The 57671-nt window shown below is 69.7% G+C and carries 47 protein-coding genes (1 of these 47 running past the window's edge); 32 read left to right on the forward strand and 15 right to left on the reverse strand.

What is annotated here, in order from left to right; all coding sequences use genetic code 11:
* Positions 1–1308: 1308 nt before the first annotated feature.
* On the reverse strand, positions 1309–2220 hold the full coding sequence (locus tag Ato02nite_RS35350) for an N-acetylglucosamine kinase (RefSeq protein WP_213011034.1): 912 nt from the start codon (positions 2218–2220) through the stop codon (positions 1309–1311).
* Positions 2221–2306: 86 nt separating this feature from the next.
* Here Ato02nite_RS35350 and Ato02nite_RS35355 point away from each other — a divergent pair, with 86 nt between their 5' ends.
* From Ato02nite_RS35355 to Ato02nite_RS35415, 13 genes are all read left to right on the forward strand, one after another.
* Positions 2307–3233 carry a MurR/RpiR family transcriptional regulator gene (locus tag Ato02nite_RS35355; protein ID WP_246607861.1) on the forward strand — a complete coding sequence of 309 codons (927 nt, stop codon included), beginning with the start codon at positions 2307–2309 and terminating at the stop codon, positions 3231–3233.
* A complete protein-coding gene (locus Ato02nite_RS35360) occupies positions 3230–3982 on the forward strand; it encodes a sugar isomerase domain-containing protein (RefSeq protein WP_213011036.1) in 753 nt (250 codons plus the stop codon). The genes Ato02nite_RS35355 and Ato02nite_RS35360 overlap by 4 nt, the downstream gene beginning before the upstream one ends.
* Positions 3983–4000: 18 nt before the next feature.
* Positions 4001–5422, forward strand: a complete 1422-nt coding sequence (gene ngcE, locus Ato02nite_RS35365) for an N-acetylglucosamine/diacetylchitobiose ABC transporter substrate-binding protein (protein WP_213011037.1) — start codon at positions 4001–4003, stop codon at positions 5420–5422.
* Positions 5422–6306 (forward strand): carbohydrate ABC transporter permease, encoded by an 885-nt coding sequence (locus tag Ato02nite_RS35370; RefSeq protein WP_213011038.1) that lies wholly within the window; start codon positions 5422–5424, stop codon positions 6304–6306. The genes ngcE and Ato02nite_RS35370 overlap by 1 nt, the downstream gene beginning before the upstream one ends.
* Positions 6303–7181, forward strand: coding sequence for a carbohydrate ABC transporter permease (locus Ato02nite_RS35375; protein ID WP_213011039.1), 879 nt, complete (start codon positions 6303–6305; stop codon positions 7179–7181). Before Ato02nite_RS35370 ends, Ato02nite_RS35375 begins: the two co-directional genes overlap by 4 nt.
* 38 nt (positions 7182–7219) lie before the next feature.
* Positions 7220–8398, forward strand: a complete 1179-nt coding sequence (locus tag Ato02nite_RS35380; RefSeq protein WP_213011040.1) for a glycosyl hydrolase — start codon at positions 7220–7222, stop codon at positions 8396–8398.
* A gap of 89 nt (positions 8399–8487) precedes the next feature.
* Positions 8488–9009, forward strand: a complete 522-nt coding sequence (locus Ato02nite_RS35385) for a hypothetical protein (RefSeq protein WP_213011041.1) — start codon at positions 8488–8490, stop codon at positions 9007–9009.
* Positions 9010–9057: 48 nt separating this feature from the next.
* Positions 9058–10116, forward strand: coding sequence for a lysylphosphatidylglycerol synthase transmembrane domain-containing protein (locus Ato02nite_RS35390; protein ID WP_246607862.1), 1059 nt, complete (start codon positions 9058–9060; stop codon positions 10114–10116).
* Between the two features lie 110 nt (positions 10117–10226).
* Positions 10227–10823 (forward strand): carboxypeptidase-like regulatory domain-containing protein, encoded by a 597-nt coding sequence (locus tag Ato02nite_RS35395; protein WP_213011042.1) that lies wholly within the window; start codon positions 10227–10229, stop codon positions 10821–10823.
* Between the two features lie 56 nt (positions 10824–10879).
* On the forward strand, positions 10880–13861 hold the full coding sequence (locus Ato02nite_RS35400; protein ID WP_213011043.1) for a hypothetical protein: 2982 nt from the start codon (positions 10880–10882) through the stop codon (positions 13859–13861).
* An 83-nt stretch (positions 13862–13944) separates the two neighbouring features.
* Positions 13945–16968 (forward strand): TIR domain-containing protein, encoded by a 3024-nt coding sequence (locus Ato02nite_RS35405; protein ID WP_213011044.1) that lies wholly within the window; start codon positions 13945–13947, stop codon positions 16966–16968.
* Positions 16965–19880 (forward strand): TIR domain-containing protein, encoded by a 2916-nt coding sequence (locus Ato02nite_RS35410; RefSeq protein ID WP_213011045.1) that lies wholly within the window; start codon positions 16965–16967, stop codon positions 19878–19880. The genes Ato02nite_RS35405 and Ato02nite_RS35410 overlap by 4 nt, the downstream gene beginning before the upstream one ends.
* A 10-nt stretch (positions 19881–19890) precedes the next feature.
* Positions 19891–20310, forward strand: a complete 420-nt coding sequence (locus tag Ato02nite_RS35415; RefSeq protein WP_213011046.1) for a nitroreductase family deazaflavin-dependent oxidoreductase — start codon at positions 19891–19893, stop codon at positions 20308–20310.
* Here Ato02nite_RS35415 and Ato02nite_RS35420 read toward each other — a convergent pair.
* Genes Ato02nite_RS35420 through Ato02nite_RS35430 form a run of 3 tightly spaced genes read right to left on the reverse strand, consistent with a single transcriptional unit; the run spans position 20307 to position 24350 of the window.
* Entirely contained in the window at positions 20307–22001 is a 1695-nt protein-coding gene (locus tag Ato02nite_RS35420; protein ID WP_213011047.1) for a glycerol-3-phosphate dehydrogenase/oxidase, read from the reverse strand. The genes Ato02nite_RS35415 and Ato02nite_RS35420 overlap by 4 nt on opposite strands.
* A 2-nt stretch (positions 22002–22003) precedes the next feature.
* Positions 22004–23521 (reverse strand): glycerol kinase GlpK, encoded by a 1518-nt coding sequence (glpK, locus tag Ato02nite_RS35425; protein WP_213011048.1) that lies wholly within the window; start codon positions 23519–23521, stop codon positions 22004–22006.
* Positions 23514–24350 carry an MIP/aquaporin family protein gene (locus tag Ato02nite_RS35430; RefSeq protein WP_213011049.1) on the reverse strand — a complete coding sequence of 279 codons (837 nt, stop codon included), beginning with the start codon at positions 24348–24350 and terminating at the stop codon, positions 23514–23516. Before Ato02nite_RS35430 ends, glpK (Ato02nite_RS35425) begins: the two co-directional genes overlap by 8 nt.
* Positions 24351–24473: 123 nt before the next feature.
* On the opposite strand from Ato02nite_RS35430, the gene Ato02nite_RS35435 reads away from it, so the two are divergent.
* From Ato02nite_RS35435 to Ato02nite_RS35445, 3 genes are all read left to right on the forward strand, one after another.
* A complete protein-coding gene (locus Ato02nite_RS35435) occupies positions 24474–25235 on the forward strand; it encodes an IclR family transcriptional regulator (protein ID WP_213011050.1) in 762 nt (253 codons plus the stop codon).
* 17 nt (positions 25236–25252) lie between these two features.
* On the forward strand, positions 25253–26746 hold the full coding sequence (gene glpK, locus Ato02nite_RS35440; protein ID WP_213011051.1) for a glycerol kinase GlpK: 1494 nt from the start codon (positions 25253–25255) through the stop codon (positions 26744–26746).
* Between the two features lie 86 nt (positions 26747–26832).
* Positions 26833–27126 carry a VOC family protein gene (locus tag Ato02nite_RS35445; protein WP_213011052.1) on the forward strand — a complete coding sequence of 98 codons (294 nt, stop codon included), beginning with the start codon at positions 26833–26835 and terminating at the stop codon, positions 27124–27126.
* 111 nt (positions 27127–27237) lie between these two features.
* Here the strand turns inward: Ato02nite_RS35445 and Ato02nite_RS35450 are convergent, their stop codons facing one another.
* Complete coding sequence (locus Ato02nite_RS35450; RefSeq protein ID WP_213011053.1) at positions 27238–27948, reverse strand: hypothetical protein; 711 nt, start codon at positions 27946–27948, stop codon at positions 27238–27240.
* On the opposite strand from Ato02nite_RS35450, the gene Ato02nite_RS35455 reads away from it, so the two are divergent.
* The 5 genes from Ato02nite_RS35455 to Ato02nite_RS35475 all read left to right on the forward strand — a co-directional run bounded on the left by Ato02nite_RS35455 (position 27935) and on the right by Ato02nite_RS35475 (position 31184).
* Positions 27935–28627, forward strand: coding sequence for a chromosomal replication initiator protein DnaA (locus Ato02nite_RS35455; RefSeq protein ID WP_213011054.1), 693 nt, complete (start codon positions 27935–27937; stop codon positions 28625–28627). The two genes, Ato02nite_RS35450 and Ato02nite_RS35455, sit on opposite strands and share 14 nt — an antisense overlap.
* Before the next feature lie 87 nt (positions 28628–28714).
* Positions 28715–28921 (forward strand): hypothetical protein, encoded by a 207-nt coding sequence (locus Ato02nite_RS35460; RefSeq protein WP_213011055.1) that lies wholly within the window; start codon positions 28715–28717, stop codon positions 28919–28921.
* A gap of 111 nt (positions 28922–29032) precedes the next feature.
* A complete protein-coding gene (locus Ato02nite_RS35465; RefSeq protein WP_213011056.1) occupies positions 29033–29650 on the forward strand; it encodes a hypothetical protein in 618 nt (205 codons plus the stop codon).
* A 72-nt stretch (positions 29651–29722) separates the two neighbouring features.
* Positions 29723–30043: a hypothetical protein gene (locus tag Ato02nite_RS35470; RefSeq protein WP_213011057.1), complete on the forward strand. Its 321-nt coding sequence runs from the start codon at positions 29723–29725 to the stop codon at positions 30041–30043.
* A 457-nt stretch (positions 30044–30500) separates the two neighbouring features.
* Positions 30501–31184 (forward strand): hypothetical protein, encoded by a 684-nt coding sequence (locus tag Ato02nite_RS35475; protein ID WP_213011058.1) that lies wholly within the window; start codon positions 30501–30503, stop codon positions 31182–31184.
* 128 nt (positions 31185–31312) lie between these two features.
* Here Ato02nite_RS35475 and Ato02nite_RS35480 read toward each other — a convergent pair whose 3' ends face one another.
* Positions 31313–31675, reverse strand: coding sequence for a MerR family transcriptional regulator (locus tag Ato02nite_RS35480; protein ID WP_213011059.1), 363 nt, complete (start codon positions 31673–31675; stop codon positions 31313–31315).
* Between the two features lie 62 nt (positions 31676–31737).
* On the opposite strand from Ato02nite_RS35480, the gene Ato02nite_RS35485 reads away from it, so the two are divergent.
* Positions 31738–32307, forward strand: a complete 570-nt coding sequence (locus Ato02nite_RS35485; RefSeq protein WP_213011060.1) for an NADPH-dependent FMN reductase — start codon at positions 31738–31740, stop codon at positions 32305–32307.
* A gap of 16 nt (positions 32308–32323) precedes the next feature.
* On the opposite strand, the gene Ato02nite_RS35490 is transcribed toward Ato02nite_RS35485, so the two are convergent.
* The 3 genes from Ato02nite_RS35490 to Ato02nite_RS35500 all read right to left on the reverse strand — a co-directional run bounded on the left by Ato02nite_RS35490 (position 32324) and on the right by Ato02nite_RS35500 (position 34762).
* Complete coding sequence (locus tag Ato02nite_RS35490) at positions 32324–33157, reverse strand: SAM-dependent methyltransferase (RefSeq protein ID WP_213011061.1); 834 nt, start codon at positions 33155–33157, stop codon at positions 32324–32326.
* A 114-nt stretch (positions 33158–33271) separates the two neighbouring features.
* Positions 33272–34105: a hypothetical protein gene (locus Ato02nite_RS35495; RefSeq protein ID WP_213011062.1), complete on the reverse strand. Its 834-nt coding sequence runs from the start codon at positions 34103–34105 to the stop codon at positions 33272–33274.
* Between the two features lie 78 nt (positions 34106–34183).
* The gene (locus tag Ato02nite_RS35500; RefSeq protein WP_213011063.1) at positions 34184–34762 is read right to left on the reverse strand and encodes a TetR/AcrR family transcriptional regulator; all 579 of its coding nucleotides are present in this window, start codon (positions 34760–34762) and stop codon (positions 34184–34186) included.
* An 87-nt stretch (positions 34763–34849) separates the two neighbouring features.
* Between Ato02nite_RS35500 and Ato02nite_RS35505 the strand changes: the two genes are divergently transcribed.
* Positions 34850–35725: an SDR family oxidoreductase gene (locus tag Ato02nite_RS35505; protein WP_213011064.1), complete on the forward strand. Its 876-nt coding sequence runs from the start codon at positions 34850–34852 to the stop codon at positions 35723–35725.
* 42 nt (positions 35726–35767) lie between these two features.
* Here the strand turns inward: Ato02nite_RS35505 and Ato02nite_RS35510 are convergent, their stop codons facing one another.
* The 4 genes from Ato02nite_RS35510 to Ato02nite_RS35525 all read right to left on the reverse strand — a co-directional run bounded on the left by Ato02nite_RS35510 (position 35768) and on the right by Ato02nite_RS35525 (position 40791).
* Positions 35768–36682, reverse strand: a complete 915-nt coding sequence (locus tag Ato02nite_RS35510) for a carbohydrate ABC transporter permease (protein WP_213011127.1) — start codon at positions 36680–36682, stop codon at positions 35768–35770.
* Positions 36682–37626 (reverse strand): carbohydrate ABC transporter permease, encoded by a 945-nt coding sequence (locus Ato02nite_RS35515; protein WP_213011065.1) that lies wholly within the window; start codon positions 37624–37626, stop codon positions 36682–36684. The genes Ato02nite_RS35510 and Ato02nite_RS35515 overlap by 1 nt, the downstream gene beginning before the upstream one ends.
* A gap of 145 nt (positions 37627–37771) precedes the next feature.
* Complete coding sequence (locus tag Ato02nite_RS35520; RefSeq protein WP_213011066.1) at positions 37772–39142, reverse strand: ABC transporter substrate-binding protein; 1371 nt, start codon at positions 39140–39142, stop codon at positions 37772–37774.
* 284 nt (positions 39143–39426) lie between these two features.
* A complete protein-coding gene (locus Ato02nite_RS35525) occupies positions 39427–40791 on the reverse strand; it encodes a UDP-glucose dehydrogenase family protein (protein WP_213011067.1) in 1365 nt (454 codons plus the stop codon).
* A 359-nt stretch (positions 40792–41150) separates the two neighbouring features.
* Here Ato02nite_RS35525 and Ato02nite_RS35530 point away from each other — a divergent pair, with 359 nt between their 5' ends.
* The 3 genes from Ato02nite_RS35530 (at position 41151) to Ato02nite_RS35540 (ending at position 47925) form a co-directional block, all read left to right on the forward strand.
* The gene (locus Ato02nite_RS35530; RefSeq protein WP_213011068.1) at positions 41151–43826 is read left to right on the forward strand and encodes a cellulose binding domain-containing protein; all 2676 of its coding nucleotides are present in this window, start codon (positions 41151–41153) and stop codon (positions 43824–43826) included.
* A gap of 62 nt (positions 43827–43888) precedes the next feature.
* The gene (locus tag Ato02nite_RS35535; RefSeq protein WP_246607866.1) at positions 43889–46786 is read left to right on the forward strand and encodes a glycoside hydrolase family 48 protein; all 2898 of its coding nucleotides are present in this window, start codon (positions 43889–43891) and stop codon (positions 46784–46786) included.
* Positions 46787–46797: 11 nt separating this feature from the next.
* Positions 46798–47925, forward strand: a complete 1128-nt coding sequence (locus tag Ato02nite_RS35540; protein ID WP_213011069.1) for a lytic polysaccharide monooxygenase — start codon at positions 46798–46800, stop codon at positions 47923–47925.
* A gap of 54 nt (positions 47926–47979) precedes the next feature.
* Here the strand turns inward: Ato02nite_RS35540 and Ato02nite_RS35545 are convergent, their stop codons facing one another.
* Positions 47980–49035 carry an endo-1,4-beta-xylanase gene (locus Ato02nite_RS35545; protein ID WP_213011070.1) on the reverse strand — a complete coding sequence of 352 codons (1056 nt, stop codon included), beginning with the start codon at positions 49033–49035 and terminating at the stop codon, positions 47980–47982.
* A gap of 200 nt (positions 49036–49235) precedes the next feature.
* Between Ato02nite_RS35545 and Ato02nite_RS35550 the strand changes: the two genes are divergently transcribed.
* The 5 genes from Ato02nite_RS35550 to Ato02nite_RS35570 all read left to right on the forward strand — a co-directional run bounded on the left by Ato02nite_RS35550 (position 49236) and on the right by Ato02nite_RS35570 (position 56338).
* Positions 49236–49931, forward strand: coding sequence for a polysaccharide deacetylase family protein (locus Ato02nite_RS35550; RefSeq protein WP_246607868.1), 696 nt, complete (start codon positions 49236–49238; stop codon positions 49929–49931).
* Positions 49932–49946: 15 nt separating this feature from the next.
* Positions 49947–51227 carry an SGNH/GDSL hydrolase family protein gene (locus tag Ato02nite_RS35555; RefSeq protein ID WP_213011072.1) on the forward strand — a complete coding sequence of 427 codons (1281 nt, stop codon included), beginning with the start codon at positions 49947–49949 and terminating at the stop codon, positions 51225–51227.
* A complete protein-coding gene (locus tag Ato02nite_RS35560; RefSeq protein ID WP_246607870.1) occupies positions 51224–54148 on the forward strand; it encodes a glycosyl hydrolase 115 family protein in 2925 nt (974 codons plus the stop codon). Before Ato02nite_RS35555 ends, Ato02nite_RS35560 begins: the two co-directional genes overlap by 4 nt.
* A gap of 1 nt (position 54149) precedes the next feature.
* A complete protein-coding gene (locus Ato02nite_RS35565) occupies positions 54150–55391 on the forward strand; it encodes an SGNH/GDSL hydrolase family protein (protein WP_213011073.1) in 1242 nt (413 codons plus the stop codon).
* A gap of 131 nt (positions 55392–55522) precedes the next feature.
* Positions 55523–56338, forward strand: a complete 816-nt coding sequence (locus Ato02nite_RS35570; RefSeq protein ID WP_213011074.1) for a DUF427 domain-containing protein — start codon at positions 55523–55525, stop codon at positions 56336–56338.
* A gap of 33 nt (positions 56339–56371) precedes the next feature.
* Here the strand turns inward: Ato02nite_RS35570 and Ato02nite_RS35575 are convergent, their stop codons facing one another.
* Entirely contained in the window at positions 56372–56992 is a 621-nt protein-coding gene (locus Ato02nite_RS35575) for an L-threonylcarbamoyladenylate synthase (RefSeq protein WP_213011075.1), read from the reverse strand.
* Positions 56993–57069: 77 nt separating this feature from the next.
* Between Ato02nite_RS35575 and Ato02nite_RS35580 the strand changes: the two genes are divergently transcribed.
* Positions 57070–57671, forward strand: partial view of a GlxA family transcriptional regulator gene (locus Ato02nite_RS35580; protein ID WP_213011076.1) — the 5' portion only. Its footprint extends 325 nt past the window's final position; only the first 602 of its 927 coding nucleotides appear in the window; the start codon lies at positions 57070–57072; its stop codon lies off the right edge, out of view.

Raw genomic sequence — 57671 nt, forward strand, 5'->3', positions numbered from 1 at the left:
TTCTGGCCTCGGGCCTTCTGGGCGTGGGCCTTCTTGGGGCGGGCCTCCCGGTCGCTGGCCCTCTGGGCGCGGCCCTTTGGGCGTGGGCCGTCTGGGCACGGGCCTTCTGGCGGCGGGCTCTTGGCTGCGGATTCCTGCCCGCGGGCTTCCCGGACGCGGCCTCCCGGCTGCGGGCCTCGGGCGGAGTCGAGCCAACTCTGCCTTCGATCTTCGCTGTGTCGACGCGAGATCTTGGCACGCATGGCGCTGTCCCACGATCTCGTCCAATGGACCGAGGCCTTTATCCGATGCCCTGACCCGGCGCCCATTAGACTTACTTAACGCCCTCTTCTGAATGTAATGATCACCTATTGGCGCATGCCCTGCCGACCGCGAGATGATTTCTGCATGCGGCAGCTGGAGTTCTTTAGCAGGTCTGAGGTTGCTGCCATGCGCGACCCGACCAGAGCGCGCAATTATTCGCCGTCGACAGCAGAGTTTCGTCGTGAGCATGAACGGCGTCGGCGGTGGGGGCTCAAGCGGCGTCACGGGTGCAAGCGGTGCCGGTCGGGCGGGTGTTCCCGCGCTTGCGGGGAGCTTGGTCTGCACGACGTTGTCGAAAGTGTTCCGCCGCTGATCTGGCCCGAGGGGGCCACCCTCGCGCGTCCGCCCGCTCAAACAGAATCCGCGGCTCCGCCAGTGCCAGTGTGCCCGGTCGAGGCTTGTGCGCAGCTCGCGCCAGCAGGCGATGCTGCTGGCGCCGTCCGGGCCGGCGCCACCGTCCGGGCGGACGTCCGGCAGGTGGAACCGTGCGAAGAGCGAGGCCACCTCGCGGTCCAGCCTTGGCGGTCACCCGCAGTTGCCGGCGACCGGCGCCGACCGGGCGTGGGCCGCCGTCCCCACCTCGCCCGCTCTGTCCGGCACGGCACCATCGGACGGGCGCGGCAGGCGTCGTGCTTCGGATCGCGAGGAATACGCGCCGTTTCTTGAGGAATCAATCCGGCGCGCCCACCGAGACGCATCTGGAATCGACCAGAACGGCGGCAAGAATACGCGGACCTCCGGTTTGGCAAAACCAAAAATCATCTCGTTTCGGGCACTGCGGCCGGCGTTATCGGTGGCTGGCAGACTCGTTTATATCGGCAAGTGAGATTGTCGCCTACCAGCCGTTCGGCGGCCGAGCGGGCCTGGACGGCGATTAATCCTGCCGTGGATCTCCTGGCCGCGCGGAAGCGTCATCGGCAGGAGATCAGTCATGCGCTCGCCCGGGCGGGTCTGCGACAGGGTTGTCGGGCGCGGGGCGTGTTGTCGGGCGCCGTCCGCGAGCGGTCAGCCGAGCAGGGCGGTGTGCAGTGCCGGCGGGCTCAGTGCGCTCAGTGGGCGGGCCGCCAGCCAAGCTGCCGCGGCGGCCGGATCGGTGCTGGTCCCGACGGTTGCGTGCCCGGTCCGTAGGGCCGCGAGCACGCTCTCCCGCACCGGCGTCTCGGCCGCCAGCAGGCCGCCGGCCAGGACCACCGGCGCACCCGGCTCGGCTACCTGGTCGAGGGTGGCCAGGAGCTGGCCGGCGGCGGCCGTGGTGATTCGCTCGGCGTCGGGGTCGCCGGCCCGGGCCGCGGCGCACACCACCGGTGCCAGGCCGTCGATGGCGGGGAACGGCAGGCCCTGCGCCCAGTGGATCAGGGCGTCCGCCGACGTTACTCCGGCGTGGGCGGCGACCAGGCCGGCCAGTGTGGATGGCCAATCGCGGACAGCGGACCGCAAGGCTTGCAAGCCCATCCAGCGGCCCGAGCCCTCGTCGCCGAGCAGCCAGCCGAAGCCGTCGGCGACCGCGATCACGGCGTGGTCATTCAGGCGGGCGGCCACCGCCCCGGTGCCGGCGATCAGTGCGGCGCCGGATGGCGACGGCGTTCCGGCCGCGAAGGCGGTTACCACGTCGCCGACGATCCGCATGGGGCAGCGCAGACCGAGGGAAAACCACATGGCCTCGAAGGCGTCGGCGATGACCGGGTTCGTTACGACGCTGGTGCCGGCTACGCCGAGCACGCCGCCGGCCACTCTGGACGGATCACATCCGGACAGTGCGGAGCGCAGGGCCACCCCGATGGCCGATGCCGCGGACACCCCGCCGGACAGCGGATTTCCCGGCCCGGCCGCACCCCGTCCGACTATCGCACCGTCCAGGGTGGCCACCACGGCCCGGGACGCGGTGCCGCCGGCGTCCACCCCGACCACCAGATCCATGAGCCAGATCGAAACATAGCTAACAGTTGTTGACTAGACCCGCCAACGGTCGTAATTTTCATCGGCAACGGCAATCGATGAAAAGGATGACCGACGTGACGGGTGAGAGCGGCGGGCTGCTCGGGCGGCTGCGCATCGAGGGGTCGCAGATGCCGGAGGCTCTGGCCAGGATTGCCGAGACGATCCTGGCCGACCCGGAGACGGCCGCCCACGCCAGCATCGTCGACCTGGCCGAGCGGTCCGGCACCAGCACGGCGACCGTCACCCGGTTCAGCCGCACGCTCGGCTTCAAGGGCTACGCCAACCTGCGGGTCGCCATCGCCACCGAGACCGGCCGGGCCGAGCAGGCCCGCTGGGAGACCGACATCAGCGGCGACATCGCCCCCGACGATCCGCTCACCGACGTGCTCGACGTGGTCACCGCGGCCGACACCCGGGCCATCCAGGGGACCGCGGCCGGGATCGACGTCACCGCGGTCGAGCGGGTCGCCGCGACGATCGCCGAGGCCAAGCGGGTGGAGATCTTCGGGCTCGGGTCCAGCGGCACCGCGGCCCGCGAGATGGCTTTCCGGCTCGAACGCATCCGGGTCCCGGTGTGGCATCGCACCGACTCGCACACCGCGCTCACCAACGCCGCGCTGCTGCTGCCGGGTGATGTCGCGATCGGGCTGTCGCACTCCGGCCGCACCCGCGAGGTCATCGAGACTCTGGCCGAGGCGGCCGACCACGGTGCGCTCACCGTCGCGGTGACCAGCTTCGGCCGCTCGCCGCTGGCCGAGGTCGCCGACGTCGTCTTCACCACTAGCGTGCAGGAGACGACGTTCCGGCTGGCCGCGCTCTCCGCCCTGCACTCGCAGCTGCTGGTGCTCGACCTCATCTACGTGGCGGTCGCCCAGCGCACCTACGAGCGCACCGCCGAGGCGCTCGAGCTGACCGTCCGGGCCGTCGACGCCCACCGACTGCCCGAGAAGATCCCGTCCCGCAAGCGCGGCCGCCCGAAAGGACCAGCGTGAGTGTCACCAGCAGCGAATACCTGAGACAGCTCCAGGCCGTCATCATGAGAGTCGGCACCGGCCAGCAGGACGAGAAGAACAGAGCCGCAAAACTCCTGACCGAGACCGTACGCAACGGGGGAGTGATCCAGGCCTTCGGCTGCGGGCACTCGGAGGCCCTGGCCATGGAGATCGCCGGCCGGGCCGGTGGCCTGGTCCCCACCAACCGGATCGCCCTGCGGGACATCGTCCTCTACGGCGGCTCGGAAATGGCGGACCTCGCCGATCCGGCCATCGAAAGAAGAACCGAGATCGCCCACCGCCTCTACGAACTGGCCCCGATCAAACCCGACGACGCGTTCGTCATCGCCTCCAACTCCGGCATCAACGGCGCCGTCGTCGAGATGGCGCTGCTGGTCAAGGAACGCGGCCACGCCCTGGTCGCGATCACCTCGGCGCAGCACTCGGCGGGCGTCGACTCCCGCCACCCCAGCGGCCGCAAGCTCGGCGACATCGCCGACGTCGTGCTCGACAACGGCGCACCCTACGGCGACGCCACCCTCCCGCTTCCCGGCGGAGGGGCCGTGGGGGCCGTCTCCTCGATCACGGCGGCACTGCTCGCCCAGCAGCTCGTCACCGAGGTGGTCGCCAACCTCCTCACGGCCGGACTGACACCGCCGGTCTACCTGTCGGACAACGTGCCCGGCGGCAAGGAACACAACGCACACCTTGAAGCGCGGTACGCCGGGCGCATCCGGCGTACCGCATAGGGAAGAAGGCCCACGCCAATGAACCTCGAATCCCAGGTCAGACCGTACCCCACCCGAAGAAGCCTGCTGCGGACCGCGGCCACGGCCGCCATTGCCGCACCCCTTCTCTCCGCCTGCGTGACGGGCGGAAAGAAGGACGACGGCGAGGCCGTCGCGGGCGGCGAGAAAACCGCCGACAACCCCCTGGGGGTCAAGGCCGACGCGCCCCTCGAGGTGGTCGTTTTCAAAGGAGGGTACGGCGATGAGTACGCCGTCAAGGCGGAAGCCCAGTACACGGCGAAATATCCGCAGGCCAAGGTCGATCACAAGGGGTTGCAGAAGGTCGGGGAGGCCATTCAGCCCCGCTTCGTCGCCGGCAATCCGCCCGATGTCGTCGACAACACCGGCGCCGGCCGTCTCGATATCGCCACCCTCGTCGCCGCGAATCAGGTGTCCGATCTCGCCGCGCTTCTCGATGCGCCGGCCTTCGACGAACCCGGCCGGAAAGTACGCGACACGCTGCTTCCCGGCGTCGTCGAGGACGGCACGTTCGCCGGAACCACGGTCGCGCTGAATTTCACGTACACCGTCTGGGGCCTCTGGTATTCGAAGCCGTTCTTCGCGGAGAAGGGCTGGGCCTATCCGCAGACATGGGCGGACATGCTCGCGCTGTGCGCGACCATCAAGAAGACCGGTGTCGCGCCCTGGACCTATCAGGGCAAATATCCGGAGTACATCAACGATCCGCTGCTCAGCATGGCCGCCAAGACCGGCGGGCTGGACCTGATCAAGGCGGTCGACAATCTGCAGCCGAACGCCTGGAAACAGGACGGGCTCGTGCAGGCGGCCACCGCGTTCGCCGAACTCGCCGGCCAGGGCTACATCATGAGCGGGTCGGAGGCGCTGTCCCACACCGAGGCGCAGGCGGCCTGGTGCCAGCGGAAGGCCGCGTTCATTCCGAGCGGCTCGTGGCTGGAGAGCGAACAGAAGGGCGTCGCACCGGCCGGATTCGACATGGTCATGGGCGCCGTCCCATCGCTGACCGCTTCGGATAAGCAGCCCTTTGCCGCCGTGCAGGCCGCTTCCAGCGAATCCTTCCTCGTTCCGGCCAAGGCCAAGAACCCGGCCGGCGGCCAGGAATACCTGCGGATCCTCTTCTCCAAGGCGTCGGCCAAGGCCTTCGCCGAAGCCAATTCCACCCTGCCGGCGGTGGCCGGGGCCACCGACGGGCTCACCCTCTCCAGCGGGCTCGGCTCGGTGCGCGACGCGGTCACCGCGGCCGGTTCCGGCACGTTCACCTACCGATTCCGTACGTGGTACGCGCCGCTCGCCAAAGCCGTCGACGACGCCACCGGGGAACTCGTCAACAAGCGCATCTCGCCGGCCGACTGGTCCACCCGCATCCAGAAGGCCGCCGACGCCCTCGCCAAGGACTCGACCGTGCAGAAATACACGCGCTGATGCGGCACGGCCGGTGGCGGTTCCTGCTCGGTGCGCTGGTGCCGGCGCTGGTCCTGCACGTCGTTTTCGTTCTCTCGCCGTACGCCCAGGCCTTTTATCTGTCCTTGACCGATTGGACCGGTGTGGCGGGCGAGGCGCATTTCGTCGGGGCGGGCAATTACGCCCGCCTCGGCGGCGACTCCCTGTTCCTCGACGCGGTCCGCAACAACGCGGTGATGCTGGTCGTCGTGCCGGTCGCCACGATCGCGCTCGGCCTCGGGCTCGCCTCGTTGCTGCGGACCCGGCGCGGGTCGGCCGGCTACCAGATCGTCTACTTCTTCCCGCAGCTGCTGTCGCTGGTCGTCATCGCGGTGCTGTGGGGCTTCGTCTACAACCCGAACACCGGCCTGCTCAACTCGGGGCTGCGGGCGGTCGGACTCGGCGGCCTGACGAAAAGCTGGCTGGCCGACCCGGCGTTCGCGCTCGCCGCGGTGATGGCGGTGCTGATCTGGTCGTCGGTCGGGTTCTACGTCGTCCTCTTCCGGGCCGCCATCGACGCCATCCCGGCCGAGCTGTACGAGGCCGCGCTGATCGACGGGGCCGGGTCGTGGACCACGTTCCGGCGGATCACCGTCCCGCTGGTCCGGGAGTCCGTGCAGGTCGCGTTCGTCTATCTCGGCATCGCGGCCCTCGACGGTTTCGCGGTCGTGCAGGTCATGACGGTCGGGCCGGGCGGGCCGGACGGCGCGACCGAGGTCATCGGCCTGTCGCTGTACCGGAACGCCTTCACCTACGGGAAGTTCGGCTATGCCTCGGCGATGGGGGTGGCTCTGTTCTTCGCGACCCTGACCCTCGCGGTCCTGGCTCTCCGCGCCGGGCGCAACGACCGGCTGGAGCTGGCATGACACTTCTGCGCTCGCGACCCGCGCCGGTGCTGGCGCCGGCCCCACCCGCCGCCACGAACCGGAAGAACCCGCTTCCGCAGCTGGCGATGCTCTGCTGGGCGGTGGTGACCTCGCTCCCGCTGCTGTGGGCGGTGGTGTCCTCGGTCAAGTCGGACGACGAGATCCTCAACGAGCCCTGGTCGCTGCCCTCGACGCCGCGTTTCGACAACTGGGCGCGGGCCTGGACCGGGGCCAGCATCGGCCGATATTTCCTGAACAGTCTCATCGTCGTGGGCGGGGCGCTGCTGCTCACCATGTTCCTGGGCGCACTCGTCGCGTACGCCCTGGCCCGTTACGAGTTCCGGGGCAACCGGTTCCTCTACTACACGTTCGTCGCGGCGATGTTCTTCCCGGTGTTCCTCGCCCTGGTGCCACTGTTCTTCGTGGTCCAGCGACTCGGGCTGCTCGGCACGTACCCCGGCCTGATCCTGGTCTACGCCGCTTACGCCGTACCCTTCACGGTCTTCTTCCTGCATTCGTTCTTCCGCACCCTGCCCACCGAGCTGGCCGAGGCCGCCTTCCTCGACGGCTGCTCGCACGCCGCGGTGTTCTTCCGCGTCATGCTGCCGCTCGCCCGGCCCGGCCTGGTCGCCGTGGGCATCTTCAATTTCCTCGGGCTCTGGAACCAGTACCTTCTGCCGCTGGTTCTCAATCCCGACCCGGACCGGTACGTCCTGGCGCAGGGTCTGGCCGCCCTGTCGGTCAGCCAGGGGTATCGCAGCGACTGGGGCGGACTGTTCGCCGGCCTGACCATCGCCATGCTGCCGGTGCTCGTCGCCTACGTCGCGTTCCAGCGCCACATCCGCGCCGGAATGACCGCCGGCGCGGTCAAGTAAATCCCCATCCCCCATTGAGAAAGAGGAGGAGTCTGCCCATGTTGATCGACAAGCGTCGATTGGCTGCGCTCTCCATCGCGGGCCTGGTCGCTTCGGGCGTCGTCGCCCTGACCTCCGGCACCGCCTCGGCCGCCGACTGCGGCTATCTCTTCGACGACTTCCACTACGCGTCGTCGTCCGATTCGTCCCTCACCTCGCACGGCTGGACACCCCGTACCTATGCCGGCGGGCCGGGCGTGCCCGGCGCGACCTGGTCGGCGAACAGCATCACCTTCCCGTCGTCGAACGGCGACCAGGTCATGCAGCTGACCGCCTCGACCGACGGCACCGGCGCCGGCACCAACCAGGCCGAGCTCTACTCCACCCAGAAGCGGTTCCTGGACGGGACCTACGCCAGCCGGATCCGGTTCACCGACGCACCGGTCAGCGGCAACGACGGCGACCACATCAACGAAACCTTCTTCACCATCAGCCCGCTCAACGGCGACCTCGACCCGACCTACTCCGAGCTGGACATCTCCGAGTACCTGCCGAACGGCGGGTGGGGCGAGACCGGGCCGATCAACTACCAGACCAGCTGGTACACCTACCGCAACGACCCGTGGTACGCCGACAACGTGCACTCCGAGCAGCGGCAGAGCTTCAACGGGTGGCACGACCTGGTGGTCCAGGTCGCCAACGGGCACATGATCTACTTCATCGACGGGGTGCAGGTCGGCGACCACTCCGGCAAGTTCTATCCACGTCAGACGATGACCATCAACTGGAACCTGTGGTTCATCGACACCGCCGCTCACACGGGCGGGCTGTCGACGTACATCCAGCAGGTCGACTGGCTGTTGTTCGCCAAGAATCAGGTTCTCGCGCCGTCGGCGGCGACCGCGAAGGCGGCCGCCTACCGGTCCGCCGGCAGCGCCTTCACCGACACGGTCGACGCGACCGGCGGATGTTCGACGCCGACCACGCCGCCCACCACCACCCCGACAACGACGCCTCCGACGACCACTCCGCCGGCCACCGACTGCTCGAGCGCGCCCGAGTGGCAGTTCTCCGCGGTCTACACCGGCGGCAACCTCGTCAAGCACGAGAAGAGCCGGTACGGCGACCCGAGCGGCCCGCCGTCCGGGCAGGGTAAGCACCTGTGGAAGGCCCGCTACTGGACGCAGGGCTCCGAGCCCGGCTGGACCGAACAGTGGCAGGATCTCGGCCGCTGCTAGAACGCGAATATCTGTGCCGGGGGAGAGGGGTGGACGCGCCCACTCTCCCGGTACAGTGCCGCGAGAAAAAGATCGTTGAGGAGGATCCGTTGGGCGCTTCGGGGTGGGACTATTACGTTCCCTACCAGCCCGACCGGTATGCGGCTTTTGTAGGTTTGCGGCAGCAGGTCTTCGAGAGCGGCGAGTTCTGGTGGGCGGTGGCCGGCGAGGACGGCAAGATGGCCCGCGACTACCCGAACCGCCCGCAGACCGAGGACGAGCTGTGGGCCGAGGAGACGGTCCGGCTGGCCGGCACCCACTCGATCCTCGACATGTACCGGGTCCTCGACGACGGCGACCAGCCCAACTACGGCTGGCTGCCGTACTCCTACGAGACCTTCGAGGAGTACATGGCGCTGGTCAAGGAACACGGCAACCCCGAGTACGGCATCATCGTCCCGCTCTCCGACGAGGAGGCGATGGAGGCCGCCGGCACGGTTCAGCTGACCAACGACCACGTCGAGAAGATCACCGACCTGGCCGCCTACCGGGGCATCGGCCGCTGCGCGGTCCTGCACGACGCGTACGGCCGCCCTTCCGAGCTGTATTTCTGGGGTTACTCCGGCGACTGACGTCACACGGGGTAGCCCAATCTTGACCTCGTTTGCCAGGATCGCCAGGTGCCCCCTGACCAGCGACAGTCCCCGGCGGCGGCTGCGCGCCGGTGGTGGGTGCGGCTGCGCCTGCCGCTGCTGTTCGCGGCCGGGCTCGGGCTGGCCGCACTGGGCCTGTGGGGCCGGCTGCCCGACCCGCGCGCGTTCGTCGCCGGGCTCACCGGCGCCGACTACGGGTGGGTCACCCTCGCCGCCGCGCTGCAGGCACTGTCACTGGCCGCGTTCGCCTGGCAGCAGCGGCAGTTGATGCGCGCTCTGGGCGTACGCCTGACGGCCCGCCGGGCCGCCGCGGTCACCCTGGCCCGCACCGCCATCTCCATCTCGATGCCGGCCGGCGCCGCCGTCTCGGCGGGCTACGCGGTGCGCGAGTACCAGCGCGGCGGCGCCAGCAAGGAGATCTCGGCCGCCTCGATGATCGTCTCCGGTCTGGCCTCGATCGGCGGGCTCGCCCTGCTCTACGTGGCCGGCGGCGTGGCGGTTCTCGGTCGCAACCCCACTCTGCTGCTGAGCCCCCGCCCGCTCGCGGTGGTCGCCGTCCTGGCCGTGCTCACCACGGTGGCCGTTCTGGCCGGCCGCCGCCTGCCGTCCGTCACGCTGGGCACCCACCGCAACGGTCGCGTCATCCGCTGGATCCGCGCGATCCTGGCCTCGGCCCGCGACGCCTGGCAGGCCGGCGCCTCGCTGCGCGCCCGCGACTGGATCGCCGGCCTGCTGTTCTTCGCGCTGAACTGGCTGACCGACCTGCTCTGCCTGGCCGCCACCTGCCGCGCGGTGGGCCTCCCGGTCGGGATAACCACGCTGGCCGGCATCTACCTGGGCGTGCAGATCGTCCGCCAGGTCCCGCTCACTCCCGGCGGCGTGGGAGTGGTCGACACCGCGTTCGTCGCGGGCCTGACCGCAGCCGGCGCGACGGCCGCCACCGCCGCGGCCGCCGTACTGATCTACCGCCTGCTCTCCTGCTGGCTCCTGCTGCCGGCCGGCGGCACAGCCGCCCTGCTCCTCCGCCGCAACGACCTGAGCGCCCGCGCGACCCCCCGCCCCCGCCGCCGCGTCACCCGCCCCTGACACTGCGGCGACCGATTTGCGGGGTTTGGTCGCGTGGGGCAGCGACCGGGGCGGTGCGGCACCTACCGTGATCGTCGATGTCTACTTCTTCTCGTCTTCGCGTTCTTGTCGTGTCCGTCGTCGCCGGCCTCGCACTCACCCCGATTCCCGCCCAGGCCGCCCCGGTCGGCACCGGGACGATCGAGGGCACGCTCACCACGGCCAAGGGTGATCCGGTCGCGGGTGTCCGAGTCCAGCTGAGCTCCTCGGCCGGGCACAACGACACGTTGCCCCTGGTCTTCACCGACGAGGCGGGCCACTACTCGGCCGCGCCCCTGCCGGCCGGGCGGTACCGCGTCGGCTTCTACTTCCCGGAGACCATGTCCACCCAGTGGGTGCCGCGGGCCGCGCGGGAGAGCGCCGCGACCTGGTTCACCGTCGCCGACGGCCGGACCACCGTGGTCGACGAGTCGCTCTTCGCGACCGGCGGCCTCGACGTCACCCTGGTCGAGCCGGACACCGGCCCGGTCCAGGAGTTCTGCGTCGAGGCCATCGGCGATCTCTACCTGAAGACCGGCTGCACCACCACCGGCACGGTGTCGTTGACCGGCCTCCCGATCGGCAGCTACCTGGTCACGGCGACCGGCGGCACCGGCGAGGGGGTCAAGATGGCCTTCGCCGACGTCGTCGAGGACAGCGTCGTGCCGGTCGAGATCCAGCCCTGGTGACCGGGCCGTTCTGACGCTGGGTAAAACTGTCGGTGGGTTCCGTTACATTGGCGCCCATGACGGCGGGGGACAGCACGCTTTTCCGGGAGCTCGTCGCGGCCAGTCGCGACGGGACGGTCGTCGACGGGCCCCGGGTGATCGGCGCGGCGACGCTGCGGCGGGCTGTGCTGCAGCCGCCCGGGCCGGAGGACCACCCGACCGGGCAGCTTCATCTGCAGGGCATCACCATCGACGGCGATCTCGATCTGCGCGGGTCGACGCTCGGGGTGCAGCTCACCCTCATCGAGTGTGTCGTGCGGGGTGGGCTCAACCTGCTCGAGGCGTCGCTGCCCGGCCTGCAGCTCGACCGCACCACGGCGGCCTGGGTCGACGCCGCCAACTGCGTGATCACGCTCGAGGTGTGGCTCAAGGAGTCGTCGTTCCGGTCCGGCATCGACTTCACCGACGCCCGGGTCGGCGGGTCGGTGCACCTCGACGGGTCGACGTTCGGGCCGGAGGACCGCACCGATGCCATCTCGGTCGTGCCGCGCGGCTGCCCGGTGCGCATGCGGCGGCTCACCATCGGCGGCATGCTCAGCGCGCCCCGGATCGACTGCCAGGGCATGTTCGACCTGGCCAACTCGCGGATCGGCGGCGACCTCGAGCTGGACAGTTCCCGGCTGGCCGCCCCGGGCGCCGAGGGGCCGGTGCCGGGGACCGCGCTCAACGGGCCCGAGCTGCGGGTCGGCGGGTCGCTCAGCGCCGACCGGCGGCACGAGCGGGCCCGCCGGTCGATCGTGCACGGCGAGGTCAACGCCCGGCCGGTCGGCTCCGATCGCACCACCGGCGACCTGCTCGACGTGACCGGGCGGCTCTACCTGCCGGGGGTCGTCATCGGCGGGATCGTCGACCTCAGCGCGGGCCGGCTCACCGCGGTCGAGCCGGAGCCGGGCCTGCGCCGGCCGGCCGGGCCGAGCGGGGACGCCGAGTTCGACCCGGCCGCCCTGATCGTGCTCGACCGGGCCGAGGTGCGCGGGAATGTCGAGCTCGACGCCGGGTTCACCGCCCGCGGCAGCGTGCGCCTGTCCGGCGCCGAGATCGGCGGCGACCTGCGCTTCGACCGATCGTCACTGGGGCGCCCCGACGAGGCGTACGCGGTGGTCGCCAACGGTGTGGTCGTGCGCGGGCACGTGACGGCCGCGGACGCCGACGTCGCCGGCGAGATCTGCCTGCAGGACGCCCGCATCCAGCACAGCGTGCTGCTGCAGCGGGCCACCCTGGCCAACCCGGGCGGCAACGCCCTCAACCTGCACCGGGCCCGGGTCGGCGGCACCATCGACTGCGGCGAGGTCACCGCCCGCGGATCGCTGCGGCTGGCCGACGTCACCGCCGGGTCGGTGTTCGTCTCGGGTGCCCGGCTCAGCGCGCCGTGCCGCACCGACCAGCACATCTTCCGGCCCGGCGCGCGGGGTTTCGACCCGGTGCTCAACCTGATCGGTGCGGAGATCACCGGGACCGTGCGGGGCAACCCGGCCGGGCGGCCGTTCACCGCCGAGGGCGTCGTCGGGCTGCGCGGCGCGCGGATCTCCCGATCGGTGCAGTTCATCCAGGCCGAGATCGACTCCGGTGAGGGGCCCGCCCTGGACGCGTCCACGACCAGCTGCTCCGACCTCTACCTCGGCGGGCTCGACGCGGTCGGCGGGGTGCGGCTCACCGACGCCCGGATCGCCGGCGACGTCGACCTGACCGGCTCCTACCTGCGGTGGAACGAGATGGCGGTGGAGACCCTGCGCACCGCCGGGCGGCCGGAGGCGTCGGTCGACGGCGGGGCGGCCGAGATCGGCGGGGACATCTGGTTCGACGGTGCCCGGGCCGAGGGGATGGTGCGCCTGCGGCGGGCCGTGGTGCGCCGGTCGGTGGGGCTCAAGGATGTCGTACTGGGCGCTCTCGCCGTACACAGGTCGGCAAGCGCTCCCGGCGACGTGGCCGCCACCCGCGATCGGGCCTTGATGATCGCCGCGGCGCGGGCCGACGCGGCCGAGGCCGCGGTCGCGAGCGGTCTCGAGGCCGCGCGGGCCGTCGCCGAGCAGGCCCGCCGGGACGCCTCGCCGGCGGCGATCGACGCGGCTCGCAATGCCCGGCCGCCGGTGCCGGAACAGCGCCGGCGCCGCCGGCGGTCCGCCGACCCGCCCGACCCCGGCCTGCTCGTGCTCGACCTGGCCGGCCTGCGCACCCCCGACCTGGTGGTGGCGCCCGGCCAACCGTTGCGTGGCAACGTGGACATGTCCCGGGCCGTGGTCATCTCGTTCACCGACAACGCCAACCTGTGGCAGGCCACCCACCTCGACCTGCACGGACTCGAATATCAGGTGCACATCGACCTGGACGCCCGGCCCGGCACCGCCGACTGGCACACCCAGATCCGCCGGTTCGAGAGCACCAAGATCCTGCCGCCGCCGTCGACCCTGCGCACCGACGTGGCCCTGCCCACCGGGCAGCTGTCCCAGCCCTACCTGCAGCTGGCCGCCATCTACCGGGCCACCGGCGCCGACTCGGTGGCCCGCCGCATCCTGTACGAAATGCGCAAACGCGAGTGGGCGCAGCGCATCTCGGAGGCCCGCCGCGCCCGCCGCTGGTCGCTCGCGGTGGCCGGTTTCCTCTACCGGATCACGGTCGGCTACGGCTACCGGCTGCAGCTCGCGCTGTACTGGCTGGCCGGGCTGTGGCTGGCCGGATTCCTGGTCTTCGGCCTCCTCGCGCCGGCCGAGCGGCCCGACCCGATGCCGGTCGTCGACGCGCGGGGCAACACCAGCGAGTGCGTGGTCCGGCCGGCCGCCGACCCGGTCGCCGACCAGCCCGGCTACTGCGGCCGGTTCAGCCCCGGCCTGTACACGATGGATCTGCTGGTGCCGGTCGTCGACCTCGGACAGAAGTCGTCGTGGCACTACCGCAGCGAGACAATGCAGATAGTGGCCGACGTCCTGCAGGTGGCCGGCTGGATCCTCGCCACCGCGGCCGCCACCGCCGCGCTCGGGCTCGTCGGCCGCGGCGACACCTGACCGCATCACCCACATGACGGATACGACTCCGAGGCCGGAGCCGACTACGGTCCGCCAGAACGAGGAGACCACCGAGGAGCCGCATGAGGAAGCCGTCCGCCCTGCCACCCGGTGTCACCCGGCGCGAGTTGCGGCCGGCGGGCGGAGACCTCGCCGGGGCCTGGATGGCGGCCTGGTCGCCGGACGGCACCCGGATCGCGACCGCCGGACCGGGCCTCGGGATGGTGTGGCGGGTCAACCCGGAGGCGGGCGAGTTCCGGCCCGAGTTCTCCGTCGGCGGGTTCCTCGACGTCAAGTCCTGGGGCGTCCGCTGGCACCCCAGCAACCCGGCGATCTTCGCGCACGCCCACGGCAAGACCGTCACCATGCGGATGCTCGACCGTGACGGCCGGGGCTCCGGAACGATGTGGTCGGTCCCGCACCGCACCAGCGGCGGTGTCTGGCCGTCCATGGAGTTCTCCCCGGACGGCCACCGGATCGCGGTCATCCAGGGCGAGCACAGCTGGTCGAAGCCCCGCGAGGGTGCGCTCGCCGTGTTCGACACGCACACCGGCGAACAGCTCGACCGGCTCGAGTACACCCAGGGCCCGAAGATGATCGCCTGGGCGCCCACCGGCGACCGGCTGGCCGTTCTCTCGGCCAAGGAGACCCTGCAGATCCACCCGGCCGACCACCTCGCCCGGGAGACCACGGCGGGCCGCGGGGTAGACGGCGCGAAGGCCATCGCGATGAGCTGGTCGCCGGACGGCCGCCGGCTGGTCGCCGCCCGCAACCGGCCCACCATCCACATCTGGAACACCGTGGACGGCGTCCTCGAGGCCGAACTCGAGGGCCACACCGGCGACTACGTGTACGACACGGCCTTCACCCCGGACGGCCGGATCATGTTCTCCACCGGCATCGACGGGACCATCCGATGCTGGCGCACCGACACCTGGGCCTGCGTGGCCGTCATCCCGATAGCCGAGACCCACGCGGCGTACGGCAGCCTGATCACCGTGCCCGGCCACGACGCCCTGGCCCGGCGCAACAGCGACCGCAACGGCATCGAACTGTTCGACATCGACGTCGACCGGCTCCTGGCCGACCAGCCCACCGACGCCTCCCGCACCTACCGCAACGCCAAGGTGGTGCTGGTCGGCGACACCGGCGTCGGCAAGTCGGGGCTCGGCCTGGTGCTCAGCGGCCAGCCGTACCGGCCGACCGACTCCAGTCACGCCCGGCAGGTGTTCACCTTCGACGAGCGTGAGGTCGACCAGCCCGGCGGCCCGGAGAAACGCGAGATCCTGCTCTGGGACCTGGCCGGCCAGCCCGGTTACCGCCTCATCCACCAGTTGCATCTGGCCGAGGCGGCGGCCGCCGTCGTCGTCTTCGACGCGCGCAGCGAGACCGACCCGTTCGGCGCCGTCCGTTACTGGACGCGCGCCCTCAAGCAGTGCCAGGCCGACGTGCCCGGCCGCACCCCGCCACCGGCCATCCTGGCCGCCGCCCGGGTCGACCGGGGTGGCATCCCGGCCAGCCGCGAACGGATCGACGCCCTCTGCGCCGAACTCGGGCTGACCGGCTACTTCGAGACCAGCGCCCGGCAGGGCTGGCAGATCGCCGAGCTGGCCCAGGCCGTCCGGGAGGCGATCAACTGGGGCACGCTGCCCCGCTCGATCTCCAATCTGTTGTTCGAGACCATCAAACGGTTCCTGATCGCCGAGAAGGCCGGCTCCCGGGTGCTGGCCACCGCCGACGACCTGTTCCGCGACTTCAGCCGGCAGCAGCCGGGGCTGGCCGGCGACCCCGACCTGCGGGCCGGCTTCGACACCTGCATCCGGCTGCTGGAGGGACGCGACCTGTTGCGGCGGCTCAGCTTCGGCGGCTTCGTGCTGCTGCGGCCGGAGCTGCTCGACGCGTACGCCTCGGCGCTGATCGACGCGGCGCGCGGCCAGCCCGACGGTCTCGGCTATTTCTCCTGGGAGGACGCCATCGCCGGCCGCTTCCCGATGCCCGACGACGGCCGGCTCGCCGGAGCCGACGAGCAACTGCTGCTCATCGCCACCGTCGAGGAGCTGCTGCGGCACGACCTGGCGCTGCGCGAGACCACCGACAACCGCATCGACCTGGTCTTCCCCAGCCAGTTCACGATCGAAGGGGAAGCGCCCGCCGACACCAAGGCCGACGTGATCCTGCGCTTCGAGGGTTCCGTCCCGACCGTCTACGCCACCCTCGCGGTCCGGCTGTCGCACGTCTACCAGCGGGCCGAGATGTGGCGCAACGCCAGCACCTACCGCCCGAAGACGGGCGGGGTCTGCGGCCTGCGGGCCCGCGAGACCGGCGACGGCATCGGCGAGCTGACCGTCTTCTTCGACGCGGCCGCCGGCGCGGAAACCCGGATCATCTTCGAGGACTACGTGCAGGCCCACGTCACCGCGCACGCCCTGCCCGGCACGGTCCGGCGCGAACGCGTCTTCACCTGCCCCGGCTGCTCCTACCGGCTGGACGCCGAGATGGTCCGCCGCCGCCTCGACCGCGGCGCGACCGCGATGACCTGCCCGGTCTGCGACGAACACCAGATCGTCTTCCTCGACGGCGCGGACCACCTCGACCGGTCGGTCCAGCAGTCGGTGGAACGCATGAACGAGAGCGCCGACCTGGGCCGCGACCGTGCGGCGGCCACGGCGACCATCCGCGGCAAGGAGACGGCCGGCGACTACGACGTCTTCCTCTCCTACAACTCGGCCGAACGGCCGGCGGTCGCCGGCATCGCCGAGGGCCTGCGCGAGGCGGGCCTGCTGCCCTGGTTCGACACCCGCGCCCTGCAGGGCGGCCAGGTCTGGCAGCAGGAACTGGAAAAACAGATCCGAGGGGTACGCGCGGCAGCAGTCCTGCTGGGCCCGCAGGGGATGGGCCGATGGCAGCGCCTGGAAGCCGAGGCGATCGTCGACGAGCAGACCCGCCGGGAGGACCTGAAGGTGATCCCGGTCCTGCTGCCGGGCACCCCGGCCGGGTTCACGCTGCCGATGTTCCTGGGCCGGTGGCACGCGGTCGACTTCCGGGAGGCGTGGCCGGCCCCGTTCGACCGCCTGGTCCAGGCCATCAGCGGGGAGCCGCAGCGATGACCGACGACCTGCACCCGGCACTGAGGTGGCGCGCGCGACTGTCTGACGTCGTTACCTTGCCACTGTCCTGCTCGTGGTCGCTCGACGGCAGCCGCCTCGCGCTGGCGAACCGCGACGTGGCCGTGTGGGCACTCCGCCATGGCAACTGGCAGGTCGCCTGGCGCTGGCAGCATGGCGTCGTCCCGGCCTGGCCCAGGGTTGAGTGGTCTCCAACCGCTCCCGACCTGTTTGCCGTGGTGTACGGACAGTGGGCGATGCTGTATCGGATCTCGCGCTCGGGCTCGCCGGTCTGGCAGGAGCGGGTCGCCGCGGACAACCTTCTCGCTCTCTCGTTCTCCCCGAGCGGCACTCGCCTCGCCGTTTGCGACGGTTCACACACCATCAAGCTTCTGTCGGTGGCGGACGGAAGCCGAGCGTCCTGGCTGGAACTCGACCATCCCGTCGACACGGTTTCCTGGTCGCCGCTGGGCGAGGTGTTTGCCGTGCAGACCGCTGTCGGTGCCTTTCTCATCCATGAGGACGCCGAGATCGCACCGAAACCCATCACCAGCCGAGGGCTCTCCTTCAGTGGAATGGTCTGGTCGAGGGACGGACGCATGCTGGGCGCGGCCGACCAGGACTTTCCGTTGCTGCACGTCTGGAACTCGGAGGGACGACAGCTGGCCGAACTCGAGGTTCAGAGCGACGGGGGCCGGAGCGCGGTCAGCTTCTCGCCCGACGGACGCTTGCTTTATGCGGCCGACGCTGTTGCGTTGCGTTGCTGGCGGACGGACACCTGGCAATCGGTCATGCAGGTCGACCTCGGTAACCAGCAGCTGGGCAGGGGGTTGACCGCATCGCCGGCTGGTTCGCTGCTGGCGATCTGGGATCGGTCCGGCGGGATCCGCGGTGTCGACATCTACGAGGTCGACACCAATCGCCTGCTGGGCAGCAAATCGCACGGTGCGCGTACCTACCGCAATGCCAAGGTGGTGCTGGTCGGTGAGACCGGAGTCGGCAAATCCGGTCTCGGGTTGGTATTGAGCAACCAACCGTATCGGCCGACCGATTCCACCCACGCTCGGCAGGTATACACGTTCGAGGAAACGGAGGCCGCGCTACCGGACGGTGGTAGCGAGCGGCGGGAGACGCTGCTGTGGGACATGGCCGGCCAGTCCGGCTATCGGCTCATTCATCAGCTGCATCTGGCGGAGGCCGCCGCCGCACTGGTCGTCTTCGACGCGCGGAGCGAAACCGACCCGTTCTCCGGGGTCCGATACTGGGCGCGGGCGCTGCACCAGCAGACCGCGGCACCGGCCATCCTGGTCGCTGCCCGCACCGACCGCGGTGGGGTGGCCGCCGGTGACAAGCGGATCGCGGCGATCTGCAAAGAGTTGGCATTGACCGGCTACTTCCAGACCAGCGCCCGGGAGGGACGGCAGATCCGGGAACTTGCCAACGCGATCCGGGCGGCCATCGACTGGGATTCTCTGCCACTGTCGGTCTCCACCGAACTGTTCGAAACCATCAAACAGTTCCTCCTGCGCGAGCGGAAGAGCCGACGGGTCTTGGCCACGGCCGACGACCTGTACCGCGACTTCCGGCGCTACGAGCCGTCCGTGTCGGACAGCGGCAGCCTGCGGTCGAGCTTCGATGCCTGTGTGCGACTTCTGGAGTTGCGCGATGTGGTGCGCCGCCTGTCTTTCGGCGACTTCGTGCTGCTTCAGCCGGAGATGCTGGACTTCTACGCCTCCTCGCTGATCGATGAGGCGCGCGCTCAGCCCGACGGGCTCGGCTATCTGCCCGAGGTCCGTGCCCTTGCCGGTCAGTTCCCGATACCCCAGGACGGCCGGCTGGCGCGGCGAGAGGAGCGGCTGCTACTTATTGCGGTGATCGAGGAACTGCTACGGCACGACCTCGCGCAACGCGAGGTCGCCGAGGACGGCGTCGACCTGGTCTTCCCATCGCAACTGACTGCCGACCGGCCGGTTGACGGGGAACCGGAGGCGGCCGATGTGCTGTTCCGATTCGACGGTGCGGTGACCGCCATCTACGCCACCCTCGCCGTGCGGTTGTCGCGGGTCTCGGCGTACGTCCAGAAGGAGATGTGGCGCAACGGAAGCACCTACCGTGCGAAGGTCGGTGGGGTCTGCGGGGTTCGCGTCTTGCAGCCGGAGGAAGGCCGGGGTGAGCTGGCGGTGTTCTTCGACGCGGACGCCAGCGAGGAGACCCGGTTCCTGTTCGAGGACTACGTGCACGCTCACCTGACCGCCCGGGCGCTGGCGCGCTCGGTCCGGCGGGAGCGGATCTTCAGCTGCCCCGGGTGCGGCTACCGGGTCGACTCCGAGGCGGTGCGGCGCCGGCTCGAGCGTGGCGCCACCGACGTGCTGTGCGCGGACTGCGAACAGGTGCGGATCTCGCTGCTGGACCGGGAGGACCGGCTCGCGAGCGCCTCCGCGGTGCGGGACATGAACGCGAGCGCCGACGCCGGCCGGGACGCCGCCGCCAACACCGCGACGATCCGCGGCAAGGAGGTCACCAAGGACTTCGACGTGTTCCTGTCCTACAACACGGCCGACCACAACCTGGTCGCCCGGATCGCCGAGCGGCTGCGGGCCGCCGGGGTCCTGGCCTGGTTCGCCCCGGTCGACCTCGTTCCCGGCGCCCGGTGGCGCAACGAGCTCGAACGGCAGATCGCGAAGGTCCGGGCCGGGGCGGTGTTCCTCGGGCCGCACGGGATGGGCACGTGGCAGAAGATGGAGGAGGAGCTGCTGGTCAACGAGTCCGCCCGTCGTGACCTGCGGATCATTCCGGTGCTGCTCCCCGGCCACACCGGGGAGCCGGCCGGTTTCCTGTCGCAGTGGCAGGCCGCCGACTTCCGTCGTAGTGACCCTGATCCGTTCGCCCGGCTGCTGGCGGGCATCACGCAGTAGGGTCGGAATCATGAGTTCAGCGATCGATTTGCACGGGGCTCCGCATGTGGAGCGCTACCTCGAGACCAACGGCGAGGACGGCTTTCACTGGCGTAACGGGACCACCATCCTGATCCTGTTCACCACCGGCCGGAAGTCGGGCGAGCAGCGTTCGCACGCCCTGATCTTCCGGGAGTTCGAGGGCGCCTATCTCGTCGTCGCGTCCAAGGGCGGTGCGCCGGAGCCGCCGGCCTGGTTCGTGAACCTGTCCGCCGACCCCAACGTCGAGGTCCAGGTCAAGGGCGACCGCTTCGGCGCCACCGCCCGGGTCGCCACCCCGGCCGAGAAGCCCGCCATGTGGGCGGCGATGACCGAGGTGTGGCCCGACTACGACGAGTACCAGAAGAAGACCGACCGGGAGATCCCGGTGGTGGTCCTCGAGCGGGTCTAGGGTCTCAGCGGCACCACCTCGGGTGCCCCGAGCCGGGCGGCGTCGGCGGTCTCGTCGTCGAGTTGCTCCTGGGAGCGCCGCTCGGCCTCGACCCGCAGGCGGTAGTGCTCGACCTCCCGCTCGGTCTGCGACGGTGTCCAGCCGAGCACCCCGGCCACCAGCGCGGCGGCTACCGGTGCCGCGGCGACACCCCGGTCGAAGGTTTCGATCGAGATGCGGGTGCGGCGGGTGAGCAGGTCCTCCAGGTGGCGGGCGCCCTCGTGGCTGGCCGCGTAGGTCAGCTCGGCCCGCAGGTAGTCGTCGGCGCCCTCCACCGGTGCGGCCAGCGACGGGTCGTCCCGGATCAGGTCGAGCACCTCGGTGACCAGGGTTCCGTAGCGACCCAGCAGGTGTTCGACCCGGGCCACGTGCAGGCCGGATTCGGCGGCCAGCACCCGGCGGCGATTCCACAGGGCGGGGTACCCGTCGGCGCCGAGCAGCGGCACGTCGTGGGTGCAGGAGGCCGGGACCGAGCGGCCCAGCCCGTGCACGCAGGCGTCGACGGCGTCGCGGGCCATCACCCGGTACGTCGTGTACTTGCCGCCCGCGACCACGACCAGGCCGGGCACCGGACTGGCCACGGTGTGTTCCCGGGACAGTTTCGACGTCGACTCCGACTCGCCGGACAGCAGCGGCCGCAGGCCGGCGTAGACGCCCTGCACGTCGGCCCGGGACAGCGGCGTGGACAGCACCGTGTTGACGTGTTCGAGCAGGTAGTCGATGTCGGTGCTGGACGCGGCCGGGTGGGCCTTGTCGAGGGTCCAGTCGGTGTCGGTGGTGCCGATGATCCAGTGCCGGCCCCACGGGATGACGAACAGCACGCTCTTCTCGGTGCGCAGGATCAGGCCGGTGCGGGACTGGATGCGGTCCCGCGGCACGACCAGGTGGATGCCCTTGGAGGCGCGCACGTGGAACTGGCCGCGCTCACCGACCAGGGCCTGGGTGTCGTCGGTCCACACACCCGTCGCGTTGATCACCTGCTGAGCCCGTACCTCGAAGGTCCTGTCGTGTTCCAGGTCTTGGACCCGAACCCCGGTGACCCGTTCACCTTCCCGGAGAAAACCCACCACTTTCGTACGGGAAGCGACGTGCGCGCCGTAGGCGGCCGCCGTGCGGGCCAGGAACATGGTGTGCCGGGCGTCGTCGACCTGGGCGTCGTAGTACTGCAGGGCCCCGACCAGCGCCTCCTTCTTCAACGCCGGGCATTCGCGCAGCGCACCCCGCCGGGTCAGGTTGCGGTGGTGGGGGAGGCCGCCGCCCAGCGCCATGGTGTCGTAGAGGGTGACCCCGCTGCCCGCGTAGACCCGCTCCCAGCCGTGGTGCAGCAGGGGGTAGAGGAAGCGCACCGGCCGGACCAGGTGCGGCGCGAGCCGGGTCAGCAGCAGCCCGCGTTCCCGCAGCGCCTCGCGGACCAGCGCGAAGTCGAGCATCTCCAGGTAGCGCAGCCCGCCGTGGATCAGTTTGCTGGAGCGGCTGGACGTGCCCGAGGCGAAGTCGCGGGCCTCGACCAGGCCGGTCGACAGGCCGCGGGTGGTGGCGTCCAGCGCGCAGCCCGCGCCGACCACGCCACCGCCCACGACCAGGACGTCGAGCTCGGCGCCGGCCAGCGCGGCCAGCGCCGAGTCCCGATATTGGGGTGACAGAGCAACCATGATCAGTCCACGTCCACCCAGTCGAGGGTGCGCTCGACCGCTTTCTTCCATCGGGTGTAGCCGGTGCTGCGCTGTTCCTCGCTCCACGTCGGCTGCCAGCGCTGCGACTCGTTCCAGTTGTCCCGCAGCTCGTCGGTCGACTTCCAGAAACCGACGGCGAGACCGGCCGCGTACGCGGCACCCAGCGCGGTCGTCTCGGCCACCACCGGCCGGCTGACCGGTACGCCGAGCACGTCGGCCTGGATCTGCATGCACAGGTTGTTGGCGGTGATGCCGCCGTCGACCTTGAGCACGTCCAGGGTGACCCCGGAGTCCTGCGCCATCGCGTCGACCACGTCCCGGCTCTGGTAGCAGATCGACTCGAGGGTGGCCCGGGCGATGTGCGCGTCGGTGTTGAACCGGGACAGCCCGACGATCGCGCCGCGGGCGTCGGAGCGCCAGTACGGCGCGAACAGGCCGGAGAACGCGGGCACGAAGTACACCCCGCCGCTGTCCGGCACCGACGCGGCCAGGGCCTCGCTGGCGGCCGCGTCCTTGATCACGTGGAGCTGGTCGCGCAGCCACTGCACGGCCGAGCCGGTCACTGCGATCGAGCCTTCCAGCGCGTACACCGGAGCGGCGTCGCCGAACTTGTAGCAGACCGTCGTGAGCAGGCCGTTCTCCGAGCGGACCAGCTCGGTGCCGGTGTTGAGCAGCATGAAGTTGCCGGTGCCGTAGGTGTTCTTGGCCTCGCCGGGGGAGAAGCACACCTGACCGACGGTGGCCGCCTGCTGGTCGCCGAGGTCCCCGGTGAGCGGCACCTCGCCGCCCAGCGGCCCGGGCCAGCGGGCCACGCCGTAGGTGTTCGGGTCGGACGACGGCCGGATCTCGGGGAGCATCGAGCGCGGGATCCCGAAGAAGCCCAGCAGTTCGTCGTCCCACTGCAAAGATTCAAGATCCATGAGCATCGTACGGCTGGCGTTGGTCACGTCGGTGACGTGATTGCCCCCGTCCACGCCACCGGTCATGTTCCACAGCAGCCAGCTGTCGGTGTTGCCGAAGATGGCGTCGCCGCGCTCGGCCGCCGCGCGGACCCCGTCAACGTTCTCCAGAATCCACTGGATCTTGCCGCCGGAGAAGTACGTGGCGGGCGGCAGCCCGGCCTTGCGGCGGATGACGTCGCCGCGGCCGTCCCGGTCCAGGGCGGACGCGATCCGGTCGGTGCGGGTGTCCTGCCAGACGATCGCGTTGTAGTACGGCCGGCCGGTCGTGCGGTCCCACACCACCGCGGTCTCCCGCTGGTTCGTGATGCCCAGCGCGGCCAGGTCACTGGCCTGCAGATTCGCCTTCTGCATGCCGGTGCGCACCACCGTGGTCGTACGGTCCAGGATCTCCACCGGGTTGTGTTCCACCCAGCCGGCCTGCGGCAGGATCTGCTCGTGCTCCAACTGGTGGCGGGCCACCTCGTTGCCGCCGTGATCGAAGATCATGAAGCGGGTGCTGGTGGTGCCCTGGTCGACGGCGCCGACGAAGTCAGCCATGCGTTGCCTCCACGTTGTCGCGTTGGGTCGGGATCTCGCCCGGCTCCTGCGGTGCCTCGGACGGCAGGAACCGCCCGATCAGTGCCTGGTACAGCCCGGCGCCGATCAACCCACCAATGATCGGGGCGACGATCGGAATCCAGAAGTACAGATAACCCGTCTGATCGCGCATCGCCCCGCCGTACCCGGTGAGGAAACTGGCGAGTCGCGGCCCGAAGTCGCGGGCCGGGTTGATCGCGTAGCCGGCGTTGGTGCCCCAGGCCATCCCGATCGCGACCACGAGCAGGCCGATGACCACGGGTGCCAGGTTGGCGAGCGGTGCCGTGTTGGCCGAGTCGGTGATGGCCAGGATCAGGAACAGCAGGATGGCCGTACCGATGATCTGGTCCCGGAAGGCTCCCCATTCGCCGACCGGAAGCGTTCCGTTGCCCGGCAGGGTGGAGAAGACGCCCTGCGTCTTGATCGTCAGGCCGGGGTCGGCGGCGTGCAGTACCTCGGTGTAGTTCCAGCGCACCAGCAGGGCGGCGACGAACGCGCCGAGGAACTGGGCCAGGGAGTACGGCGCCACCTTGCGCCACTCGAAGCCTTTGAAGACCGCGAGCGCGATGGTGACGGCCGGGTTGAGATGGGCGCCGCTGACCCGGGCCGCCACGTAGACGCCGAGTGTCACGCCGAGGCCCCACGACCAGGCGATGCTGTCGTGATCACCGATGCCGGCGCCGGCCACCTGCGCGACGACGCCCACGCCGAAGAGGATGAGGATCATGGTTCCGGCGAACTCGGCGGCAAGCTCGCCCAGCAACCCCGGAATCTTGAATCGTTCCGCCATGTGCCCTCCTTGCTCGATCCTCCGGACGCTAGGTAGGTGCACAGGCACCGGCAATGACGGCCGTTCGGCATTACCGAACATTGATCACGGTGCGCGTTCACATCGTGGCATAGAGTCGGTAACGTGCCCGGAACAGTGCAGTCGATCGAGCGGGCCGCCGCGGTCCTGCGCCTGCTGTCGGGCGGATCGGGGCGTCTTCCCCTGGGCGAGATAGCCCGCTCGCTCGACCTGGCCAAGGGCACCACCCACGGCATCCTGCGCACCCTGCAACACGTCGGATTCGTCGAACAGGACAGCGTCTCCGGCTACTACCGGCTCGGCCCCGCCCTGCGGGATCTGGGCACCAACTACCTCGACGTCAACGAACTGCGCTCCCGCTCGATCAACTGGGCCGACCCGCTCGCCGCCCGCAGCGGGGAGGCGGTCCGGATCGGCACCGTCCGAGCCGGACAGGTCCTGATCGTCCACCATGTCTTCCGCCCCGACGACACGTTCCAGACCCTCGACGTCGGCACCATGCTGCCGCTGCACGCCACCGCCCTCGGCAAGGTGCTGGTCGCCTACCGGGCGGCGGCGGTCGGCCCGCCCCGCCAACTCGACCGCTTCACCCGCCGCACGATCCTCACGCCCCGGGCTCTCGCGGCCGAACTCCACCGCGTGCACGAGGCCGGCTGGGCGGCCGACATCGAGGAGATGACGCCCGGCATCGCGGCCGTGGCCGCGCCGATCCGCGGCTACGGCGGCCTGGTCGTCGGCGCCCTCGGCATCAGCGGCCTGGTCGAACGCATCTGCGACAGCCACTACCACCCCCACCAGCATCTCGTCGCCTACGTCCGGGACGCGGCCCGCGCCATCTCCCAGGACCTCGGAGCCGCCCGTCGCTAGGTTGGCAAAGGACTCTCATGACCGAGCACTACGTCGTCACCATCGACCAGGGCACCACGTCCACCCGGTGCATCGTCTTCGACAGCCGCGGCCGCCTCGTCTCCCTGGCCCAGCACGAGCACAAGCAGTACTTTCCCAAGCCCGGCTGGGTCGAGCACGACGCCGCCGAGATCTGGCGCAACGTCGAACGGCTCGCCCCCGAGGCGCTGCGCCGGGCCGGCATCACCGCGTCCCAGGTCGCCGCGCTCGGCATCGCCAACCAGCGCGAGACCACCCTGCTGTGGGACCGCGACACCGGCAACCCGGTCGGCCACGCGATCGTCTGGCAGGACACCCGGACCGACTCGCTCGTGCGTTCGTTGTCCGAGGCGGAGGGCGCCGACCAGGTCGTCCAGGACTCGGCGCTGCCGATGGCCACGTACTTCTCCGGCCCGCGCGTCCGCTGGATGCTCGACCACCACCCCGAGCTGCGCGCCCGGGCCGAACGCGGCGAGATCCTCTTCGGCACCATGGAGACCTGGCTGATCTGGAAACTCACCGGCGGCCTGCACGTCACCGACGTCACCAACGCCAGCCGCACCATGCTGCTCGACATCCACACGCTCGACTGGTCGCCGGCCGCGCTGGCCTTCTTCGGGATTCCCCGGGCCATGCTGCCCGAGGTCAGACCCTCGGTGGGCGTCTTCGGGACGGCCGTGGCGGCCTTCCCAGGCGTACGCATCGGGGCCGCGCTCGGCGATCAGCAGGCCGCGCTGTTCGGGCAGACCTGCTTCGCGCCCGGCGAGGCCAAATGCACGTACGGAACCGGCAGTTTCCTGCTCCTGAACACCGGCGCCGAACTGGTGCGATCCACCCACGGCCTGCTCACCACCGTCGCCTACCAGATGGCCGGCGGCCCGGCGGCGTACGCCCTGGAAGGCTCGATCGCGATCACCGGCTCCCTCGTGCAGTGGTTCCGCGACCAGCTCGAACTGATCGCCAGCGCTCCGGAGATCGAAACCCTGGCCCGAACGGTGGCCGACAACGGCGGCTGCTACATCGTGCCCGCCTTCTCCGGCCTGTACGCACCGTACTGGCGCAGCGAAGCACGCGGTGTGATCGTCGGCCTCACCTCCTACATCACCAAGGGCCACCTGGCGCGGGCCGTGCTGGAGGCCACGGCCTGGCAGACCCGTGAGGTGGTCGACGCCATGAACGCCGACTCCGGCCTGGACCTGACCACGCTGCGGGTGGACGGCGGCATGACCGCCGACAACCTGCTGATGCAGTTCATCGCCGATGTGCTCGACGTGCCGGTGGTCCGCCCGCTGGCCATCGAGACGGTGTCGCTGGGCGCGGCGTACGCGGCCGGCCTGGCGGTGGGTTACTGGCCCGACCTGGAGGGCCTGCGCCAGAACTGGCACCGGGCAGCCCAGTGGCTACCCACGATGGACCCGGCGGTCCGGGCGGCCGAGTACGGCAACTGGCGCCGTGCGGTGGAACGCACCTTCGACTGGACCCGCCCCGCCTGACTACAACCCCCGTGGCGTTGCGCGGCGGAATGGTCTCTGATCGACTGGGCCGTATGAGCGGCGAGGCGCGGCCCAGCGGAATGACGTTGCAACTTCCCGTGGGTGACATCGAGGCCGGCCGGCGGTTCTACGCGACGCTGTTCGCCAGGGAGCCGGACTTCGCCCCGCACGACGACTTCCTCGAATGGCGAGTGGAGTCCGAACTCGGCGTCGCCGCCTCCCCGGTGACCACCCTTCCGGGAGTCGTCAGCTTCATCAACTTCGAGGATCCGTGGGGCAACCGGCTGGGCTACTACGAGGACATCGTGCCGAGCGAGGAGCAACAGGGCCCGGGCGGCAGCACACACGACGAGAGCTTGTTCGACGTCGAGAACCCCTGATCGTCACGGCTTCGGAGCCGGAGGCATTCCGTGGCACCGGGCCGTTCCGGGCCACCTTCCGCATCGGGATCGTCGACCTGATCGACAAGGGCGACCACCACCGGGCGCCCGTCAACCGGGCGTACTGGGCTGGCTCGTGCGCAGCACGGATGTCAGGACACCGTGGTCGGCGAGCAGGAGCCCGAGCTGGTCCACGGCGACATCGGTGAGCGCGAGAATGACGTCGGGCGCCTTCCGGCTGGCGGCGGCCCAGTCCCGGAACGACTGTCCGGCTCCCGGTGGCAGCTCGACGTGCGCCTTCCGACCGAGGATCAGGCCGCCGGTCTCGGCGTAGGTGTCCGGCCGGAAGCGGACGTGCCCTCCGATGCTCTGCGCCGCCACCAGGTCGTCGACGAAGGTGAGGGTCTCCGGCAGCAGACCGCCCGGGTGCCGCCGGGCCAGGGCGACCGTGCGGTGGACGTGCCGCCAGTCGCCGGCCTGCTCCAGCAGGGCGATCAGACGGCTCGGAGTGATCGGATCGGCGGCGTGGGCCAGCAGCGTGCGGAGCTGCCGGGCGGCCTTCTTCCAAGCCGTGCGCTCGTTCCAGGCGGCGAACACGAAGATCGATTGGAAGAGGAACGCGAGGCCCACGGCCAGGAAGGTGAGGACGGTCCGAGTGTCCACCGGGTCGGTCGGCTCGACGTGCGGCTCCGGCACCGACGGCTCCAGCAGACCCATGGCGATCAGAATCAGCTGGCCGATTTTGACCAGTCCGCTCAGGATCCAGATCGCCGCGGTGCCCCCCAGGACGGCCAGCACCACCGCCACCGTGGCGGTAAACATCTCCTGGAGCCGGGCGTCGAAAAGGCAGACCGCGATCGCGGAAGAACCACAGCACGGGCACGAACGGCCAGCGCCGCCGTGGCGGCGGGCGGCCGATCAGGATCAGATCCATCGCACAGTCGGACCAGACCGCTGCATATACGCAGGCCGCGCCGGCGGCGACGGAGAGCCCGACCGGCCCGGGTCCGCGGACGGCCCACACGACGAGCACGACGGCGGAGCCGAGCCGCAGCAGGCGGCCCATGACCCGGTTCTGAAGGCTGCCGGCCCGCTGCAACGGCATCGTCCACAGCACGGGGGACAGGTGGAAGACGGCCGGCAGCGCCGAGTGGCCGAGCCCGTTACGGCGCTGCCAAAGCGCGAGATGCGCGACGACGAGGATGCCGCCGGCCGCGGTCGGTGGCATGCCCCGGAACGTGACCAGTGCCGTCAGGGCGGTGCCCAGCAGCAGGAGGTCGATGGCGGTGACGGCGCGCAGCAGCCGGTCGGCCGCCCGCAGCTCCTGGCCGGCGGTGTCGGCGGCGGGATCGAGGCGGCGCAGGAAGTCCCTGGTACGCGACCGGGCTCGGAACGGGCCCGCGGTGGCCCAGACCCGGAAGAACTCGCCACGCAGCGAACGGCGTACGAGATCGGGCGGGTCGGTGAGGCCGAACGCCTGCCGGGTCGCCTCGCGGCGTAGCAGCGGGCTGGGTGACTCCAGCGCGTTGACCAGGATGCCGAGCCGGACCGCCTCGGGCGCGACCGCGAGCATTTCGAGGACGCGCAGGTGATCGTGCCGCAGTCCGGTGCGCCAGCCGCGCAGCAACGCCTCACCGGCGGTGAGCTGCACTGCGGGCGGGATCTCGCGGCCCGTCCCGCCGAGCGCGGTGGCCAGGATGGCGAGCAGCCGTGGGACGTCGGCGGGCCACGGCGGACGGTCGTCGCCGGTGTCCGGTCGCCGGCTGACCAGCCGGGTCTCGATCTCGGCGAGTAGCGCCTTCCCGGCTGCGGAGCCGCTCTGCAGCACGGAGACGGCGATCTCGGCCCACCGTCTGTCGGCCACCAGCTCGGCCGGGCCGATCAAGGTCGGGTCGGCGAGTGCCGCGTGGGCGGCCAGGTGCTCCTGGAAACGCCGGTGCCGGAAGGCGAGGATCGGCCCGGCGGCGGTGTCACGGCTCTCGGTAAGGCCGCAGTCCAGGAGCGTACGCAGGACGTCGTCGTCACCGGGCTGCGCCTCCTCGTCCCGGCGGATCATCCGGAACGCCGTCCCGGCGGCGCGGGCGAGCAGGTCGTCGTCGCGCAGCAGGGCGCGGAAGTACTCGTCGAAGGCGGCGTGCACGGTCGCCGGGAACCGCCCGGTGGTCGCAACACAGCGGCAGGCGAGGTCGAGCAGGAAGGGGTTCTCGGCGAAGGGGCTCAGCGCCGGCGGCAACCGGTCCAGGTCGGCGAGGACTCGCGCGCGGTCGGTGTCGGAGAGGCCGGCGTTCCGCCGGACGAGGTCGCGCCGCCGGCGGGCGGACAGGGCGGTCATCCGGGCCCGCCGCAGCCTCAGCGCCGTCAGCGCGGGCAGCGGCCGGGAGGCGACCACCGCCGGGCAGCCGGTCTGCGCGGCGAAGTCGAGGATCGCCTTGGCGTATCCGTGGACCGCACTCTCCCCGGCTGCCAGCACCGCTGGGATCTCGTCGAACGCGTCGAAGAGCAGCAGCAGGCGGCCGTCGCGTAGCAGCTCGCCGAACTGCTCGCGCTGCCCGTCGCCGATCGCTGTGCCGCCGGCCGTGGTGACCGTTCTCTCGATGTGCTGGTAGAGGCTCGCGAAATCCGGAGTCGTGGCGGGCCGGAAGCTGCCGAGCGGCACGTAGACGGCGAGGCGGCCGCCACGCCGGCCGCCTCGATCGGTGTGGTGACGCAGCGCCGTCGTCTTGCCGGCCAGCGCGTCGCCCTCGAGAACGAGCACGCCGTGGCGATGCCGCCGCAGCGTGCGCGACAACCGGCGAGGCCGGCGCCCCTCATCGACCGTCACGAGCGGCGGCACGAAACTGCGCTGCCAGCCCTGGACCGGAACGTCCGGCCCGGCAACGACGGGCAGGCCTCGGGCGAACTCGCGCTGCCGCCGTAGCCGTGCTCTCGCCTCCGGATCTTCCCGGCGCGCCCACCAGTAGCCGAGCACCGTGAGAAGGCCGAGCGCGACGGTGCTCGCGAAGACCCATCGCATCGGCGCGGACGCGATCGGCTTCAGGACCGGTCCGGGGTCGTTGGTGGCGATGTTCATCGCCAGCCCCTGCACGGTCGCGACCACGATCACGAGGCACGGCAGCACCGCGATCGCGATCAAGCTCCGCCACCGCACTTCGCCCTCACCTCGTCGTGCCCACCGCCGCCGTCAGGGTGGCAAGTGGACCAGACGGGCACCGGGCGGTGCGGACAACTGTCGGGAAGGCGATAACCGTTTCCCCCTTCCGGGAGCGGCCCGGCCGGGCCCGGGAACTGACAGATCACGGAAGGTGCGCTCGGCGGCGCGGCCCTCCACGGTTAGCTTCGAGCTCAGGCGAGAGTACGAGGATCGGGGCTCGTCAATGTCAAAAAGTTTCCGGGTCATCGTCGAGGCGGCCGCGTCCGTGCTGGTCGCCGCCGGTATGGAATTTTCGATCAACAAGGTGGCCGATCAGGCGTCGTGGAAGTGGATCGCCGTGCTCGGTGCGTTCATCGTCAGTGCGGTGGCGGCCCTGGCGGTGGAGAGGTCGAAGGCCAGGCAGCTCGACCATCCGGAAACCCGGGTGCTGCCCCGGAGCCCGCGCCTGACCGCCCACCAGTTCGTCCTCTGCTTCGCGATCGTGGTCCTGCTCGCGGGATTCGTGGTGGTGTGGACCGTGCCACGCGGCCGCGCCGAGGCAGCCGATTCGGCGAACGCCTGCCGCTCCGTCGACCAGCCACCGTACGAGGAGCTGCCGTTTCTCTGCGACATCCCGTGGCGGCAGCCGAGCGACGAACTACGCGTCCGCAAATCCCCGTCGGAGGCGGCGGAAGGCGTCGACGATCTGCGGGCATCCCAGGCACCGCAATACTTCGCGTGCTATCTGCCGGGCGAGACGATCGCCTGGGACGGCAAGACCGACCACTACTGGTTGCTCACGCAAGGCGATGAGCACGGTGCCTATGGATACGTCCCGGTGGTCTATCTCGCCCGCGCCTACCGGGGTGCCGGGAAGGAACCGCTGAGCCAGTGCGACGTGAGGCAACGGGATCTGGCCAAGGAGTGAGGTGCTTTACTGCCGGGTATGCGACGGCGGACGGCTCTGACCGTGAGCGTGCTGGTGCTGCTCGCCGGGGCGGCCGGGGGCCGGCTTGCGCTGGTGGCACAACCGGCCGCCGTACTGATGAAGAGGGCTCAGGCGAGGTCGCAGAGGCGGGCGCCGGAGCACATCGCGGCCAGGTGGGTGCGCAGCGCGGCGGCGCGGGCCTCCGCCTCGGCCACCAGGGTGTCGGCGACCCGGCCCCAGTCGGCCGGCTGCGGGTCGGGCGGCAGGGCCGCGAAGATGTCGGCGATCTCGCGGATCGTCAGGCCGACCCGCTGCGCGACCTTGGCGACCCGGATCCGGCACGCTGCGCTGTCGTCGAACCGGCGCTGGTCACCCTGGGTGCGCACGGCGGTGATGACGCCGTGTTGCTCGTAGAAGCGCACGGCCGAGGCGGCCACGCCGCTCTCGGCGGCCACCTCACCGACCGATTTCGTGTACGCGGTGACGGTCATGTCCCCATCCTGCGCCGCGCCCGGCTTGACATCAACAATGGTTGAACGTCGAGGCTGCGTTCATGAGCGAACCTGTCTACGCGGTGATCGCCGCCAGCCTGCGCGGCGAGCGCATGGGCCGAACGGTGGCCGACTGGGCCGCGGCCCGCATCCCGGCGGCCCTGGGCGCCCCGCCGCCCGACCTGATCGATCTGGCCGAGACCACCCTGCCCGACGACGAACACCTCCAGCCCGGCGGCGGCCGCCCGACGGCCCTGACCGACCGCCTGACCAGGGCGGACGCCTATGTGTTCATCACTCCCGAGTACAACCACAGTTACCCGGCCGGCCTGAAACGAGCGATCGACTGGCACTACCGCGAGTGGATGTTCAAACCCGCAACCATCATTTCGTACGGCGTACAGGGCGGCCTGCTGGCCACCGAGCACCTGCGTGGCGTCCTGGCCGAACTGCACGTGGTGACCACCCGCCGGGTCCTGGGCCTGACCACACCCTGGTACGACCTGGGCCCGGCCGGCTACACCCCACCGGAGAGCGTGACGAAGGGCCTGGACCTGGCCCTGGACGAACTGGCCTGGTGGACGGAGACCCTGCATACCGCCCGCCGCGAGCGCCCGTACGCCGGGCGATGAGTCGGTCATCGGCGCATCAGGGCTTGCGGGCCACCGCGCCGTAGACCGAGACCTGCGCATCCGACGGCGCCGGGTGGCCGGTGGGCTCGCCGAGATCGGGCCGCCAGGCGGGCAGGATCTGCAGCCCGGGCTCCACCGGCTCGAGGCCGGTGAAGAAGCGTTCGATCTCCTGCTTGGGGCGGACCTTCATGGTGACACCCTGCCGGCGGTAGACCTCGGCCACCTGCTCCCACGCTTCCGGGCGGAAGTCGCCGGTCAGGTGGGACAACGCCAGGTAGCTGCCGGTGGGCAACGCGGCCAGGAGCCGCTCGACGAGGTTCCACGGGTCGTGCTCGTCACCGACGAAGTGCAGGATCGCGATCAGGAGCAATCCGACCGGGCGGTTCAGATCGAGCGTGTTGCGCAGGGCGGTCGAGCCCAGGATGGTGTCGACGTCGCGCAGGTCCGCGTCGATGTAGTCGGTCCGGCCGTCGGGGTGACTGGTCAGCAGTGCGCGGGCGTGGGCCAGCACGATGGGGTCGTTGTCCACGTAGACGATCCGGGAACGGGGATTGCTCGCCTGGGCGACGTGGTGGACGTTCGGTGCGCTCGGGATCCCGGTCCCGATGTCCAGGAACTGGTCGATACCCTGCTCGGCCAGGTACCGGACCGCCCGGCGCAGGAAGAGCCGGTTCTCCCGGGGCGGGATCCGGCTGTCCGGATTGGCTTGCAGGCCCTTGTGGGCAGCCTCGCGATCGGCCGCGAAGTTGTCCTTGCCGCCGAGGAGGTAGTCGTACACCCGGGCCGGGTGCGGGCGGTCGGTGCGCAGGTCTACCCGGCTTCCGAGGTCCGGCTCCGATTGCTCGCCCATCGGTGGCATCTCCTTTGCGAGAGTCGCTCGGAATAGAGCCGACTCCCGCAAGATCTTAGGGACCGACCACAGTCGAGTCGAGAAGCGGCAGCGACGGGAAACCGCGGCTTCGCCTCACCGGGCCGGGGACGCCCCGTACCGTGCGATGGCTTTGCCGATTTTGGCGCCGGGGTCCCCGGTGACCTTGAAGTTGACGGAGCCGCGTTGGAAGGCGATCGCCTGGTCGACGAAGATCCGCAGGGACGCGATGCAGGTGGCGGTGGTCGCCGGGGTCAACCGGCAGTCGGCGAAGGAGGTCGTGACGGCCCGATAGTTCGGGTCGGCATCGTCGCCGCCGAGGTCGAAGGCGAGAACGACGGCGAGGACCGGATCGGTGCCGGTCGTGCTCAGCTGCGGGTCGGACACGTTCGGCTCGACCCGTACGAGTGCGGCGGGCAGGGTCGGCATGCCGGTGATCAGCGGTTCGACGTGCTCGGTGGCGGGCGGGGCGATGCAGTCCGGCGGGGACCCCGGATACGCGAAGGGGCGGATCGACGGCAGATATCGGCATCCGTACGGCAGCTGGTAGTCGCCGCCCGCGCCGAAGACCTGCTCGAACGCGGGTGTGCGCTGTCCGGGCAGCGTGATTTGCTGCTGGAAGTCCTGGTCCAGGCCGCTGTGGGCGACGCAGGTCCCGTTCGGTGGGCCGAGGATGTACTGGCGGCCACCGAAGCCGTCCGGGCTGGTGAAGGCGATCGCGGTCGCCGGCACCGCGAAGCGTGTCCGGTAATGGTGAGCGGCGGCGGGAGCGGGCGTGCTGCTGCCGTCGTCGACCGCTACGAACCGGCACGCTGCGGTCCGCGCCGTGCCGGCCTCGGCGGCGGATGCCGGTAGGACGACGCCGGCGGTCAGCACCAGGCACGCGGCGAAGATGGTGAACGGGCGGGAGATCGTGGATGGCACTGTCACCAGGGTCCTCGCAGCGAATATGACTAGACCGGACAATTGGGCCATTGTCGCCGACGCGGACGGAGTTGAACAAACCGGTCAGCCCAGTGACGCGGTGGCCGCTCTGAGATCGTCGAGGGCGGCCCGGGTGAGTCGCGCGAGTTCCTCGCCGGTGTCGTGGTTGCTCTCCGACCAGGTGGCGAAGCCTCGCTTGAAGGCCAGGACGCCCAGCTCGCCGGCGAGTGCCGCGGTCGGGCCGGGCACGCCCCGGGCGGTCAGGGCCTCCGTCATCGCGGCGGCGAGGCTGACGCTCTTGAGGGCGTCGCGCTCCTGCAGCTCGGCGCTGGCGGCGACCGCGGCCTTCAGCCGGGGGGCCAGCTCGCGATTGAGCGGGCCCATCGCGCTGCACGCGCGCTCCAGGCCGGCGGCGATCGCCTCGAGCGGGCAGGCCCCGGCCGGCGCCTCGGCGATGCCCTCGGTCAGCAGGCGGCTCAGCGTCTCCTGACCGGCCACCAGCAGCTCGCGCTTGTCGGGGAAGTGCCGGAAGAAGGTGCTTTTCGTGACCCCGGCGCGCTCGGCGATCTGCGCGACCGTGGTGGCGTCGTAGCCCTGCTCGGTGAACAGATCGACGGCCGCCAGGACGAGGCGTTCGCGCGCGCCCGGTTCCCATCGACCCATGGCTCCCATCATAGGTGATGGGACAAGAGTCCCATCGGGGTGTAGCGTTTGACGGGACAAGAGTCCCATCACTCGCGGGAGAGCTTCATGCGCGTCTTCATCACCGGCGGTACCGGCCTGATCGGCTCCGCCGTCGTCGCCGAGCTTCTCGGCCACGGTCACACCGTTCTCGCTCTCGCGCGCTCCGACGCGTCCGCGAAAGCCGTCGAGGAGGCCGGCGCCGAGGCGCTGCGCGGGAGCCTCGCCGACCTGGACGTCATCCGGGCCGGCGCCAAGCGGGCCGACGGCGTCATCCACCTGGCCTTCTCCAACGACTTCAGCAGCGCTGAGGCCGTCGCGCGGTCGGTGGCCGAGGAGACTGCCGCCCTCACCGCGCTGGGGGAGGAGCTGCAGGGCAGCGACCGGCCCCTGGTCACGGTCTCCGGCACGCCCTGGGTGCCGGGCCGGCTGTCCACCGAGACCGACCCGCTGCCGACCGACGGGATCGTCGGCGGCCGGGGCCGCACGGTCACCGCGATTCTCGGACTTACCGGAGTGCGGAGCTCGGCAATCCGGCTGCCGCGCACGGTCCACAACAACGGCGACGGCGGTTTCGCGGGATTGTTGACCCAGATCGCCCGCCAGGCCGGTGTCTCCGGTTACCCGGGCGACGGCACCCAGCGCTGGCCGGCCGTGCACGCGCTGGACGCGGCGGTCCTCTTCCGGCTCGCCCTGGAGCAGGCGCCGGCCGGGACGGCCTGGCACGCCGTGGACGACGAGGGGGACCGGGTGCGGGACATCGCCGCGGTGATCGGCCGGCGGCTCGGCCTGCCGGTCCAGGAGCTGCCGGAGGAGAACTTCGGGCCGCTCGGCGCGATCTTCGCCACCGACCAGCCGTCGTCCAGCGCTTACACCCGGGAGACGCTCGGCTGGAAGCCGGTACACCCGAACCTGCTGGCGGACCTGGAGAACATCCAGCCCTGAAAGAAGGTGGGGGGCCTTGAAAGGCCCCCCACCCGAATAAACCTAGCCCTTGACGCTGCCGGCCAGCAGGCCGCGGACGAAGTAGCGCTGCAGCAGCAGGAACACCGTCACCGGGACGATGATCGAGACGAAGGCGCCCGCCGAGAGGAGTTGCCAGGCAGTGCCTCGCGTACCACTCAGGTTGGCCAGCTGCAGGGTGATCGGTGCTACCTCGTTGCCGCCGCCGGCGAAGACCAGCGCGACCAGCAGGTCGTTCCAGACCCACAGGAACTGGAAGATGCCGAATGCCGCCAGCGCGGGGGTGAGCAGCGGCAGCATCACTCGGAAGAAGATCGACACATGGCCGGCGCCGTCGATCCGGGCGGCCTCGATCAGGCCGGCCGGGATCTCCTGCATGAAGTTGTGCAGCAGGTAGATGGCGAGCGGCAGGGCGAACGTCGAGTGGGCCAGCCACAGCGTCCAGAACGAGCCGGTGAGATGCAGCTTCACGAAGATCTCGAGAACCGGGATCAGGGTGACCTGCAGCGGCACGATCTGGAGCGCGAAGATGGCCAGGAACAGGAAGTTCTTGCCCTTGAAGTTGATCCAGGCGAAGGCGTACGCGGAGATCGACGCCAGCGCGAGGGGGATCAGCACCGCGGGGATGCAGATCACCAGTGAGTTGATGAAGTAGTCGCCGAGGTTGACGCCACCGTCCTGGCCGAACACCGCCTTGTAGTTGTCCATCGTGACCTGGGGGTCACTGAAGAACGTCCACCAGCCGGTGCGCTTGATTGCCCGCTCCGGCCGGAACGACGAGACCAGCAGGCCGAACGTGGGCAGCGTCCACAGCACCGCGATGACGATCGCGGCCAGCGACGCCCACGGCGAGCTGAGCTTCTTCTTCGCGATCGACGAGGCCGTCTCCGGCTTGGGGGTGAGAGCCGGCCCGGTCGTCAGGGGAGTAATGGTGCTCATCATGCCTCCGACGATTGACGGACCTGGCGGATGTTGTACGCCACGATCGGGATCACCAGGATGAACAGCAGCACCGCGAGCGCGGCACCGAGGCCCTGGTTGTCGGCCCGGAACGTCTGGCTGTAGAACTCGTTCGCCACGACGTTGGTCTTGAACTGGCCGCCGGTCATGGTGCGGACGATGTCGAAGACCTTCAGCGTGCCGATACCGATGGTGGTGAGCACGACCACGACGGTCGGCCGCACGCTGGGCAGCGTGATGTTCTTGAACATGCTCCAGGCGTTGACGCCATCGAGCCGCGCGGCCTCGATGATGTCGTCCGGGATCGCCTTGATGGCCGCCGAGAGGATGGTCATGGCGAAGCCGGCCTGGATCCAGATCATCACGATGATCAGCAGGAACGTGTTGAGCGGCGACTCGATCAGCAACTGGACCGGCTTGCCGCCGAGCCAGACGATGATCTGGTTGATCAGGCCGATCTGCTTCACGTTGCCCTGGTCGGGGCGGTACTCGTACATGAACTTCCAGATGACCGAGGCCGCCACGAAGGAGATCGACATCGGCAGGAAGATCAGTGCCTTGGCGGCCGACTCGAACGGCGACCGGTCCACCAGAATGGCGTACAGGAGGCCGACCGCGGTTGCCACGAACGGGGTGAGCACCACCCAGAACACCGTGTTGCGAAGGACGGTCAGCTCGTCCTTGTCGGTGAAGATGGTCTTGTAGTTGTCGAATCCGATGAAGCCTTTGCCGGCCGCGTCGAAGAACGATTCGTAGATGGTGCGCAGGCCCGGATAGACCAGACCGACAAGCAGCAGCAGTACGGCCGGGGCGAGGTAGAGGTACCCCACCCACTTGTCACCGCTCTTGCCGCGGCCGAGTCGCCCGGCGATGAAAAGAATGACGCCCATGATTGCGGCGAACAGCAGGAGTGCCGCGAGCATCTGTAACAGCTTGCCTGGGGTGGTGGAGGCGGCATTGAACACGCGACCCGAACCTCCTTCGTGCTTTTTCAGAGGAGAGAGGGTAGGGCCGGCCGGGAGATTTTCCTCCCGACCGGCCCCGGTGGAGCTATTCAGATCACTTGCTTTACTTCGGCCACGCCTTTTCGATGTTGTCCACCGTGGTCTTGGTGTCCTGGCCGGTGACCCAGTTGGTCGCCTGCTTCCAGAACGCGTCGGAGCCGACGGCGGCGGGCATCTGGTCCGAACCGTCGAACCGGAACTGGGTCGCCGGGTCGAGCAGGATCTTGGCCGCGAGCTGGTCGATCGGGCTGGTCAGGTTGTTCGGGTCGAGACCCTTGTTGGCCGAGACCCAGCCGCTGGACAGCTTGGCCTTGGTGTTGGCCCAGGTGTCCGACGACAGGTAGGTCTGGAACGCCTTGACCTCCGGGCGGTCCGCGAACGCCAGCACGAACTCGCCGCCGCCGAGAACCGGCTTGGCGGTCGCGTCCTTGCCGGGCAGGTAGAACGCGAAGACGTCGCCGTCCTCGGCCACCTTGGTGCCCTTGGGCCAGTTGGCCGCGTAGAAGCTGGCCTGGCGGTGCATCTCGCACTGGTCGTCGAGGATCGGCAGGCCGGCGTCCTGGAACGTCGTGGTCGCGATGCTCTTGACGTCGCCGAGACCGCCGTTGACGTACTTGTCGTTCTTCAGGTAGGCGCCGACGGCGTCGAGCGCGGCCGTGGGCTCGGGGCTGTTGAACGCGATCTGGTGGTTGACCCACTTGTCGTACTCGTCCACACCGGCGGTGCGGAGCATGAAGTCTTCCATCCAGTCGGTGATCGGCCAGCCCGTGGCGTCACCGGAGTTGATGCCCGCGCACCACGGCTTCTTGCCGTCGGCGACCATCTTGTCGCTGAGGGTCTTCAGCGCGTCGAGGGTGGTGGGGACCTCGTAGCCGGAGTCCTTGAACTCGCTCGGCGAGTACCACACCAGGGACTTCACGCTGGCGCCCAGCGGGGCACCGTAGAACTTGCCGTCGACCGTGGCGTACGCCTTCCAGTCCTTGCCCCAGAACTTGTCGACGTTGGCCGACACCTCATCGGGCGCCACGACCGCCTTGCCGGTGGCCACGAGCTGCTTGAGCAGGCCGGGCTGCGGCACGATGGCGAGGTCCGGCGGGTTGCCGGCCTTGGCGCGCACCAGGATCTGGGTCTCGAAGGACTTGTCACCCTCGTACTTCACCGTGGCACCGGTGCAGGTCTCGAAAGGCTTGTACGAGTTGATGTGCGGGGTGTCCTCAGGGGTGACGATTCCGGTGTAGATGGAGATCGTCTTGCCCTTGATGTCCCCGAACTTGGTGTATGGCGAACAGTCGATCGCCGACGCCGAGGCGTCGGTCGTCGTGTCGCTGTCGGAGTCATCGTCGCCACCGCAGGCAGCCACGCTGAAAACCAGCCCGGCGCTCAGCGTGCCGGCGAGCACGGCCCGAAAACGCGGGCTCGTAGGTTGACCGAACATACCGCTCCCTATGTCAAATCGCGCCTCCGACGTCCGAGGACGTCGCCGTCCGAAGCGCTACTTGGCTCACAGTCAAGAGGTAACCGGGACGTTGCGCAATGATTTCCGCTTGATCGACTCGGTAACGATACGGCAGCGGTGTCCCGGTCACCTTAACCGGTTAAGGGAGAACCGCTGGTCACGCCCCCAAAGCCCCTCTAGCGACCCTAGTCGCAAAGCGGCCGCCCCGCCCGGATATCTGGGATATCCGGTGGGACGGCCGGTGTGTCTTGCCTAAATCGGGCTTACCCGGCGATTGCCAGGTATTTGTAACCGAGCCGCGCCATGCGGTCGGCGTCCAGCACGTGCCGGCCGTCGAGCAGGATCGGCGTACGCATCAGACCGACGAACTTGCTCCAGTCGAGCTCGAGGTATTGCGCCCACTCGGTGACCAGCACCACCGCGTCGCAATCGTCGAACAGGTCGTCCAGCGATTCGCTCAGATAGGGCGCGAGGGCGGGCTGTTCCCGCCGGAAACGCTCGCCGGCGATCGGGTCGTGCAGCCGCACCCGGGCACCCCGGGCCAAGAGCAAGTTCGCGATGTCCAGCGAGGGGGAGTCACGCAGGTCGTCGGTGTTCGGCTTGAACGCGATGCCGAGCAGCCCGATCTTGCGGCCCTTGAGGATGCGCAGCTCGTCCTGCAGGCGCTCGACGGCGATCAGCCGCTGCCGTTCGTTGACCTCGCGGGCGGCCTGCACGATCGGCATCGAGTAGTTGTACTCGGCCGCGGTGGCGATCAGCGCCCGGGTGTCCTTGCCGAAGCAGGAACCGCCCCAGCCGACGCCGGCCTGCAGGAAGCGGGAACCGATCCGCTGGTCGAGGCCCATGCCCCGGGTGACCTCGGTGATGTCCGCACCGACCTTGGCGGCCAGCTGGCCGATCTCGTTCGCGTAGCTGATCTTCAGGGCCAGGAACGCGTTGGCCGCGTACTTGATCAGCTCGGCCGAGGCGAGGTCGGTGGAGACCAGCGGGACCGCTCCGATGTCGTCCGGGCGCGGCGAGAAGCTCGGCGCCGTGAACGTCTGGTTGATGATCGGCCGGTAGAGCTGGTTGAGCACCTCGAGGCTGCGCGGATTGTCGGAGCCGATCACGATCCGGTCGGGGAAGAGGGTGTCGTGGATCGCGTTGCCCTCACGCAGGAACTCGGGGTTCGAGGCCACCGAGAATTCGCAGCCGGCCGGCCGCTCCGCACGCTGGGCGAAGGACTCGCGCAGAATCGCGTCCACCCAGTTCCCGCTGCCGATCGGCACGGTCGACTTGTTCACCACCACGGTGAAGCTGTGGTCGAGGTTCTGCGCCACGCTCTCCGCGGCCGAGCGCAGATAGCGCAGGTCGGGGCTGCCGTCGGGGGCGGACGGAGTCTGCACCGCGACGAACACCACGTCGGCGCCCGGCACGGCGTCGGTGTAGCTGGTGGTAAAGGTCAGATTGGGCGCGGCCTCGGCGAGCAGGTCGTCCATGCCGGGCTCGTAGATCGGGCAGCGTCCGCCGTTGAGCATGTCGACTTTTTGCTGGTCCAGATCGACGCAGGTCACCTGGTGCCCGAGGAAGGCGAGACTCACTCCGGTGGTGAGGCCGACATACCCGGTACCGACGACGCAAACCTTCATGTAACGCTCCTCCACCGCCGGCCCGATCCGCTTGCCGGATCGTTGTCTACCCCCGGTGTCGCTCGTGCAATCAGGCCAGATGATACACAGCGCGGAAAACGCATCCGGGTGACCAAAACGTCCATCAGGTTGACGGTAAGTGGTCGGCCCATTTCGGGGCGTTGCTGAACGTTTTTAAGCAATTTATCGCAGTCAATTCCGAGAACGGGATGACAAAGGCGCGGTCCGACGCGGCCGGGGCGGCCAAAATATCCACGATTGTCAACTCCGGGTTTCCAGGTCTTGACAGGGATGTGTCTCGGACCCGACGCTGCACTGGGAGCGCTCCCATGTGCACGTACGTCAATGGAAGGTGCCGGATGAGAAGGCTAGCCATCGGGGCAAGCGTCGCCGCCCTGTTAGCCGGGGCGTTGGCGGTCGCCCTGGCCCAGCCCAACACGGCGTCCGCCGCCGCGGCTGACCCGTACAACTGGAAGAACGTCCGGATCGACGGAGGCGGCTTCGTCCCGGCCGTCGTCTTCAACCCGGGCGAGAAGAACCTGATCTACGCCCGCACCGACATCGGTGGCGCCTACCGATGGAACGAGACCGGCCAGAGCTGGACACCGCTGCTCGACTGGGTCGGCCAGAACAACTGGGGTTACAACGGCGTCCTGTCCATCGCGCCCGACCCGGTCGACACCAACCGGGTCTACGCCGCGGTCGGCATGTACACCAACGACTGGGATCCGAACAACGGCGCCATCCTGCGGTCCTCGGACAAGGGCAACACCTGGCAGATCACCACGCTGCCGTTCAAGAACGGCGGCAACATGCCCGGCCGCGGCATGGGGGAGCGCCTGGCCGTCGACCCGAACAACAACAAGAACGTGTACTTCGCCGCCGAGGGTGGCAACGGCCTGTACCGGAGCACCGACTACGGCGTCACGTTCAGCAAGGTCACCACCTTCCCGAACGCCGGCAACTACGTGCAGGACCCGGCCGACACCAACAACTACCTGAACCAGAACCAGGGCCTGACCTGGGTCACGTTCGGTGCCGCCAACCAGGTCTTCGTCGGGGTGGCCGACAAGGAGAACCCGGTCTACCGGTCGAACGACGGCGGCTCCACCTGGACCCGGATCGCCGGCCAGCCGACCGGCTATCTGGCGCACAAGGGCGTCGTCCAGGGCGACTATCTGTTCATCTCCACCAGCGACACCGGTGGGCCGTACGACGGAGCCGCCGGACAGGTCTGGAAATATCAGATCTCGACGGGCGGGTGGACCGACATCACCCCGACACCGGCCGCCGACGCCTACTACGGCTACAGCGGACTCACGGTTGATCAGCAAAAGCCCGGCACCCTCATGGTTGCCACCCAGATCTCCTGGTGGCCGGACGCGATCTTCTTCCGGAGCACCGACTACGGCGCCACCTGGACCCGCGCCTGGGACTGGACCAGCTATCCCAGCATGTCGAAGCGGTACACGATCGACATCTCGGCCAACCCGTGGCTGGACTTCAACACCAACCCGCAGCCGCCCGAGGCCACTCCGAAGCTCGGCTGGATGAACGAGACCCTCGCGATCGACCCGTTCAACTCCAGCCGGATGCTCTACGGCACCGGCGCCACGGTCTACAGCACCACGAACCTGACCAACTGGGACGCCGGCTCCACCATCACGATCAAGCCGCTGGCCAAGGGCATCGAGGAGACCGCGGTCCTCGACCTCGCCGCACCGCCGACCGGCGCACCGCTGGTCAGCGCACTCGGCGACATCGGCGGTTTCTACCACGCGTCGCTCGACGCGGTGCCGGCCAACTTCCACGACACCCCTGCGCTGGGCAGCAACACGTCCCTCGACTTCGCCGAACTCACGCCCACGGTGTTCGCGCGAGTCGGAAACGCTGATGCGGCCCCGCACATCGGGATCAGCTCCGACGGTGGCAAGAACTGGTACCAGGGTCAGGAACCGTCGGGGGTGACCGGCGGTGGCACCATCGCGGTCGGCGCCGACGCCGGGTACATGGTCTGGTCGCCGCAGGGAACCGGGGTCTACTACTCGACCACGCGCGGCAGCTCGTGGACCGCGTCCGCCGGCCTTCCGGCCGGCGCGATCGTGGAATCGGATCGGGTCAACCCCAAGACCTTCTACGCGTACGCCGCGGGGAAGTTCTACACCAGCAAAGACGGCGGAGCGACGTTCACGGCGTCGTCCGTCACGCTGCCCACCACCGGCCGGCTGCACCTGAAGGCCGTACCCGGAACCGAGGGTGAGGTCTGGGTCGCCGGCGAAAGTGGACTGTTCCGATCCACCGACTCCGGCAGCACCTTCACCAAGGTCACCTCGGTGACCTCCGGCATCAACGTCGCCTTCGGCAAGGCCGCCCCGGGCCAGAGCCACAAGGCGATCTTCCTGGTCGGCACGGTCGACGGCGTCACCGGCGTCTTCCGCTCCGACGACGCCGGCACCTCCTGGGTGCGGATCAACGACGACGCCCACCAGTACGGCAACGCCGGCGACGCGCTCGCCGGTGACCCGAACGTCTTCGGGCGCGTCTACCTGGGCACCAACGGCCGCGGGATCCTCTACGCCGACCGCACCACGACGGCCACCACCGCGCCGACGACGTCGCCGGCCACGCCGACCACGACGCCCACGGTGGTGCCGACCACCACCTCGCCGACGCCGGTCCCCACCACCGACTCGCCCCCGACCACCGGGCCGACCGGCACCACCCCGACCTGCACCGCCAGCTACAAGATCACCGGATCGTGGGGCGGCGGTATGCAGGGTGAGGTGACCGTCCAGAACACCCGCGCGGTCGCGACCAAGAGCTGGACGGTGACCTGGACGTTCACCGCCGGCCAGACCATCTCGCAGGTGTGGAACGGCACCGGCACGCAGACCGGCACTGACGTCCGGGTCGTCAATGCCAGTTACAACGGCGCGATCGTCGCGAACGGGTCCACCACGTTCGGCTTCCTGGCGAGCACCGCCGGCACCACCAACCCGGTCCCCTCAGCCATCGCTTGCTCGGCGACCAGCTGAGCCGCTCCCCAACCCCCACGAAAGGAATCCCCGTGCTCCCACGAGAGAGACGCCTGAGGCGCTTGCGCCGAGGGCTGGCAGTCGGCGGCACCGTCGTCCTCGGTGCCGGCGTCGCCCTGGCCGCGGGCGTCCCCGCCCATGCCGCGGCCGGCTGCACCATCGTCTACAAGGTGCAGAGCCAATGGTCCGGCGGCTTCACCGGCGACATCCAGATCACCAACGCCGGTGACCCGGTGAGCAGCTGGAAGCTCGAGTACGACTTCCCGGACGCCGGGCAGAAGGTGGCACAGGGCTGGAACGGCACGTACGCCCAGTCCGGCCAGCACGTCACGGTGACCAACACGAGCTGGAACGGCAGCATCGGCACGAACGCGACGGTGGGCACCGGCTTCAACGGCACCTTCGGCTCGGCCAACCCGGTGCCGACGGCGTTCAGCCTCAACGGCACCGCGTGCAACGGCGCGGCCGCCGCGCCGACCGTGGCGATCTCGTCGCCGGCCGCGAACACCCGTTACACCGCCCCGGCGAGCATCCCGATCGCGGCCACCGCGACCGCGGCCAGTGGGCAGACGATCAGCAAGGTCGAGTTCTACCACGACGGCCTGCTGCTCAACACCGACACGGCCGCGCCGTACGCGTACACCTGGGCCGGCGTGCCGACCCAGACCGCGGCCTACCACCTGCAGGCCATCTCGTACGACAGCGCCGGCACCAAGAGCAGCACCGCCGACGTGCCGGTCTTCGTCGACGCCAGCACCTCGCCGGCGATCGTCGCCGACGCCACCGGTGTGACCGTGGCTCCCGGCGCGAGCTCGACGTTCAAGCTGGCGCTCTCGTCGGCGCCGACCGCGAACGTGACGGTGGCGGTCGCCCGCAGCGCCGGGGCCACCACGGTCTCGGCCACGCCGGCGTCGCTGACCTTCACGCCGTCGAACTGGAGCACCGGCCAGACCGTCACGGTCGCGGCGACCGCCGCGGCCGCGAGCGGCACCAACGCCACGTTCTCGGCCACCGCGACCGGCTACACGGCCGCCACGGTGACGGCGAACGTGGTCACCGCGGGAGCGGTCGACGCCCGGTTCACCCAGATGTACAACGACATCAAGAACCCGTCGAACGGCTACTTCAGCCCCGAGGGTGTGCCGTACCACTCGATCGAGACACTGATCGACGAGGCGCCGGACCAGGGTCACGAGACCACGTCCGAGGCGTTCAGCTACTGGCTGTGGCTGGAAGCCGAGCACGGGTCGACGACCGAGGACTGGGCGCCGTTCAACGCGGCGTGGTCGACGATGGAGAAGTACATCATCCCGTCGCACGCCGACCAGCCCACCAACGCCAACTACAACGCGTCGAAGCCGGCCACCTACGCGGCCGAGTACCCGCTGCCGTCGCAGTACCCGTCGGCACTCGACGCCAGCGTGTCGGTCGGTTCCGACCCGCTCGCGTCCGAGCTGAAGAGCGCGTACGGCACCGACGACATCTACGGCATGCACTGGCTGCTGGACGTCGACAACGTCTACGGCTTCGGGCACTGCGGTGACAAGACCACCCGGGTCGCCTACATCAACACCTTCCAGCGCGGGGCGCAGGAGTCGACGTGGGAGACCGTCCCGCAGCCGTCCTGCGACACCTTCACCGCCGGTGGGCCGAACGGCTACCTGGACCTGTTCACCAAGGACTCCAGTTACGCCAAGCAGTGGAAGTACACCAACGCGCCGGACGCGGACTCGCGCGCGGTGCAGGCGGCGTACTGGGCGTACACCTGGGCCACCCAGCAGGGCAAGGCCTCGCAGATCTCCACCGCGGTGGCCAACGCCGCCAAGATGGGTGACTACCTGCGGTACTCGTTCTACGACAAGTACTTCAAGCAGCCCGGTTGCACCTCGACCAGCTGCCCGGCCGGCACCGGCAAGAACGCCTCCAACAACCTGATGTCCTGGTACTACGCCTGGGGCGGTGCCTACGACACCAGCGCCGGCTGGGCGTGGCGCATCGGTTCCAGCACCAGCCACTTCGGCTACCAGAACCCGATGGCCGCCTACATCATGTCCAACGTCAGCGCCTTCGCGCCGAAGTCGGCCACCGGCAAGACGGACTGGCAGAACAGCCTGAACCGGCAGCTCGAGTTCTACCAGTGGCTGCAGTCGTCCGAGGGTGCCATCGCCGGTGGTGCCACCAACAGCTGGAACGGCAACTACTCGGCGCCGCCGTCCGGCACGCCGACCTTCTACGGCCTGTCCTACGTCGAGGCGCCGGTCTACGCCGACCCGCCGTCCAACCAGTGGTTCGGCATGCAGACCTGGTCCCTGGAGCGGCTGGCCGAGTACTACTACACGACCGGTGACGCCAAGGCCAAGTCGGTGCTGGACAAGTGGGTCCCGTGGGCCCTGGCCAACTCGACCATCAGCGCCACCAGCTTCTCCATCCCGTCGGACATGTCCTGGTCCGGCAAGCCGAACACCTGGAACCCGTCCAGCCCGACCGCGAACACCGGTCTGCACGTGACGGTCACCAGCAAGGGTCAGGACCTCGGCGTGGCGGGTTCGTTCGCCAAGCTGCTGACCTACTACGCGGCCAAGTCCGGTGACACCGCGGCGAAGACGGCCGCGAAGAACCTGCTCGACGCGATCTGGACGAAGAAGGACGCGAAGGGCGTGTCGGTCACCGAGACCCGCGCCGACTACAACCGATTCGACGACGTCTACAACGCGTCGACCGGCCAGGGTCTCTACATCCCGCCGGGCTGGACCGGCAAGATGCCGAACGGCGACGTGATCGCCCCCGGCAAGTCCTTCCTGGACATCCGCTCCTTCTACAAGAACGACCCGGACTTCCCCAAGGTCCAGGCGTACCTCGACGGCGGTGCCGCACCCACGTTCAACTACCACCGCTTCTGGGCCCAGGTCGACGTGGCCACCGGTTACGCCGACTTCGCCCGCCTGTTCCCGAACGGCTGAGAGGAGGAACCATGCGGAGAAAGAAACTGCTGGCCTATCTGGCCGCCGCGGTGATGGCGGCCGGTCTGGGGGCGATCGCCCTGCCGGGCATCGCCGAAGCGCACGGCGCCATGATGGTGCCGGGCAGCCGGACGTGGCTCTGCTACAAGGACGGACGTAACCCGACCACGGGGGAGATCCAGCCGAAGAACGCGGCCTGCGCGGCCGCGGTCGCGCAGAGCGGCACCACCTCGCTGTACAACTGGTTCGCCGTGCTTCGTTCGGACGGGGCCGGGCGGGTGTCCGGCTTCCTGCCGGACGGCCAGCTGTGCAGCGGTGGCACCGGTGGACCGTACAATTTCACCGGTTTCAACCTGGCCCGCAACGACTGGCCGCAGACCCACCTGACGGCGGGTAAGTCGATCCAGATCTGGTACAACGACTGGGCCAAGCACCCCGGCACGTTCTCGCTCTACATCACCAAGGACGGGTACGACCCGACCAAGCCCCTGGCGTGGAGCGACCTCGAGCCGACGCCGTTCAACCAGTCCACCAACCCGCCGGCCAACGGCGGGCCGGGCAGCGACGACGGCTACTACTACTGGAACGCGACCCTGCCGTCCGGTAAGTCCGGCAAGCACCTGATCTACTCGGTGTGGTCCCGGTCGGACAGCACGGAGACGTTCTACGGCTGTTCGGACGTCGTCTTCGACGGCGGCAACGGTGAGGTGACCGGGGTCGGCGGCACCACGACGACGACGCCGCCCACCACCGCACCCACCACCGCACCGACGACGTCGGCACCGACGACGCCGCCCACCACGGCTCCGACGACCTCGCCCACCGATAACCCGGGCGAGACCGGCTGTGCCGCGATGTACAACATCACCGGGACGTGGAACGGAGGGTTCCAGGCCGAGGTGATGGTGCACGCGCTCAGTGCGCCGATTGGCAAGTGGACGGTGACCTGGACGTTCCCCGGGTCGCAGACGGTGACTCAGCTCTGGAGCGGGACGGCCAGCAGTAGCGGTTCGCTGGTGACCGTCAAGAACGCGAGCTGGAACGGCACGGTTGCCGCGAACAACTACACCACCTTCGGGTTCCTCGGGTCCGGGACCGCGCCACCGACGGTCAACAACCTGACCTGTAGTACCGCGTAACCCGAAAAAGAAACCGGGCGGCGGCGCATTACGCGCCGCCGCCCGGTGCCTCTCTCAGCGCGCCAGCAGGAACGTCTCCCGCAGGGTGTCGTACGCCGGTTTCGGCTGCAGCTGCTCGTCGAACGGCGTGGCCGAACCCTCCTCGGGGAAGACGCCCGGAACCCAGGAGTACTTGTCCGTGAAGCCCCACACCGTGTACGAGACACAGTTGCGGACCAGCAGGCACGCCCGCAGCAGCAGGCCGAAGCCCTCCGCCTGGGCCTGCACCTTGGTCGAGTCGGCCGGCAGGATCATCCGGATGTCGACCTCGGTGAACGCCGTCTTGACGCCGAGCGCGTCGAAGCGGCGCACGTTCTCCAGGACGTCACCGGGCAGGCCGTACTGAATGCCCAGGTGCCCCTGCATGCCGAAGCCGTGCACCGGCACACCCTGACGCCGCAGCGACTTGATCAGGTTGTAGTAGGCGTCGCTCTTCGGGCTGATCCAGTCGACGTTGTAGTCGTTGAGGAACAGCCACGCGCTCGGGTCGGCCTGGTGGGCCCAGCGGAACGCGTCGGCGATGTAACTCGGGCCGAGCGCCCGCAGCCAGATCGTGTCACGCAGGGTGCCGTCCTCGTTGAACACCTCGTTCGCCACGTCCCACGCCCAGATCCGGCCCTTGAAGTGCCCGACCTCGTCGAAGATGTGCTTGCGCAGCAGGGCTTTCAGCTGGGCCGGCGTGAAGTTGGCCTCGGTCAGCCAGGATGGGTTCTGGCTGTGCCAGACCAGGGTGTGCCCGCGGACGGCCTGGCCGTTCTTGCGGGCGAACCGGATCAGGTCGTCGGCCGGTCCCCAGTTGTAGGTGCCCTGGGTCGGTTCGACCGACTCCCACTTCATCACGTTCTCCGGCGTGACCGTGTCGAACTCGCGGGCGACCGCCGCCGCGTACGGCGCGTCGGCGGCGAGTGCCGCCATGTCCACGGCGGTGCCGATCTTGGTGCCGGTGCCGCGGGCCGCGGCGCGCAGTCCGGTGTCGCCGGCGGTGGCCGAGCCGGTCGGCAGCACGGTCACGCTCAACGCGGTCAGGGCGGCGAGAGCGGCCGCCCCGAGCGCTGTCCTCTTCGGAATCATCAAACTTCTCCTCCGGTGGTGGAACCGAAAGTTGCGGTAACTTGCGGAAAGCTTCGTGCCCGCAGGCGCCCACGTCAATGCCGGAATTCCATAGAAGATCAACTCGCACAAGGGTTGACGGCATAGATCGCCGCCTCTACGTTACGAATGTTCGGCTGACATGTTTCCGAAACTTCCGACCGTCCTCCCGGGGGTTCCACGTGTCCCGCTTTCTTTTTCGCTGCCTGGTCGCCGCCGTCACGGCGACCGGCACCCTGACCGCGATCTCGTCCCCGGCCCTCGCGCACGACCGGCCGACGCCGGCCATCGTCGACACCGCGAGAGGCCACGGCAACGTCTTCAGCCTCACCTTCGACGACGGCCCCAACCCGCCCGACACCCTCGATCTGCTGAAGGTGCTCCGCAAGCACCACGTCAAGGCGGTCTTCTGCCTGGTCGGTGATCAGGTTCGGCTGCATCCGGACGTCGTTCGCAAGATCGCGGCCGAGGGCCACACCCTGTGCAACCACTCCTTGCACCACGACGACCTGAGCCTGCTGACGCCCGAACAGATCCGGGCCGACCTGCAAACCACCAGCCGGCTCATCCACCAGGCCGTGCCGTGGGCACACATCGCGTACTTCCGGGCCCCCTACGGCGCCTGGGGCCAGTCCCCGCAGATCGCCGCCGACCTCGGCATGCAGCCGCTCGGCTGGCGCTTCGACATCGAGGACTGGGTTCCGCCCGGCACCGACGTGCTGGCCCAGCGGATCCGCGACCGGATCACCCCCGGCGCGGTCGCACTCATGCACGACGGCGGCGGCGACCGCAGCCAGACCGTCGCGGCCGTCGACCAGATCATTCCCGAACTGCGCGCCCAGGGCTGGCGTTTCACCCTGCCGCTGCGCCGCGGCTGACCACGGAGGTCGCCAATGTCCACCACCCGACGCGAACTCCTCGCGCTCACCGCCGGGGCCACCGCCGGCGCCGTCGCGGCCACCGGCTCCCCGGTCTGGGCCCACGGATCCGGCGCGGAAAGCTGGGTCGCCACCTGGGCGTCCGTGCCCACCACCATCCCCACCCGCGGCACCCCGACCGTCCTCGAACGGCAGACCGTGCGGCACGTCGTCCACTGCTCCACCGGCGGTGACGAGCTGCGTATCCGGCTCACCAACGAGTTCGGGGAGACGCCGCTGCGGATCGGGGCCGTCCACGTCGCCCTGCGGGACGGCACCGGTGCCAGCACCGCCACCGTCGCCGGAACCGACCGGCGGGCGACCTTCTCCGGTCACGGCAGCGCGCTCATCCCGGCCGGGGCGCCGCTGGTCAGCGACCCGGTCAGGCTTCGCCTGCCGGCCGGGGGAGACCTGGCGATCAGCATCTTCTTCCCGGAGCGTACGACGGTGACGACGCTCGCCGCCTTCGCATACCAGGACAACGTGATCGCGAACGGTGATGTCACCGCCGCCCGTACCGTCGTCGCCACCGCGACCCTGCAGCAGGACCTGTTCCTCTCCGGGGTTGCCGTGCGTCAGCGCGGCGGCGCCGCGATCGTGACGCTCGGCGACTCGATCACCAACGGCGCCAACACCGTCGCCAACCTCAACCACCGCTGGCCCGACCTGCTCGCCGCGCGGTTGCGGGCCGCCCGGCAGGACCTCGGGATCGCCAACCTGGGCGTCTCCGGCAACCGCCTGCTGCACGACCCGAACCCGCCGGCCGGCAGCGACGCCGAGACGTTCGCCAACTTCTTCGGGGTCAGCGGCCTCAAGCGGTTCGACCGCGACGTGCTCGCCCAGCCGGGCCGGCGACACCTGATCGTCCTGCTCGGGGTGAACGACCTCGGCCACCCGGGCACCGTCGCGCCGCCGTCCGAGGTGGTCAGCGCGGATGACCTGATCGCCGGGCATCGACAGCTGATCGCCCGGGCGCACGAGGGCGGGCTCTCGGCGTACGGCGGGACGATCCTGCCCTTCAAGGACGACACGCTGGGCTTCTACACGGTCGAGAACGAGCGCAAGCGCCAGCAGCTCAACCGGTGGATCCGCACGAGCGGCGAATACGACGGGGTGATCGACTTCGACCGGGCGATGGGTGACCCGGCCGACCCGATCCGGCTCAACCCGGCCTACGACTCGGGCGACCACCTGCACCCGAACGACACCGGCATGGCCGCGATGGCCGCCGCCGTACCGCTGAGGTTCTTCCGATGAGCGCCCCGCGAGCCCGCCGGCGGACCGTGCTGGCCGCCGCCATGGGTGTGCCGGTGGCCGCCGCCCTGCCGTCGGTGGCCCTCGCCGGCTCACCCGGCGGCTATGTCAGCTCCCGCGGCGGGCCGGGCCGCTTCGCCCTGGCCGGCGCCCCGGTCGTGGTGTCCGAAGCCGACTTCCCCGGCGTGCTGCGCGTTGCCGAGGACCTGCGGAGCGATCTGGGCAAAGTCTTCGGCACCGACGTCTCGGACGAGAATCCGCCGATCATCATCGGCACCATCGGCCGCAGCCCGCTGATCGACCAGATCATCGCGCGGGGCAAGCTCGATGTCACCGGCATCCGCGGCAAATGGGAGACGACGGTCGAGCAGATCGTCGACCACCCGCTGCCCGGCATCCGGCGAGCCTTCGTCATCGCCGGCAGCGACCAGCGCGGCACCATCTACGGTGCCTACGACCTGTCCCGCACGATCGGCGTCTCACCCTGGTACTTCTGGGACGACGTGCCGGTCGCCCGCCGGGACAACCTCTACGTGCTGCCCGGGCGGCACACCCAGGGCACCCCGGCGGTGAAGTACCGCGGCTTCTTCATCAACGACGAGAACCCGGCCACCGGCACCTGGGCCCCCTCCTATTTCGGCCCGGGCAAAGCGCCCGGCTATCCCGGCGGGCTCAACGCCGACTACTTCGCCAAGGTCTTTGAGACCATGCTGCGGCTCAAGGCCAACTACCTGTGGCCGGCCGTGTGGGGGCGGGCGTTCGCCGAGGACGACCCGCAGAACCACGCGACCGCCACCCGCTACGGCGTCGTCATGGGCACCTCGCACGAGGCGCCGATGATGCGCGGCATTGAGGAGTGGAACCGGCACCCCACCGGCACCGGCGAGTGGAGTTTCCGCCGCAACCCCGACGCCATCAAGGCGTACTGGCGGTTCGGTGCCGAGCGGATGCGCGATGAGAACATCGAGGGTGTCATCACGCTCGGCATGCGCGGCAACGGTGACGTGTCGCTGCCGGACGGCGACGGCATCGACCTGATGAGCTCCATCATCGACAACCAGCGGGCGATCCTGCAGGACACCGGGCTGATCGGCCGCCCCCAGGTGCAGACCCTCTACAAGGAGGTGCAGCGCTACTGGGATCAGGGCTACCGGCCGCCGGACGACGTGACCGTCGTGTTCTGCGACGACAACTGGGGCAACCTGCGCAAGTTGCCCGACCCCTCGCTGCCGGCCCGCAGCGGTGGCTACGGCATGTACTACCACTTCGACTACGTCGGCGACGGCCGCAACTACAAGTGGGCCGACACCGTCAATCTCACGAACACCTGGGAACAGCTTCATCTCGCGTACACCAGCGGGGTTGATCGTCTTTGGGTGGTGAATGTCGGCGACCTGAAGAACGAGGAGTTGCCTCTGCAGTTCTTCCTCGACTACGCCTGGAATCCGTCGGCCTGGCCGGTGAGCAGGCTGGGGGAGTGGACCCGGGGCTTCGCCGCCGAGAACTTCGGCGCGTCGCTCGCGCCGGCGATCGCCGAGGTGCTCGAGGAGTACGGGCGACTGCAGTCCCGCCGTAAGCCGGAACTGCTCAACCGCCGGATCACGGTGGACCCGTCGAAAGACATCGCCACCGATTCCTCCGCGGTCGTCTACGACGATCAGGCCACCCCGTTCAGCCTCACCGATTACGACGAGATCGATCGCGTCACCGAGGAATGGCTGGCGCTCGCCCGGCGGGCCTCTCATCTACGGCGCAAGATCCCGGCGGCCTGGCAGGACGCGTTCTACCAGCTGGTCTATTACCAGGTGAAGGACACGGCGATCATCTACGACCTGCGCCGGGCCGAGTTCACCAACATCCGGTACGCGGCGGAAGGGCGAGCCGCCACCAACGCGCTCGCCTCCCGGGCCGAGGAGTTGTTCGCCGAGGACCAGGCAATGACCGACTACTACAACAACACCCTGGCCGGCGGGAAATGGCACGGCTGGCAACTGCAACCCAAGATCGGGTACGGGAACGTGGCCCGGTACGGCCCGAACGCGCCGTGGCAGCAGCCGGAACTCAACAACGTGGCACTGCCCGACGAGATCTACCCCTACCTCCAGCGGATCACCGTTCCCGCCGCGCCGGCCATGGGCGTGGCGTCCTCCCTGCCCGTGCTCAGCCCGTGGCAGAGCCTGCCCGCGCAACACATCGAGGTCTACAACAAGGGCACGACCCCGTTCCGCTACACGATCAGCAGCGGGGCACCCTGGCTGCGCGTGACCCCGTCCTCCGGGACCGTGCGTGACCAGGTGCGACCGGTCGTCACCGTGGATTGGAAGCGGGCACCCTTCGGCGTCACATCGGTGCCGGTCACGATCACCGGGGCCGGGAGCACGACCGTCGTGCCGGTGTCCGTCTCCCGGCCCGCGCTGAAACCGGCCGGGTTCCTCGAGGCCAACGGATACGTCGCGATCGAGGCCGACCACTACCGCCGCCGGACCGGGAACTGGCTGCTCCTGCCCGGCATCGGCAAGACCGGCAACGGCCTCGTCTCGCTCGACGGCACCGGCCGGCTCGACTACACCGTCACCCTGACCAGCAGCGGCCCGGTCACGGTCACCGCCTACCTGTCGCCGCGCAACAACACCCGCCCCACCGACGGCCTCAAATACGCCGTCTCGGTCGACGACGCCACCCCGCAGGTGGTCAACGTGACCAAGGCGACCGGCGCCAACGACACCACGATGAACCGGCAGTGGGCCCGCAACACCTCCGACAACATCAACCGCACCAGCACGACCCACACCGTCTCCGGCCCCGGGAAACACACCCTGACCTTCTGGGCCGTCGACCCGACCGTGATCGTCCAGCGGCTCGTCATCGACACCGGCGGCGTCAAGTACAGCTACCTCGGACCGCCCGCGAGCCGGAAGGCCTGACATGCGCAGACGCACACTTCTCGGGGTCGGCGGCGCGGCGGTTCCCGTCCTGTTCAGCGGCAGCCCCGCCGCGGCCTCCCCGGCCCGCCGCTGGGTGCACACGTGGGTGGCGATGCCGCAGCTCACCGAGCCCGGCAACCTGCCACCGGCACCGTTCACCGGCGAGTCGTCGGTCCTGGTCGACACCACCCTCCGGCAGACGGTGCACATCACCATCGGCGGCCCACGCGTGCGGGTCCGCTTCTCCAATGCGTTCGGCGGGGCCGCCCTGCCGATCACGGCGGCCGTGATCGGCCGCCCCACGGACGGGCTCGCCGGGGTTCCTGGGGTGGTCCCCGGCAGCCTCCGTCCCCTCACCTTCGGCGGCCGCCCCGGCACGGTGGTGCCGATCGGCGCGCAGGTCGTCTCCGACCCGGTGGACCTGGCCGTCCACACCGGCGAGAACCTGTCGATCACCGTCTACCTGGCGTCCGGCCAGGCGACCCTCAACCTCACCTCACACCCCGGTTCTCGCACCACGTCGTACCTCGTCCAGGGCGACCAGCACACCGCGCCGGACCTGCCCGGCGCGGTCGGGGTGGCGCACTGGTACCTGATCAGCGGCGTCGAGGTGCCCGCCACCGCGCCCGCCCTGGCGATCGTCGGCGACTCCCTCACCGACGGCCGGGGCTCGACGACCAACGGCAACGACCGCTGGCCCGACCAGCTGTTCGCCCGGCGGCAGCGGATCGCCGTCCTGAACCAGGCGGCCGGCGGCAACCGCATCCTCAACGACGGCCTCGGCCCGAGCGTCCTGGCCCGCCTGGACCGCGACGTGCTGGCCACCGGCGGCGTCGACCGGATGCTGCTCTTCGAGGGCGTCAACGACATCGGCACCGCCCCCGCCGACGTGGCCTCGCAGAAACAGGTGACCGACGACGTGCTGTTCGCCTTCGAACAGATCGTGGAGCGAGCCCACGCCCGCGACATCACGGTCTACGGCGCGACCATCACCCCGTTCGGCGGCAACACCGGCTACGACGACCCGGACGGCCTGCGCGAGGCCTCCCGCCAGACCCTCAACCGAGCCATCCGCCGAGGCCGGATATTCGACGAGACGGCCGACTTCGACGTGGCAGCCCGCGACCCGGCCACCCCGCGCCGGCTCAACCCGGCCTACGACACCGGCGACCACCTGCACCTCAACCCGGCCGGCTATGCGGCCCTCGCGGCGGCGGTCCCGCTGCGCTGGCTCTCGCCCTAGGTCCCTCTTGCGAGCCGGGCGGTTCGCCGCCACGTCCGCCCGGCTCTCTCCACCCGGCTTCCCCACGTCGGGAGAGTCGAGAATCTGATGGAGGGAGCCGGAGCGTGGGTGCGGCGGTAAGACTTGTCGGTGTGAGCTTGAACGTCGGTGACGAAATGATGCGGCTGCTCGGCGTGCTGCGGCACCAGCCGACCGACAAGTGGGTTCGTGCCCGGGTCGGCGACCGGATCGTCGTCGACAGTCGTGCGGCGCTGCTGCTGTGGGAACCGCGCCGCATCGTGCCCACGTACGCCGTGCCGGACAAGGATGTCCGGGCCGAACTCGTAGCCGTCGAGCCGGTTCCGGAGAGCGACCTACCGGTACTGCACCCCGGGATCCCGTTCGCCGTGCACTCCACCCCCGGGCAGACGTACGACGTCCGCGTCGGGGACGAGGTCCGCGAGCGCGCCGCATTCCGTCCGGACGACGTGGACCTCGCCGGGCACGTGGTGCTCGACTTCGACGCGTTCGACTGGACCGAGGAGGACGAGCCCCTGTTCTCCCATCCGCGTGACCCGTTCTCCCGCGTCGACGCACGTCGCAGCAGCCGGCACGTCCGCATCGAGCGGGACGGCGTGCTGCTCGCCGAGTCCCGCACCCCGACCCTGGTGTTCGAGACGAAGCTGCACCCGCGGTTCTACCTGCCGCGCGAGGACATCAAGGCAGAGGTTCTGCCCAGCGACATGGTGACCGCCTGCCCGTACAAGGGCCGCGCCACCTACCTGTCGTTCGCGGTAGGGGAGAATTTGGCCTGGACCTACCCGGACCCGCTGCCGGACGCGTCGCCCCTCGCCGGTCTGGTCGCGTTCTTCGACGAGGTTGTCGACGTGACCGTCGACGGCGTACCCCGAACGCGGCCCGATACGCCGGTCGCCAAGGTCATGAAAGACGAGTTCGGCGTCTCCTGAATCGAATGATCACCGGCGTGGGCGAGGCGGCCGCTACTCGAAGCGGGACGGGTCGCCGGCGCCTACCCGGAGGATCTCCGGCTCGCCGTCGGAGAGGTCGATCACCGTTGTCGGCTCCACGCCGCACTCGCCGGAGTCGACGACGGCCTCCAGCTGGTGGTCCAGGGTTTCCTTGATCTCCCAGCCGATGGTCATCGGTTCCTCCTGGCCGGGCAGCAGCAGCGTGCTCGACACCAGCGGCTCGCCCAGTTCGGCTAGTAGCGCCTGCACGACCTGGTGCTGCGGGATGCGTACCCCGACGGTCTTCTTCTTGGGGTGCAGCAGGCGCCGGGGCACCTCCCTGGTGGCCGGCAGGATGAACGTGTAGGGGCCTGGCGTGGACGCCTTGACCAGGCGGAACGAGGCGTTGTTGAGCTGCACGAACTGGCCGATCTGGGCGAAGTCGTGACACATCAGCGTGAAGTGGTGGCGGTCGTCGAGGTGGCGGATCTCGCGGATGCGGTCCAGGCCGTCCTTGTTGCCCATCCGGCAGCCGAGCGCGAAACACGAGTCGGTGGGATAGGCGATCAGGCCGTCCGCCCGCACGATGTCCACGATCTGCCGAATCGACCGCGCCTGCGGATTGTCCGGGTGTACGTCGAAATACTTCGCCACTCCCGCCAGCCTAGGCCAAGCCACCCGTCGCCAACTGGCCATCCCCCGCATGCGCCGCCGCTGGCAGGCTCGAAGACGTGCGGAACGTAGTCGTCCTGATGTCCTCCACCGTCCGTCCGTTCGAGCTGGCCGTCCTCTGCGAGGTCTTCGGCACCGATCGGACGGCGCGCGGCGTGCCGGCCTTCGACTTCGCGATCGCCTCGGCCACGCCGGGCGTGCCGGTGCCGGCGTTCGGTGGCCTGACCATCACGCCGGCCGCCGGCCTCGACCGGCTCCGCGCCGCCGACCTGGTCGCGGTGGCGCCGCCGGCCGCTCCGGGCCGGCAGGTGGATCCGGCCGTCGCCGCGGCGTTGCACGCCGCGGTCGCGCGAGGTGCTCGGCTGGTCGCGCTCGGCTCCGCGACCTTCACTCTCGCGTCGGCCGGGCTGCTTGACGGGCGTACGGTCGCCGCACCCTGGATGTACGCGCAGCAGCTGGCCGACTGGTTCCCCCGGTTACGCGTCGACCCGTCGGTCCGTTTCGTCGACGACGATCCGATCCTGACCGCGGCCGCCGGCATCGACCTGTGCCTGCATCTGATCCGCAAGGATCACGGTGCGGCCGCCGCGAACGCGGTCGCGGCGGGTATGCGGTTCGGCCCGGCCGGGCACCCGCCGGCCCGACGGCCCGACGACGACAT

This window comes from Paractinoplanes toevensis, from assembly GCF_018332695.1.
GTDB lineage: Bacteria > Actinomycetota > Actinomycetes > Mycobacteriales > Micromonosporaceae > Actinoplanes > Actinoplanes toevensis.

Coding starts and splice junctions, on each gene's coding strand:
- Ato02nite_RS35350 (WP_213011034.1), bottom strand. CDS start 2,220: ATGGATCTGGTGGTCGGGGTGGACGCCGGCGGCACCGCGTCCCGGGCC.
- Ato02nite_RS35355 (WP_246607861.1), top strand. CDS start 2,307: ATGACCGACGTGACGGGTGAGAGCGGCGGGCTGCTCGGGCGGCTGCGC.
- ngcE (WP_213011037.1), top strand. CDS start 4,001: ATGAACCTCGAATCCCAGGTCAGACCGTACCCCACCCGAAGAAGCCTG.
- Ato02nite_RS35370 (WP_213011038.1), top strand. CDS start 5,422: ATGCGGCACGGCCGGTGGCGGTTCCTGCTCGGTGCGCTGGTGCCGGCG.
- Ato02nite_RS35375 (WP_213011039.1), top strand. CDS start 6,303: ATGACACTTCTGCGCTCGCGACCCGCGCCGGTGCTGGCGCCGGCCCCA.
- Ato02nite_RS35380 (WP_213011040.1), top strand. CDS start 7,220: ATGTTGATCGACAAGCGTCGATTGGCTGCGCTCTCCATCGCGGGCCTG.
- Ato02nite_RS35400 (WP_213011043.1), top strand. CDS start 10,880: ATGACGGCGGGGGACAGCACGCTTTTCCGGGAGCTCGTCGCGGCCAGT.
- Ato02nite_RS35405 (WP_213011044.1), top strand. CDS start 13,945: ATGAGGAAGCCGTCCGCCCTGCCACCCGGTGTCACCCGGCGCGAGTTG.
- Ato02nite_RS35410 (WP_213011045.1), top strand. CDS start 16,965: ATGACCGACGACCTGCACCCGGCACTGAGGTGGCGCGCGCGACTGTCT.
- Ato02nite_RS35415 (WP_213011046.1), top strand. CDS start 19,891: ATGAGTTCAGCGATCGATTTGCACGGGGCTCCGCATGTGGAGCGCTAC.
- Ato02nite_RS35420 (WP_213011047.1), bottom strand. CDS start 22,001: ATGGTTGCTCTGTCACCCCAATATCGGGACTCGGCGCTGGCCGCGCTG.
- glpK (WP_213011048.1), bottom strand. CDS start 23,521: ATGGCTGACTTCGTCGGCGCCGTCGACCAGGGCACCACCAGCACCCGC.
- Ato02nite_RS35430 (WP_213011049.1), bottom strand. CDS start 24,350: ATGGCGGAACGATTCAAGATTCCGGGGTTGCTGGGCGAGCTTGCCGCC.
- glpK (WP_213011051.1), top strand. CDS start 25,253: ATGACCGAGCACTACGTCGTCACCATCGACCAGGGCACCACGTCCACC.
- Ato02nite_RS35450 (WP_213011053.1), bottom strand. CDS start 27,948: ATGTTTACCGCCACGGTGGCGGTGGTGCTGGCCGTCCTGGGGGGCACC.
- Ato02nite_RS35475 (WP_213011058.1), top strand. CDS start 30,501: ATGTCAAAAAGTTTCCGGGTCATCGTCGAGGCGGCCGCGTCCGTGCTG.
- Ato02nite_RS35480 (WP_213011059.1), bottom strand. CDS start 31,675: ATGACCGTCACCGCGTACACGAAATCGGTCGGTGAGGTGGCCGCCGAG.
- Ato02nite_RS35485 (WP_213011060.1), top strand. CDS start 31,738: ATGAGCGAACCTGTCTACGCGGTGATCGCCGCCAGCCTGCGCGGCGAG.
- Ato02nite_RS35490 (WP_213011061.1), bottom strand. CDS start 33,157: ATGGGCGAGCAATCGGAGCCGGACCTCGGAAGCCGGGTAGACCTGCGC.
- Ato02nite_RS35500 (WP_213011063.1), bottom strand. CDS start 34,762: ATGGGTCGATGGGAACCGGGCGCGCGCGAACGCCTCGTCCTGGCGGCC.
- Ato02nite_RS35505 (WP_213011064.1), top strand. CDS start 34,850: ATGCGCGTCTTCATCACCGGCGGTACCGGCCTGATCGGCTCCGCCGTC.
- Ato02nite_RS35510 (WP_213011127.1), bottom strand. CDS start 36,682: ATGAGCACCATTACTCCCCTGACGACCGGGCCGGCTCTCACCCCCAAG.
- Ato02nite_RS35515 (WP_213011065.1), bottom strand. CDS start 37,626: ATGCTCGCGGCACTCCTGCTGTTCGCCGCAATCATGGGCGTCATTCTT.
- Ato02nite_RS35520 (WP_213011066.1), bottom strand. CDS start 39,142: ATGTTCGGTCAACCTACGAGCCCGCGTTTTCGGGCCGTGCTCGCCGGC.
- Ato02nite_RS35525 (WP_213011067.1), bottom strand. CDS start 40,791: ATGAAGGTTTGCGTCGTCGGTACCGGGTATGTCGGCCTCACCACCGGA.
- Ato02nite_RS35530 (WP_213011068.1), top strand. CDS start 41,151: ATGAGAAGGCTAGCCATCGGGGCAAGCGTCGCCGCCCTGTTAGCCGGG.
- Ato02nite_RS35540 (WP_213011069.1), top strand. CDS start 46,798: ATGCGGAGAAAGAAACTGCTGGCCTATCTGGCCGCCGCGGTGATGGCG.
- Ato02nite_RS35545 (WP_213011070.1), bottom strand. CDS start 49,035: ATGATTCCGAAGAGGACAGCGCTCGGGGCGGCCGCTCTCGCCGCCCTG.
- Ato02nite_RS35555 (WP_213011072.1), top strand. CDS start 49,947: ATGTCCACCACCCGACGCGAACTCCTCGCGCTCACCGCCGGGGCCACC.
- Ato02nite_RS35560 (WP_246607870.1), top strand. CDS start 51,224: ATGAGCGCCCCGCGAGCCCGCCGGCGGACCGTGCTGGCCGCCGCCATG.
- Ato02nite_RS35565 (WP_213011073.1), top strand. CDS start 54,150: ATGCGCAGACGCACACTTCTCGGGGTCGGCGGCGCGGCGGTTCCCGTC.